The organism is Xanthomonas pisi DSM 18956, assembly GCF_001010415.1.
Taxonomy (GTDB): Bacteria; Pseudomonadota; Gammaproteobacteria; order Xanthomonadales; family Xanthomonadaceae; genus Xanthomonas; species Xanthomonas pisi.
Map to the genome: position 1 here is coordinate 1 of NZ_JPLE01000023.1, position 42,233 is coordinate 42,233.

At 65.4% G+C, this 42,233-nt stretch carries 26 protein-coding genes, 1 tRNA gene and 2 pseudogenes; 20 read left to right on the top strand and 9 right to left on the bottom strand.

Going from position 1 to position 42,233, the window contains the following annotated elements:
* The 6 genes from Y887_RS06570 to Y887_RS06590 all read left to right on the top strand — a co-directional run.
* Window positions 1-439 (top strand): TonB family protein (locus Y887_RS06570; protein WP_157004317.1); only part of this gene is annotated, 439 nt, incomplete at its 5' end.
* 27 nt (window positions 440-466) lie between these two features.
* Complete coding sequence (locus Y887_RS06575) at window positions 467-2,164, top strand: putative porin (RefSeq protein ID WP_084725952.1); 1,698 nt, start codon at window positions 467-469, stop codon at window positions 2,162-2,164.
* Between the two features lie 2 nt (window positions 2,165-2,166).
* The gene (locus Y887_RS06580; RefSeq protein WP_046963581.1) at window positions 2,167-2,820 is read left to right on the top strand and encodes a hypothetical protein; all 654 of its coding nucleotides are present in this window, start codon (window positions 2,167-2,169) and stop codon (window positions 2,818-2,820) included.
* Window positions 2,817-3,185, top strand: coding sequence for a hypothetical protein (locus tag Y887_RS20155; RefSeq protein ID WP_157004318.1), 369 nt, complete (start codon window positions 2,817-2,819; stop codon window positions 3,183-3,185). Before Y887_RS06580 ends, Y887_RS20155 begins: the two co-directional genes overlap by 4 nt.
* A gap of 24 nt (window positions 3,186-3,209) precedes the next feature.
* The gene (locus Y887_RS06585; RefSeq protein WP_046963582.1) at window positions 3,210-15,248 is read left to right on the top strand and encodes a filamentous hemagglutinin family protein; all 12,039 of its coding nucleotides are present in this window, start codon (window positions 3,210-3,212) and stop codon (window positions 15,246-15,248) included.
* 262 nt (window positions 15,249-15,510) lie between these two features.
* Complete coding sequence (locus Y887_RS06590; RefSeq protein WP_162199153.1) at window positions 15,511-16,827, top strand: PstS family phosphate ABC transporter substrate-binding protein; 1,317 nt, start codon at window positions 15,511-15,513, stop codon at window positions 16,825-16,827.
* 92 nt (window positions 16,828-16,919) lie between these two features.
* On the opposite strand, the gene Y887_RS06595 is transcribed toward Y887_RS06590, so the two are convergent.
* From Y887_RS06595 to Y887_RS06605, 4 genes and pseudogenes are all read right to left on the bottom strand, one after another.
* Window positions 16,920-17,366, bottom strand: coding sequence for a TraX family protein (locus Y887_RS06595; RefSeq protein WP_245879452.1), 447 nt, complete (start codon window positions 17,364-17,366; stop codon window positions 16,920-16,922).
* A 333-nt stretch (window positions 17,367-17,699) separates the two neighbouring features.
* Window positions 17,700-18,335: pseudogene (locus tag Y887_RS21535) on the bottom strand (transmembrane repetitive protein); the annotation flags it as partial.
* A gap of 83 nt (window positions 18,336-18,418) precedes the next feature.
* A pseudogene (locus Y887_RS21540) lies at window positions 18,419-19,508 on the bottom strand (transmembrane repetitive protein); the annotation flags it as partial.
* Between the two features lie 13 nt (window positions 19,509-19,521).
* On the bottom strand, window positions 19,522-20,121 hold the full coding sequence (locus Y887_RS06605; RefSeq protein WP_046963585.1) for an NfuA family Fe-S biogenesis protein: 600 nt from the start codon (window positions 20,119-20,121) through the stop codon (window positions 19,522-19,524).
* 88 nt (window positions 20,122-20,209) lie between these two features.
* Here Y887_RS06605 and Y887_RS06610 point away from each other — a divergent pair, with 88 nt between their 5' ends.
* The 4 genes from Y887_RS06610 (at window position 20,210) to Y887_RS06625 (ending at window position 24,137) form a co-directional block, all read left to right on the top strand.
* Window positions 20,210-20,566, top strand: coding sequence for a 4a-hydroxytetrahydrobiopterin dehydratase (locus Y887_RS06610; RefSeq protein ID WP_039409115.1), 357 nt, complete (start codon window positions 20,210-20,212; stop codon window positions 20,564-20,566).
* Window positions 20,563-20,985 carry an energy transducer TonB gene (locus tag Y887_RS06615; protein ID WP_046963586.1) on the top strand — a complete coding sequence of 141 codons (423 nt, stop codon included), beginning with the start codon at window positions 20,563-20,565 and terminating at the stop codon, window positions 20,983-20,985. The genes Y887_RS06610 and Y887_RS06615 overlap by 4 nt, the downstream gene beginning before the upstream one ends.
* Before the next feature lie 235 nt (window positions 20,986-21,220).
* A complete protein-coding gene (gene zupT / locus Y887_RS06620) occupies window positions 21,221-22,039 on the top strand; it encodes a zinc transporter ZupT (protein WP_046963587.1) in 819 nt (272 codons plus the stop codon).
* Window positions 22,040-22,340: 301 nt separating this feature from the next.
* Entirely contained in the window at window positions 22,341-24,137 is a 1,797-nt protein-coding gene (locus tag Y887_RS06625) for a DUF3300 domain-containing protein (protein WP_046963588.1), read from the top strand.
* 165 nt (window positions 24,138-24,302) lie between these two features.
* Here Y887_RS06625 and Y887_RS06630 read toward each other — a convergent pair whose 3' ends face one another.
* On the bottom strand, window positions 24,303-25,286 hold the full coding sequence (locus Y887_RS06630; protein ID WP_046963589.1) for an RluA family pseudouridine synthase: 984 nt from the start codon (window positions 25,284-25,286) through the stop codon (window positions 24,303-24,305).
* Between the two features lie 412 nt (window positions 25,287-25,698).
* On the opposite strand from Y887_RS06630, the gene Y887_RS06635 reads away from it, so the two are divergent.
* Complete coding sequence (locus Y887_RS06635) at window positions 25,699-29,445, top strand: ribonuclease E/G (protein WP_046963590.1); 3,747 nt, start codon at window positions 25,699-25,701, stop codon at window positions 29,443-29,445.
* 434 nt (window positions 29,446-29,879) lie between these two features.
* Here Y887_RS06635 and Y887_RS06640 read toward each other — a convergent pair whose 3' ends face one another.
* The 3 genes from Y887_RS06640 to Y887_RS06650 all read right to left on the bottom strand — a co-directional run bounded on the left by Y887_RS06640 (window position 29,880) and on the right by Y887_RS06650 (window position 32,030).
* Window positions 29,880-30,527, bottom strand: coding sequence for a response regulator (locus Y887_RS06640; RefSeq protein ID WP_046963591.1), 648 nt, complete (start codon window positions 30,525-30,527; stop codon window positions 29,880-29,882).
* Window positions 30,528-30,742: 215 nt separating this feature from the next.
* Window positions 30,743-31,504 carry a sulfurtransferase gene (locus Y887_RS06645; protein ID WP_046963592.1) on the bottom strand — a complete coding sequence of 254 codons (762 nt, stop codon included), beginning with the start codon at window positions 31,502-31,504 and terminating at the stop codon, window positions 30,743-30,745.
* A 160-nt stretch (window positions 31,505-31,664) separates the two neighbouring features.
* Window positions 31,665-32,030 (bottom strand): DUF6164 family protein, encoded by a 366-nt coding sequence (locus Y887_RS06650; RefSeq protein WP_046963593.1) that lies wholly within the window; start codon window positions 32,028-32,030, stop codon window positions 31,665-31,667.
* Between the two features lie 59 nt (window positions 32,031-32,089).
* On the opposite strand from Y887_RS06650, the gene Y887_RS06655 reads away from it, so the two are divergent.
* Both Y887_RS06655 and Y887_RS06660 read left to right on the top strand, forming a co-directional pair.
* Window positions 32,090-32,521 carry an FKBP-type peptidyl-prolyl cis-trans isomerase gene (locus Y887_RS06655; protein ID WP_046963594.1) on the top strand — a complete coding sequence of 144 codons (432 nt, stop codon included), beginning with the start codon at window positions 32,090-32,092 and terminating at the stop codon, window positions 32,519-32,521.
* Window positions 32,522-32,532: 11 nt separating this feature from the next.
* Window positions 32,533-33,795, top strand: a complete 1,263-nt coding sequence (locus Y887_RS06660) for a TIGR03862 family flavoprotein (protein ID WP_046963595.1) — start codon at window positions 32,533-32,535, stop codon at window positions 33,793-33,795.
* On the opposite strand, the gene Y887_RS06665 is transcribed toward Y887_RS06660, so the two are convergent.
* Window positions 33,779-35,071, bottom strand: a complete 1,293-nt coding sequence (locus Y887_RS06665; RefSeq protein ID WP_046963602.1) for a nucleotide sugar dehydrogenase — start codon at window positions 35,069-35,071, stop codon at window positions 33,779-33,781. The genes Y887_RS06660 and Y887_RS06665 overlap by 17 nt on opposite strands.
* Before the next feature lie 139 nt (window positions 35,072-35,210).
* Between Y887_RS06665 and Y887_RS06670 the strand changes: the two genes are divergently transcribed.
* The 7 genes from Y887_RS06670 to Y887_RS06700 all read left to right on the top strand — a co-directional run.
* Window positions 35,211-35,294, top strand: a tRNA-Leu gene (locus Y887_RS06670).
* Between the two features lie 1,580 nt (window positions 35,295-36,874).
* Window positions 36,875-37,195, top strand: a complete 321-nt coding sequence (locus Y887_RS06675; RefSeq protein ID WP_046963596.1) for a helix-turn-helix domain-containing transcriptional regulator — start codon at window positions 36,875-36,877, stop codon at window positions 37,193-37,195.
* Between the two features lie 133 nt (window positions 37,196-37,328).
* Entirely contained in the window at window positions 37,329-38,447 is a 1,119-nt protein-coding gene (locus Y887_RS06680; protein ID WP_211256984.1) for a hypothetical protein, read from the top strand.
* Window positions 38,444-39,421 carry an ABC-three component system protein gene (locus Y887_RS06685; RefSeq protein ID WP_046963604.1) on the top strand — a complete coding sequence of 326 codons (978 nt, stop codon included), beginning with the start codon at window positions 38,444-38,446 and terminating at the stop codon, window positions 39,419-39,421. The genes Y887_RS06680 and Y887_RS06685 overlap by 4 nt, the downstream gene beginning before the upstream one ends.
* The gene (locus tag Y887_RS06690) at window positions 39,418-39,666 is read left to right on the top strand and encodes an ABC-three component system middle component 6 (protein WP_046963597.1); all 249 of its coding nucleotides are present in this window, start codon (window positions 39,418-39,420) and stop codon (window positions 39,664-39,666) included. Before Y887_RS06685 ends, Y887_RS06690 begins: the two co-directional genes overlap by 4 nt.
* Window positions 39,663-41,438, top strand: a complete 1,776-nt coding sequence (locus Y887_RS06695) for an ABC-three component system protein (protein WP_046963598.1) — start codon at window positions 39,663-39,665, stop codon at window positions 41,436-41,438. Before Y887_RS06690 ends, Y887_RS06695 begins: the two co-directional genes overlap by 4 nt.
* A gap of 409 nt (window positions 41,439-41,847) precedes the next feature.
* Window positions 41,848-42,233, top strand: a 386-nt coding sequence (locus tag Y887_RS06700) for a conjugal transfer protein TraG N-terminal domain-containing protein (RefSeq protein WP_046963599.1), incomplete at its 3' end; no start/stop codon positions are given.

Genomic DNA, 42,233 nt, shown 5'->3' on the forward strand with positions numbered 1-42,233 from the left:
GGACAAACCGATGGCCACGCCGGATCCGTCACCACCCAAGCCTGCGCAGGCGCCGCCCGGCGATCCACTGACTGCCGCCGCCGGACCGGGCGATAACCCGTTCGGCCTGCAGGCAGGCGATGGCGGAGGCACCCGTATCGGCGGTGGCGGTGGCGGCGGCAGCCCGTTCGCTGCGTATGCCGCATCGGTGCAGCGCGCCGTGCAGATGCTGTTGCAGCGCGACGAGAAAACGCGCAAGGGGCGCTACCGCGCCACGGTGGCGGTGTGGCTCAACAGCGACGGCAGCATCGCGCGCACCCGGGTCATCGCCTCTGCCGGCACGCCCGAACTGGATGCGGCCATCGCACAGGCGTTGCAGAACAAGCCCCTGCCCCAGCCCCCTCCTGCCGATCTCCCGCAGCCGATCCAGTTGCGTATCGGCGCGCTCGCACCCGGTTGACGTTCCCCTCTTTCAGGAAGCTCGTGCATGACTGCTCCGTTCCCACCACGCCGCCATACCCGCCTTGCACTGTGTCTGCTTGCGATGATCGCCGTTCCCGGCATGTGCATGGCGCAGGCCGCCGGCGCGGTGGATCCTGCGCGCATCAGTCCGCAGGTGACGCTGCGCTTGATCGACCTGCTTGTGGCCAAGGGCGTGATGACACGCGAGCAGGCCGATGCGCTGATCCAGGAGGCGGCCACCACGGTGACCGCCGACGTCACGCCGCCAGCCAGCGTGCCGTATCAGACCCAGCCGGGTGCGATCGTGGTGCCGTATGTGCCCGAACCGGTGCGCGCGCAGATCAAGGACGAGCTGCGCAGCGAAGTCACCGCCCAGGCCAAGCGCGAAGGCTGGGCCGCGCCGGGCGCGTTGCCGGAATGGACCCAGCGCCTGCGCCTGTATGGCGATTTGCGTCTGCGCGGTGAAGGCATCTTCTATCCTGACGACAACTACGGATTCTTCCCCGACTTCACCGAGATCAATGCCGGCTCGGGTTTCGATGTGGTCGGTACCGGCAATGCGCCGTTCCTCAACACCTCGCGCAATCGCAGCCGCATGCGCATCCGCGCGCGGCTCGGCGTGCAGGCGCAGATCGCCGACTGGATCACCGGCGATATCCGCGTGGTCACCGGCGCAGACCGGGGCCCGGTGTCGACCAACCAGACCCTGGGCGGCGGCGGCAACCTGGCCAAGGAACCGATCTGGCTGGACCGGGCGGCGCTGGTGTTGCAGCCCATGCGCGATCTGGACCTGTCGTTCGGGCGCTTTGCCAATCCGTTCTGGAGCAGCGAGCTGGTGTTCGATGAAGACATCAACTTCGATGGCATCGCTGGCCGCTATGTATTTGCGCCACAGGCCGACTTTGCGCCGTATGTCAGCGCGGGCGTGTTCCCGGTGTACAACACCGATCTGGACTTCGGCTCGACCAACACGCTCAAGACACGCAGCCGCGACAAGTGGCTCTACGGCGCCGAACTGGGCGCGCAGTGGCGCATGCACGAGGACATCGCACTGCGCATGGCCTTCAGCTATTTCCAGTACGACCAGTTCGAGGGCAAGCGCTCCGGTGCCTGCCTCGCCCCGACGGCCAACGACAGCTGCGATGCAGACGGCTCGCGTCCGCAGTTCCAGCAGTTCGGCAACACGTTGGTGCCCATCCGCAACATCGTCGCCGATCCGGCCAATCCTGGCGGCCCGCAGCTGCAGTACTACGGCTACGCCAGCAAGTTCGGCATCGCCAATGTGCATGCGCAACTGGAATTGGCGCAGTTCGATCCGGTCAAGCTGCTGATCGAAGCGGATGTGGTCAAGAACACCCGCTACAACGCACAACGGGTGCGGTCGCTGGGGCCGGTCAACAACCTTGGCAACGGCGGCGTCTTCGACGGTGGCGACCATGGGTATCTGCTCAATCTGCTGGTCGGCCAGCCACGCGTGACCGAGGCCGGGCAATGGAACGCGTCGATCGGCTATCGCTATCTCGAATCGGATGCGGTACCCGATGCCTTCGCCGACTCGGACTTCCACATGGGCGGCACCAATGCACGCGGCATGATCCTGGGCGGCGCCTACGGCCTGGCCCGCAATACCTGGCTGTCGTTGCGCTGGCTCAGTGCCAATGAAGTCTCCGGCCCACCGTATGCGGTGGATGTGTTGCAGCTGGACCTGAGCGCGGAGTTTTGAGCATGCGCGCATGGGTGCTTCCGTTGGTCGTTGCGGTGCTGTGGAGTGGAGCGCCGCCTGCACGGGCGCAGGCGCAGACCGAAACGCGGCTACGCGATGCCTTGCGTCAGACCAGCGCCAGGCTGCGCCAGGTCGAAGCCGATCTGGCGCAGCAGCAATTGGCCACCGCTGCGGCACAGCGCGAGCGCGACGCCGCGCAGCGGCCTGCTCCGGCGGCCGCTGCGCCAGCGGAACACGGCGTGCGCCTGGCGGCGTTGCAGCGTGAGCTGGAGCAGCAACGGCAGACCCTGGCCGCCGAGCGCGCGCAGCATGCGCAGACCAGTGCCGCCCAGCGGCAGGCGCTTGCACAGCAGCTACATCAGCAGCAACAGGCACTGGCCGCCGAACGTACGCAGCTGCGCGAGCGGATGAGCCGCTGCAGTGCAGAGGGCGATGCGCTCTACGCCAGCGCACAGGAACTTGCGGTGCTGTATCGCGACCCGGCGTTCGTGCGGTTTGTGCGGGGGCGCGGGCGCGAGCTGTTCGGCATGGGACGGGTGGCGCGCGAGAACCAGGTGCATACCCTGCAATCCACGATCGATGCGCGCCACGCGCAACTGCGCACCTGCCTGGATGGTGGTGCCCTGGCACCTGCGTCGACGACCGCTGCGCCATGACGCCATCGCTCCGGGTCAGCGTTGCGTTGATGGCGGTGATGGCAGCGGCTCCGGCTGCTGCCGCGTCGCAGGCAGCGGTTACGCCAGGCCCAGCCTCCGACGCCGCGCCTTGCGTGGAGGTACAGATCGGGCAGACCAGCACGGGCCGTCTGTCGTGCCTGAATCAACTGCTGCGTGAGACCGCGGCGCGTGCCGCCGGGGCACCCCAGGCGACGGTCACCCCGGCGACAGGGTCGCCGATCGAACTCGGCCAGCCCACCCCGGCTGCACTGCGTCAGCGTCTCGGGCAGGCCTACGGCAGGTCCGCGCAACCACAACGCCCTGCACCACCACGCTACCCCACTCCCTTCGCGCCAGTGCGCTGATACGCTCGCTTTCAAGGATTTGTCATGACCCGCAAACGTCGCTCCCGCCCCCTGCGTGTGTTCCTGTTGAGCGCGGCGATCTCGACGGCGCTGTTCGATCAGGCGCATGCGCAATCCAGCCCGTTCGTGCGACGCGGCGCCGACCCGTCCGTGCAGGCGGCGCAGGCGGTGCAACAGCAGGGCGCGCAGGCGGCCGCAGCGGGGACGCTGGCGCAGAAGTCGTTGCAGGCGTTCCAGCGTGCAGCGCAGGCGCGCCAGGCGCTGGACGCCACGCAGGCCGCGGCGCGTGCCGCCGCAGCGGCGGCACAGGCCGCAGTTCCCGACGGACTGGTGCGCGGCGGTTTGCAGCTGCCGGACAACGTGCAGATCGATCCTGGTGCGGTGCTGGCAAGCGACCCACGGCTTGGCCAGCGCAACGTGTGGCTGGGCGCCAGGGCACCGACGCAACAAATCAGCGATGGCACCACCCAGGTAACCGTCACCCAGACCCAGAAGAAGGCCATCCTCAATTGGGAAACCTTCAACGTCGGCAGCCGCACGCAGTTGCGCTTCGACCAGTCGGCCGGTGGCAGCGAGGCCGCGCAGTGGATCGCCCTGAACCGGGTCAACGATCCGGGCGCAGCGCCGAGCAGGATCCTGGGCAGTCTCCAGGCGCCCGGGCAGGTGTATCTACTCAACCGCAATGGCGTGCTGTTCGGTGGCGGCAGCCAGATCAATGCGCATTCGCTGCTGGTGTCGTCGCTGGATCTGTTCGATCCCAACCGTGCACTCAGCGACCAGACCTTCATCAGTCGCGGCCTGTTTGGTCCCACCGGCCAGACCGGCGTCGTGTTGACCGGCAGCGCGGCGGCCGCCGAGCGCATGCCTGGCGATATCCGTATCGAAGCCGGCGCCCGCCTGGCCACTGGCAGCCAGGGCTATACCGTGATCGCCGCGCCCAACGTCAGCAATGCCGGCAGCGTCACCGTGCAGGACGGACAGGCGCTACTGGCTGCAGTCCTGGGCCTGCGGCAATCGCAGGAGCTGCAACAGTTGCTTGGCAGCAGCGGAACCAGCGCACCGTTGGGCTTCGGCAATTTTCTGTCGCCGATCGGTAACGACCTTTCGGGCATCGGCCAGCTGGACAACAGCGGCATCGTCTCGGCCACGCGTGGCAATGCCACCCTGGCCGGCTACTCGGTGCAGCAACGCGGCCTGGTGCAGGCCACCACCAGCATCAGCCGCCCCGGCAGCGTGATGCTGCTGGCGCTCAGTCAGGACAATCAGCTTGGCGACAATCTGGCCGGTTACAAGGGCGGTTCGCTGGTGCTGGCGCCTGGATCGGTCACCGCGACACTGCCCGAGCACGATGGCGAAACCACGACCTCCAGCGCCGCCTCGGACCTGGCGTTTGTCGGCCCGCGCATGGTGCTGGCGGGCGCACAGATGCATCTGCAGCCGCAATCGCTGACATTCGCGCCCGGCGGCACTGTGGACCTGTTCAGCCTGGCCGCCGAAAGCAGCGATGCGCAACTGCGTGGCCGCCCTGCCCTCACCAACCGATTGCTGATCGACAGCGGTGCGCGGGTCGATGTCTCCGGCATCGCCAACGTGCAACAGGCCATGCAGGACAACCTGGTGCGCATCCCGCGCGTGGGCTTGAACGAGCTGGCCGATGCACCGCTGCAACGCGACGGCGCGCTGTTCCGCCAGTCGTTGCAGTTCGACCGGCGTGCGACCGGCATCCGCAGCGATGGCCAGGCATGGGTCGGTAGCCCGTTGCTCAATGCACAAGGCTATGTGGACCAGGTGCCGCGCGGCATCGATGAACTCCTGCTCGATGGCGGCACCGTCAACATCGTGGCACGCGATCTGGTGATCGCGCCGCAGGCGCAGGTGCAGCTGGATGGCGGTTATCTGCGTACCGAAGGCGGCATGGTGGAAACAGCGCGCCTGCTGGGCGCCGATGGCCGCCTGCACGACCTGGCCAGCGCCGATCCGACGCTGCGGTACCTGGGCATCGCCGGGACGCAAACGGTCGAGCACACCCGCTGGGGCGTGAGCGAACAGTTCGCCAATCCGTTGCTGGGAACGCGCCGCTTCTACGAAAGCGAGTATCTGCAGGGCGGCAATGGCGGTGCATTGAACATCGCACTGGGGCGGCCTCTGGGCACCTCCGGCGTGGCGGTGCTGGCCGGCGAGATATCCGCCCACGCGGTGTCGGGGCGGTATCAACGGGCCAGCGGTGAAATGCCGCAAGGCGGCACGCTCGGCATCAACAGCGATGCGGCCCTGTACAACACCACGCTCGGACAGTCCGGCGATGCACCGCGCGATCCACGCAGCTGGCAGATCGTCGATACCGCGGTGCAGATGCCGCAGGGTTTGCAGATCGACACGCAAACCTCGGCGTTGCCCGGCAGCCAGGGCAATGCCCAGCAACGCGACAACCCGTTGTTCTGGTCGCAGCTGTCCGGCAGCATGCTCAAGGACAGCGGCCTGCACGGCGTGGCGATCGGCAATGCGCCGGTGATTGCAGTGGATGCGGATGCGCAGCTGCAGGTGAGCGACGGCGGACGCATTGCATTGCAGGCGCAGCGTGTCGAAGTGGACGGTGCGCTGATTGCGCGGTCCGGCACCATTGCGCTGCAAAGCAGTGGCGGGCTGGTCAAACCGCAGGACTGGCGGCCGGATGCAGTGGACGCGCAGCAGCGCGGCGACCTGCTGCTGGGCGCTGCCGCGCGCCTGGACGTGAGCGGACGGTGGGTCAACGACGATCGCCGTCTCACGCTGGATCCGCTGGGCCGGGCGTTCATCGATGGCGGCAGCATCACGCTCGACGCGCTGCAGCAGGCCATCGGCGATGCGGGCTCGCCGGCAGGCCGCGACGTCAGCGCCTCGCTGCTGATTGCGCCCGGTGCAGTGCTGGATGCCTCGGGCGGCGGCTATGTGGCCCCGGACGGCACCCTGCCGCTCAGCGATGGGCGCCCGCTCGGACACGGCGGCGACATCGCCTTGCGGACCTACCAACGCCCGGCCGGCGAGAACGCAGGTTCGCCCACCTACACCGCCGACCTGCAGCGCGCCGACGACGCCGGCCGGTTGCAGTTCGATCCGGCCAGCCTGCGCGCAGACAGTCTTGCCGGTGGCGGCACCTTGAGCCTGCGTGCGTTCGGCGTGCAGATCGGTGGGCAGGCGCCGTCCGATGCGCGGGTACTGCATCTGGATGCGGGCTTCTTCGACCAGGGCAGTTTTGGGCGCTACGACCTGGCCGCCGAGCACGATGCCAGCATCGCCGCCGGCAGCCAGGTGCGGGTGAGCCAACGCAGCCTGCTCGCCAACCTGCAGACCCTGCCCGCCGCGGCCAGCGACAGCGCGGTATTTGCCGGCGCCGCGCAGGTCGGCGGCAATGGCTATGTCGCGCTGGGCCAGCTGGATCCGTTTTATCGTCCCGGCACCGATTTCGCATTGCGCGGTGGCGATTACCTGGGCCGGGTCGCCGGCAATCCGACCCTGGATGGTGGTACCGGGCAAGTGCTGCTGGACCGCGGCGCGCAGCTGCTGCTGGATCCGGGTGCGACGGTGCGGCTCGGTGGGCGCGGCCAGGTCACCGTGCTGGGCGGCATCCAAGCCCATGGTGGCCGCATCCTGCTTTCTGGCGACACCTCGGCCAGTTCGGGACTGTCCGCACCGCCGGACATCGACGAAGGCCAGCCCTACGCAATGCCGGGCAAATCGGTCTGGCTCGGCGACAGCAGCCATCTCGATGTGTCCGGCGTCGCCTTGCTCGATCCGCAGGCGGCGTGGCGGCCTAGCGCACGCGGGCTGGTACAGCCCCGCAGTGGCCGCGTGCTCGATGGCGGCAGCATCACGCTCAGCAACGACAGCGGCGCGGTGGTCGTCGCCGCAGGCGCCCAGCTGGACCTGCGCGGCAGCGCCGCCACGCTCGACCTGCAAAGCGGCAGCGCGCTGATCGGCGCAGGCGACCCGCTGCAGGCGCAGACGGTGGGCAGCGCGGGCGGGCAGCTGGCATTGGCCGCCGCCACCGGTCTGTTCTTCGACGGACGCATCCAGGCCGCAGGCGGCACCGCGCAGCAACGCGATGGCAGCTTGTCGCTGCAGCCGCTGCAGCTGCAATCCGGCAACGGGCTGCTGCTGCCCGGACCCAGCGGCGTGATCTTCACCCAGCACGACAGCCGCCTGCAGCAAGCCGCGCAACCCGGTGCGCTACCACCGGCAATCGCCACGCCCGGCCCGCTGTATTTCGCCGCCGACCGTCTGGCCGGCGCCGGCATCGATACCTTGCAGGTGGGCGAGCTGGCGCCCACCGAAGCGCGGCCGTTGGTGCCGATCGGATTTGCCGGCGATGTGTCGTTGCAGCTATCGCGGGCGCTGCAGTTCAACGCGCCGTCCTATGCGCTGTTGCGCAGCGATGCGAACGACTTCTCGCTGCTGGCCGACAGCAGCCGGGTCGATCTCGGCGCTGCGTACGTGGGCTTGTCCGGCTACCGCCTGCAGCGCGCTGGCGAGATCACGCTGGCGCAGCCGCGCGCCGGCAGCGACACCACCCTGGCGGTGCAGGCGCAGCAGATCGACGTGGGCGGCCAGTTCACACTCGACGGCATCGGCCACACAGTGCTGTCCAGCAGTGGCGCGCTGCGCTTCCACACACCCGCAGCCTATGCCTATACGCAGAACGCCGCCGGCGGCGCCACCCCGCGTGCCGGCGACCTGCTGACGTCCGGCGATCTGAGCTTGCGCGCCGCGCAGGTGTATCCGGGCAGCGGCGAGACGTTCCTGGTGCGTGCGCTGGGCGCAGCGGATGCCAACGGCACCCGCGCCGACACACAGATCCATCTGCAGGCGGTCGGCGACATGCCGGCACTGCCGTTATCGGCCGGCGGCACGCTGGCCATGGACGCCACCACCATCGTGCAGGAAGGCCGCCTGCGCGCACCCAGCGGCCGCTTGATACTCGGCGTGCAGGCAACCGGCGACGGCGCGGCCGATGCGGTCTTCGGCAACCGGGCCACCACGCCCACGCACGAGGTTCGCCTGCAGCCCGGCAGCCTGACCTCGGTGTCGCTGGAAGGCGCGGTGGTGCCGTACGGCACCACCGTGGATGGCAGCCAGTGGCGCTACGACGGCACCGTGCAGGGCAGCTCGGCTGCGCTGACCGCACCGCCACAGAAACAGATCCGCCTTGCGGGCGACACCGTGGCGTTGGACCCCGGCGCGCGCGTGGACCTGTCTGGCGGCGGCGATCTGCTGGCCAGCGAGTGGGTGCCGGGCACCGGCGGCAGCCGCGACCTGCTGGCCTCCAGCAACACCCGCTATGCCAGCGGCGCGGCCACGCAGGTGCCGCTGTATCCGGATGGACGCCGCGTGTATGCCATCGTGCCCGGCCCGCAAACGCTGCTGGCTGCCAGCGATGCGCCATTCGAACGCGTGGAGGGCGCACCGGCACCCGGGAGTGCGGTGTATCTGGATGGGGTGCCCGGCCTGGCCAGCGGCACCTATACCCTGCTGCCGGCCAGATACGCCACCTTGCCCGGCGCCTTCAGGGTGGTGGCGCGGCCCGACAGCAACGATGCGACGGCGGCGCAGAACCTGCTGGCGCCCGACGGCACCGCGGTGGTGGCCGGTCATTTCGTCGACACCTTGAGCGGCACGCGCAGTGCGCGCGCGCAACTGTTCGAGGTGCAGTCGGCAGCCACCTGGGGCCGCTATTCGGAATACACCAGCACGCGCGCCACGGCGTTTTTCGACGCCCAGGCCAGTCTCGCGCAGCACGCGGCAGCGCCATTGCCGCGCGATGGTGGCCAGCTGATTCTGGCGGCCACGCAGCGGCTCGGATTGGGCGCCACGCTCTCCACCGCAGCCGCGAGCGGCGGTAGCGCCGCGCAGGTGGACATCGCCGCACGTGCGCTGCAGGTGCTCGGCAGCGGACAGGTTGCCAGCGATGGCTATGTGGGAATCGACGCCAGTGCGCTCAATGCGCTCAATGCCGGCAGCCTGTTGCTGGGCGGCGTGCGCGAACAAACCGCGGCGGGCACGCGGGTGCATGTGACATCGCAACGCGTGCGGGTCAGCAACACTGCCGACAGCGCGCTGCGCGCGCCGGAGCTGCTGCTGACCGCCAGCGGCGACAGCAGCGGCAGCGGCGTCTACATCGATGCCGGCAGCGTGTTGCAGGCGCAGGCCGGCAATGGCGCGGGCGCTACCACGCCGTTGTTGCTGGGCCAGCCGTCGGGAGAGAGCGGCGACGGTGCGCTGGTGCGCCTGTCGGGCGTGGGGGCTGTGGCGCTGCAGCGCGCCAATGTGCCCGATGCCGCGCAGTCGCACGCACTACTGCAGATCGGCGACGGCGCGCGCCTGGAGGGTGGCGCTGCACTGACGCTCGATTCCACCGGCGCCAGCGCCATTGCCGCTGGTGCCGTGCTGCGCGGTGAGCAGATCGACGCCAGCGCCGGCCGGGTGCGGCTGGATACGCAAGCGGCCAGCGGCGATGCCGATGGCCTGGTGTTCGGTCCGGCCAGCCTGGCCCAGTTCGGGCAGGCCAGGCAGATCGGTCTGCACAGCTATGGCGACATGGCGTTTGCCGGCGGCCTGGATCTGCGCGTGGATAACGCACTCACGCTCAGCGCCGGCCGCTTCATCGGCGATGGTCGCGCGGTCAGCCTGCAGGCCGACCGGCTGACCCTGTCCAACCTGGGCAGCGCGGCCGATCCTGCCGGCGTGGTCGCAGGCGACGGTGTGCTGCGCCTGCAAGGGCGAGAAGTGGCGTTCGCAGGCGGCGACAAGCAGCTGGCCGGCTTTGGGTCGGTTGCGATCGAGGCCACCCAGCAAGTGGTGGTGCGCGACCGTGGCACGTTCGATTTCGGCGCCGTGGATGTGGACCTGCGCGCCCCGCTGCTGCTGGCCGACGCCGGCGCCGACCATGCGTTGGTCACCTCCGGCGCACTACGCCTGGCACGTAGCGAAGGCAGCAGCGATCCGGCCCGCCCGCTGGGTGGCCGGATCACGTTGCAGGGCGGCAGTGTCGACAGCACCGCGCTCATCCGCGCCAACTCGGGGGCGATCCAGCTGCGCAGCAACCAGGGCGCAGTGCGCCTGCACGACGGCGCAAGTCTGGACGCGGCCGGCGTGGCGGACACGTTCTTCGACCGCGTGCAGGCCACGCCCGGCGGCAGCATCACGCTCGCTGCTGCGCAGGGCGATGTATCTGCCGATGCTTCCACCCGGCTCGACGTCGGCGCCAGCGGACAGGCCGACGCCGGCACGCTGACGCTGGCAGCGGCACAAGGCAGCGTCACCCTGCCCGGCCGCATCGATGGCACCGCCGCACAGGGGCGCGGCGGCCGTTTCGTACTGGACTCGGGCAGCCCGGTCGCGCTGGATCCGCTGGCAACGCAACTGGCCGCAGGCGGTTTCGATGGCGCCATCGATGTGCATGCGCGCAGCGGCAACCTGTGGCTGTCGGCCGATCACAGCCTGCGTGCCGACAGCGTCAGCCTCACCGCCGACGGCGGCGCGTCCGCCGCTATCCGCGATGCGGGCAATGGCAATCTGCGCATCGACGGACGCATCGATGCCTCCGGCAACCAGGGCGGCAGCATCGCCTTGTGGGGGCGCCACGGCATCGCCATCGACGGGCAACTGCTGGCGCGCGGCAGTGCCGCCGACAAACGCGGCGGCAGCATCCAGCTCGGCAGCAGCGGCATTGCCGATGGCTCGCTGAATCCGGAGTTCGGCTATCAGAACGTGCAGGCCGCTGCGGCAGGCACCATCGCCATCGGTGCCGCTGCGGTGCTGGACGTCTCCGGCGGCAGCGCCGGTGGCCTGTCTGGTGGCGATGTCCAGATCCGCACGCCGCTGTTGAGCGATGGCGAGGTCAACGTCACCGTCGCCGATGGCGCCAGCATCCGCGGCGCGCGTAGCGTGGGGCTTGAAGCATATGCGGTGTGGAGCACCACCGACGCCAGCAGCGATGCGGCCAAGCACTTCGATGGCATCGTCGACCCGGCGGGCTGGTACGACGCGCAAGGCAATCTGGTCGCAGGGAGCTGGTCGGACATGGCCGGCGCGCCGATCGCGCTGGCGCCGAGCACGCCTGCACAGATCGCCGATTCCCTGAGCCGCTACCGCTTCACCCCCGACAATGCCAATCTCGCGCATCGGCAATTCTATGGCTATGCCGACGATGCGGCGCGCACCCCCGGCACCTTGATGGGCTTTGTGCAGCGTCCGGGCTTTACGTTCGAGCAGCGCTTGGCGAATGTGCCGAATCTGCGTGCACGCCCGGGCATCGAACTGCGCAACCCCGACCCTGCCATCAACGGCGGAGAAATTCGCGTCCTGAGCAACTGGAACCTGGGCGCAGGCGCCAACCGCAATCAACTGGATTTCCGCTACAACGGCAGCGCACCGGTGATCAGCCTGCGCGCCGAATCGGCCGTGATCGTCAAGGCCAGCCTCAGCGACGGCTTCTATCAACTCGGCAACCCCTTCGGCGGTGGCGGGCCGCAGGCCACCTACCCCACGGCGGACGCCGGCTATCAAGCGGTGCTCGCGTTCGGGCAGGACCAACTCTTCGCAACCCTGGACGGGCTGGTTCCCGCGCCCCCCTCCAGCCTGGGAGGGGACCAGGAACAGGCACTGCAGTACTACGGGCAATACATGCAGTTACTGACCATGCTGCAGAAATCGCAGCCGGACTGGGCAGGCAGCTTCCCGCCCTACGACACCTTGCTGGGCGGGTTCATTGCCAACTACGCGCCCGAACTGGGCTACCCGGTGCAGGACTATCCCGGTCAGCCGGTGGCGCCAACGGCGCCGAGCTCGCCTGCCGACTACCCGCAGTACCTGAGCAACTACGAGCGCTACGTGCTGGACCTGGCTGCGTTCTACAACGCGCTGGGTGAGTTTGCATTGCCCACCTTCACCGCACCGGCGCTACCGGTGCTGGGGGCGTTGCTTCCGGCGGCCACGCAGAACACGCCGTCCCTGCAGGCCAACGCCAACAATCCGCTGCCGATGGCGACCACCAGCCTGATCGGTGGCGACAGCAGCAGTTACCGCCTCATCGCCGGCGCAGATTTTTCCGGCATCCGCCCCGATGCGCTGCGCGCCGGAAGCACCGCGGACGTGGTCCTCGATGGTCACCAACGCTACCGCGAAGACGGCCAAAAGGATCTGCTGCTTCCAACCGTGGTGCGCACCGGCACCGGCAGCATCCAGATCGCCGCCGCACGCGATCTACGTCTGGCCGACGCGGATGCACCGGCCAGCATCTACACCGCCGGCAAGCCGGCCGGCGATAGCGAGATCGGCACCGATGTCGCACTGGTGCGCAATGACGGCAGCGCGGCCGATCAGATCGTCAGCGCGCAGGCCAACGCCGACGCTGCCGGCAACATCCAGCTGCAGGCCGGGCGCGACATCCTGGGCAACCGCCAGATCTACGATCGCGACGGCAGCCGTACCGGGGTAGCGGGCAATTATGTCGGGCAGTACTGGTGGCCCTGGTTGCAGGTGGGCAATCCGCTGGACACCGATGGCACCACCCCGCGTGCCGGGTTGATCAACTATGGCGGCTTCGCCCAGGGCGTATTGGCCAGCGGTGGCGATGTCGCCGTGCAGGCCGGCCGCGATATCCGCGAGCTGTCGGTTTCACTGCCCACCAGTTACCTGCTACGGGCCGATGGCCGCCAGACCTATGGCGGCGGCGATCTCGATGTCCAGGCAGGGCGCGATGTGTTGGGCGGCGATTACTTCATCGCGCGTGGGCAAGGCCGCCTGAGCGCCGGCGGCAGCCTCGGCAGCGCCTTCGGGTTGAGCGCGCAGGGCTTCGACATCACTGGCACACCGCGGACCGTGAACAGCGCAGTCGATCCGGTGCTGGCGGTGCAGGACGGCCAATGGGCAGTGGATGCCGGCGGCGATGTCGCGCTTGGCGCCATCGTCAACCCCTCCTATCTCACCGCCACAGGCAGCATCGGCCCGCTGCTGGGCGCCAGCACGCGTGCAACCACCGACTACGGCCAGAGCTCCTCGGTCGACATCGACGCGCTCAATGGCGATGTGCGCCTGGGTACCCTCAAGCTGCCTGGCGTGCTGTTCTTCAACGGGCAACGCGACCCGAGTCGCGGAACGGACAGCGCCATTCTCACCGACAGCGTGTTCGACAGCGTCCTGCCCGCACAGCTGCACGCCAGCGCGCATGCCGGCGCCATCCAGATCGAAAGCAGCGGCCGGCTGTATCCGTCCGCACAAGGACAGCTGGAGGTTCTGGCACAGGACGATATCCGCTTGTTCGACGACACCTTGATCGGCGGCCGGCGCAAGTTCGAACTGGCGATGCTGGATGAAACCGGCGCCTATGCCGGCGACGACACCGCTGCGGCGGCAACCGACAAGCTCAACCTGCATCGCCAGGACACCCGGCCGGTGCGGCTCTACAGCCGCGATGGCGATCTGGTTGGCGGCTACGCAGTGGACGGGTTCATGGTCAATCCGCTGACCGTCAAGCTGCCCACACCTGCCGATCTGCGCGCCGGCGGCGATATCGTCAACCTGGACCTGCGGGCGCAGAACTACAGGCTGAGCGATGTGACCCGCGTGCAGGCCGGCCGTGATATCTACTACACCCCGGTCCAGGGCGGTGCCAATCAAAGCACCAGTACCGAAGCTGTGCGCTGGGGCTGGATGGAACTGGCAGGCCCGGGCACCTTCGAAGTGCAGGCCGGGCGCAATCTTGGGCCGCTCACCTCGGCAAACGAAGCGCTGAGCGCGGCACTGCTCAACGACCGCAATGCCGGCGGCATCCGCACGACCGGCAACCGCAGCAACACCGGATTGCCCAGCGAGGGGGCGGACCTGGTAGTGCGCTACGGCGTTGCCAATGGCGAACAGGCCGATGCCTTCGCCGCGCAGTATCTGGACCCGTCCAGCGCACACAGCAACGCCACCTACCAGCAGTGGTTGCTCGCTTTCAGCCGCCTGCATGCGCAAGACATGGTTGCAAGCGCCCCATCCTCGACGGTACAGGCCGACATCGGCAGTACAGATGCGATGAGCGCTGCAGATGCCTGGCAGGCCTTCACCCAATTGCCGGCCAACACCCGCAGGCTGCTGACCGAGCGCGTCTTTCTGGACGTGCTCAAACAGGTTGGCGAAGGCTACGCCAATCCCGCCAGTGCCGATTTCCAGAAGTACGCACGCGGTTACGCGGCGATCGACCTGCTATTCCCGGCAAGTCTGGGCTATACGCGCAACAACCTGGAAGGCGGCGCCAACGGCGCGACGGCACGCGTGCGCACCGGTACGCTGGACATGCGCGGCTCGACCTTGCAGACCGAACGTGGCGGCGACATCCGTGTACTCGGTCCGGGCGGCGAGATGCAGATCGGTAGCGTGCTGGCCCCGCCGAGCGTGGTGGACGGCCAGGGCAACATGCTGATCGGCCCGGCGCAACAAGGCATTCTGGCCGTCGGCCAGGGCGAGATCGGCCTGTTCACCGATGCCGACGTGTTGCTGGCGCAAAGCCGCATCTTCACCCAGCGCGGCGGCAACCTGACGGTGTGGAGCTCCAATGGCGACATCAACGCCGGCAAGGGCAGCAAGACCAGTGCCGAGCGCGCCCGCGCTCGCTATCTGTGCGACCAGGACCAGTTCTGCATGCTCGATGCCAGCGGACAGGTGAGCGGTGCGGGCATCGCCACGCTGCAACTCAATCCCGGCGATCCGCGCGGAAACGCCGTGCTGGTTGCGCCGCGCGGTACCGTCGACGCAGGTGATGCCGGCATTCGCACTGCCGGCAACCTGGTGGTGGCTTCGCAATTCGTTGCCAACGCCGACAATATCCAGGTCCAGGGCGACGCGGTCGGGGTTGGCAGTACGCGCAGCGTCAATACCGGCGCGCTCAGCAGCGCTTCCAATGCAGCCTCTGCGGTGGCCGATGCCGCCAGCGATCTCGCCAAGCGTCCGGCAACTGTCACCGACACCCCATCGATCATCACGGTGCAAGTGGTGGGATTCGGCGAATGCGCCGAAGACGACGCCAATTGCCGGAAAACCCCATGATGGCTCCAGCGCTCGCGCTCGTCATCGAATGGAGATATTGCCGCGTGAAATGCAGTAAATCTGACATTCCCATCAGAATTCACATGCATTCCAAATATAAATACTGCAACGTGTCGCAATTAACCGGCGTCACAAAAGAAATTTAATTTTGTCGCGCAACCATAATGCAAATGGCGCAGCCTGACGTGGCGATAGTTAATCGCATTCAATTCGCACGGATAAACCCATCCGATCCGCTGTTTTCCAATGAAGGAGAAAAGCAGTGCGCACTTTCGTCATGTCCCCCGTTTCGCTCACCGCCGCCGTTGCGGCCGCTCTTGTCGTCCTGGCCACCCCCGCCATGGCTGCCGAAAATCTGTACGGCGGCGGCGCGACCTTCCCGGCGCAGCCCTACGTGGGCAATGCCTACCTGACGCCGAACCCCGATGCGCGTCTGTCCACCAATGCCGGCAACACCGCCGGTGGCAGCAGCACGGTTGCCGGGATCAGCGCGGGCTCGATCTTCGCCGCGTTCAGCGCGGGCGCCAACAGCAACAAGATCTCGTACTGCCAGACCGGCAGCGGCACCGGCAAGAACACGCTCGCAGGGACGGTCGCCGCCAACCAGGCGTGTAACGATTTCAGCGTCGCTCCCGCTGGCCTGAGCGCGGCCACCGCCACGCCGGATTTCATCGGCACCGATGCCCCGTACAGCACCGCCGACTACCAGGCATTTCTGGGCGGCAGCAACGCCGCAGCACGCGTCGGCGTGGTGCAGATCCCGACCATCGCCGGTGCCATCGCGCTGTCGCAGAGCACCGCCACCACCGCGCTGGCCTTGACCTCCGCGCAGGTCTGCCAGATCTATTCCGGCCAGGTCAGTGACTGGTCGCTGGTGTCCGGCAGCGGCGCCACCGGCCCGATCAAGATCGTCTACCGTACCGATGGCAGCGGCACCAGCTTCGCCTTCACCAGCTATCTGGCGCGGACCTGCAATGGCACGGCCAATGTGCCGTCGGGCTTTGTGTTCACCCCCAACCAGAGCTTCAATTCGGCACTGCCGGGCGGCGTGAGCACGGTGTACGGCTCGCGCGGTATCGGCGCCAGCGGCAACAACGGCGTGGTCACCGCGGTGCGCGCGACGGCCAACACCAATGCGCTGGGCTATGCCGACATCGGCGAAGTGCTGCTGCAGTCTGCCAGGTACGCCAAGGTCAACGGATTCGATCCGGCGCTGTTTGGCCAGAACGGAACCCCGGTATCGCTGGCGGCGGCCGCCCTGCTGAGTGGTCGCGTGCTGGATGGTGCCACCGTCAACGCAGCGCCGGGTAGCGGAACGCAGGCCGTCAAGAATTGCGTCCGCCTGGTCAATCCGGCTGCGTCCATCACCAACGCGTATCCGATCGCGGCCATCACCTACGTTGCCGGCTACACCAGCGGCAATGGCAGCGCTGCGCACGTGCAGGCGGTGAAGGATCTGTTCGGCATCTTCTACAACACCACCACGCGTCCGGCATTGCCGGCCGGTTTTGCCTACCTCGATGGCGTGGCCGCGTTCCGTACCTCGGTACAGAACACCGTGGCGACCTGCGTGCAGTAACGACTGCCGCATGAGGTAACACGCTGGAATGGACGGCGGGCAGCGATGCCCGCCGTTTTTTTCGGCCCTTGCATGACTGACTTCCTCCCGCATCACCCGACTGCGTAAAACAATCCCGTCAAGAACATCAGATAACCGATGTAATAGAAATAAAATGCACTGCGGGTGCGTGGCATGGGAATATTCAAGCGCGCAAGCGTCAGCGCGGGCAACGCCAATAGCGCCCAGAAAGTATCGCTGGCGACACAAGGCAACCCCATCGGCAGCACACGCAATAACAGTGCAGATACTCTCCTCGATAATCTCCACTGCCAAGGATTGCGCCAGAAGATCCAGCCGCCCGGCACAACCCCCAGGCCAGCCCATCGATAATCGACCGCTGCTGGCGCCAGCGTTGCGCACAGCCCCAGAAAGATCCAGCGGCGACGTTCGATTGCAAGAATGCACACCGCCGCCAACGCAAACGACAGCAGGACATTCAGCGGAAACACGCGCTGAAATGCAATCGCCACCACCGGTGTTGCGATGGCGCCCCACACGAACAAGCGCTTTACCGACTTCTCGACATCGGCAGTCGGCTGGGCCAGGTGCTAGGCGAGAACCGACGCGAACAGGTGAAATGCCAGGCCGCCCAGTCCGGCAACGCCCGGAACATCACCCAGGCCCAGCATCTTCAGGGCGTGATCGCCTGTCATCAAGATGGCGGCCAGACACTCAGAACTCACGGGCGCCGCTGGTCGCTGAGGTAGTTCACGCTGGTCGCCGTAAATAACGGGGCAACCGCCCGCCAGCTGGCCGTGCATTGACGCAGGACCTGGGTGCAAGCACGCCCCCGGCTTTACTGGGTCAGGCTGCTGGCCGCGCAAGCATGCTCATCGCCCCTCACCGCGCACCGCCCCCTTGTCCTCCTGCAACTCCCGTTTGAACGGCACATCCGGTGGCGGTCGCGCAATGGCAGGTTGATCGTTGAGGTTGGGGTCGCTCAGGCCGCAGCCGCCGCCGAACTGCAGCAACGACACGACGCAGCTGATCTTGGTGGTGGTGCCCGGGATCGGGATCTCGATCTTCTTCAAGCCGCGGCGCACCCATTCCTGCAGCAGCGACTGGTTCGGCATCCAGTACTTATCCAGCGAGGTCGGCGTATAGCCGTAGGGCGGACGCTTGAGCCAGGTGCCGCCCTGTGCGATCTGGTCGCGGGTCCAGGTGTCGGTGTCGCTGCCGGGCGGCCCGCGATCGCCGGCTCCCTTGCCGGCCTCGCCCGCTCCCGCCACCCGCACGCTGCCATCGCTGTTGAACACGCCGTCGCGCTGGCCGTTGCCGCCTGTGGTCTCGCCCCGACGGTTGCGGTCGGATTTGCTCCAGTCGTCGGCATTGGCAGCGACGTCCCAGCCGCCGCTCCGGTCCGCAGGCGCTGGACCGGCAGCGGGATTGGAAGCAGGCCTGGATGGCGACGATGCTGCAGCAGCGCTGTGACTGGACTGTTCGGATTTTGCCGGGGACGCCGCTGCCTGCGACGCCGAGGCAGCGGAAAGCGGCTGCGGAACGGTAGCGCTCGCTTCCGACGTGGGCGCTGCGGCAGGTGCCGGCGTGGACGGCGCCACGGGCGCCGGCGTCGGCGCTGGATCCGGCACGTTGGGCAATTCCGTGCTGCGTACTGCCACCTCGGGCATGCGCACGCTTGGGATGACTTCCCTCGGACGCATCACCGGTGACGCAACCTGTGGCCGGTCCGGCACCACGACTTCGCGCTCGCGCACTGCAGGCGCGTCAGCAGGGCGTACGGCCACGGCTGCAGCCGGACGCTGCAATTCGCGCAGCTGCGGCCGGTCGGTCAGCGTCTGGATCTCGCGTTGACGCACCTCAACCTGAGGCGCCGTCGGCGTCATCGCCCGGGGCGCCACGGTGATGCTGGGAGGTGGAGGAACCACAAATTCGTTGGTGGCGACCGCAGTCTCGGTCACCTGCAGCGACGATTCGATGGTCACCGGCGCTACCTGCACCGTCACTTGGGGGACGTCGGGAGTCACCGGTTCGCTGGCAGCGGCGGGAACAGGCTCGGGAGCGATGTCCTGCGCCTGCGCAGTGCTGGTGGCGGCGACGGGCTCCGTCGCGGCAGGCGGCGGTTCCGACGAGGGGGTCGTCGGCAGTGACCGCTCTCCAGGCGCCGCACCGGCCTGCTGCGCGGCAGCCGCGTCGGCAGACGCCGCCTGTGCCACCGCCGAAGGTTCTGCCTGCCCTCCCCCCTGCTCCACCGCGCCGTCGCCGATAAAGCTCATGCGCACGCGCGATTCATCGCCGGGTTTGGTGTCGTCAGGCGCCCAGCGCACGGTGACAACCCAGATCAGCAACGCAATGAAGCCCAGATGGATCAGCAAACTGCCCAGCATCGCGAGCCAGTGTTGGCGCCGCTGGTCGGTCGGGCGCGGCTCCCAGTGCTGCCACCACAGGCTGCGAAATGCCTGGAACGGCGTCAATAACGCAGCAGCAGCTTCGCCATGCGCGAGGGATGGACGTGCCAACAGCACATCCATCACCTGATCGTCGTTGAACGGTGCCGACACGTCGCCGCGATTGCGCATCCAGATGGCCCAACCGTACGGCAGGCCGGTGCGCCGATCCAGAATGAGCTTGCCCGGCATGCGCGCGCGCAGTGCCTGCAGCAGATCGGCAGCCGTTGTCACCGGTGACGCGGAATCAGGCCGCGCTGTCGCGCGGAATGTAGGGCGCGTCGCCGGTGGCGTGGTCGGTGGCATCGCGGACTGCGATCACCCCGGGCACGCGTCCCATCAAGGTTTTTTCGATGCCCTGCTTCAGCGTGACATCGGCCATGCCGCAGCCGTGACAACCGCCGCCAAAGCGCAGCAGCACCACGCCGTCGGCGGAGACTTCCTGCACCGCCACACGTCCACCGTGCGAGGCCAGCTGCGGGTTGATCTCGTTTTCGACCACCCAGCGCACGCGCTCCACCATCGACGCCGATTCTGCCGGCGCTTCGCCCTTGATCTTGGGCGCCTTGATGGTCAGCTGCTGGTTGCCGGTGGACTGGGTGACGTAGTCGATCTCGGCACCATCCACCCACGGCACGCTGGCGGCGGCCACATATAACGTGAAGCCGTCGCAGTCGATGGCCCACTCGTCGCCACTCAGGTCCGCAGGCTCTGCGAACTCGAGCCTGGCGTCTGCGCGAGGGGTGCCCGGGTCCACCGCGCTCAGGCGCACGCCCATGCCGGGCACGCCTTCGCGTTCGATGAGCTTGCGGAAATAGGTTTGGGCTTTGTCGGATATCTGGATCATGCGGGTTATTCTACCGCTCAAAGCGCCCTCGCTCATGGAACACCGTGATCCTGGCGGGTGCGCCGTCCGCCACCCCTGCGAGACCGTCATGACCGATCTGATTCCCCTGGAACAGGCCCATTGCCTTCCGCGCAAGGGCAGCGACCACAAGCTTGGCGAGGCCCGCCTGGCCGAGTTGCTGCCGCAGGTACCCGGCTGGGAGCTGTCCGAGGCCGGCACGGCCATCACGCGCACCTTCCGCTTTGCGGACTATTACCGCACCCTCGCCTTCGTCAATGCGCTGGCCTGGATTGCCCATCGCGAAGACCACCACCCCGATCTGGGCGTGCATTACGACCGGGTCGTGGTGCGTTATTCCACCCACGACGTGGGCGGGTTGAGCGAAAACGACTTCATCTGCGCGGCCAAGACCGCGCAACTCTACGATCAGGGAGTCACTGCATGACCATTTCTCGCGCGGCCCTCGCCGGCCTGTGTCTGGCAGCCGGCCTCAGCGGCTGCGGCAAGTCGCCGCAACAGGCTTCCGCGCCGGCGGTGGCCCCCACCGAACTCGCCGCACTGAAGACGCCGCCGCCGGAGTACGCACCGGAGCTGGCCTGCGCCGGGGTCGGTGGCACCACCGTGCTCAGGGTCGTCGTCGGCACCGAAGGCACACCGACCGATGTGGCGGTGACCCAGAGCAGCGGCCAGCCGGTGCTGGACGAGGCCGCACAAAAGCGTGTGCGCGAGTGGAAGTTCAAGGCGGCCACCCGCAATGGCCAGGCGGTGCCGCAGACCATCCAGGTGCCGGTCGCCTTCAAGCCGCCGGTACCGCGTCCGGACGAATGCTTCGCCATCGAAGAACGCGCACGCCGCGGCGGTTGAGCGTCGTGGTCAGCGTGCCAGTGCGACGATGAGCGACGGCGGGCAAGACGCTCGCCGCCGCGGTGCACCGCTGATCGACACCGGTCGTACTGGTCGGTGTTTGCGCTTGAACATGCGGTCGCCTTCGACACCACGCACTCGTCATCCCGGCATGGCCATCCTGCTGGCGCCAGTGGTCGCGTGATTGAGCTGACGACCGCAAAATCGCTCCCACTCCACGAGGTCGTCGCGTCGCATGCTTGAGGTGTCATCACACAACGTCTGGATCGCGCTGGCGGTCACCCTGGCCGCGGGACTCGCCACCGGCCTCGGCAGCCTGATGGTGGTGTTCGCCAAAAAACCCAACCCGCGCCTGTTGGCGTTCGGGCTGGCATTTGCCGGTGGCGCGATGGTGTACGTCTCGTTGTCGGAGATCCTCAACAAGTCGATCGCTGCGTTTTCCAACGCCTACAACGACAAGCTGGGCTTTACCTTTGGCACGCTGACCTTTCTGGGGGGCATGCTGTTGATCATGGTGATCGACCGCCTGGTACCCAATCCGCACCAGAGCCTGTCCACCGACGACCCGCTCTTCCGCGATGACAACCGGGCCTACATCCGCCGCGTCGGCCTGATGACCGCCATCGCGATCACTGCACACAACTTTCCGGAGGGACTGGCGACCTTCTTCGCCACGCTGGAAAGCCCGGCGGTGGGCATGCCACTGGCGTTTGCCATCGCCATCCACAACATTCCCGAAGGCATCGCGATCGCGGTGCCGGTGTATTTCGCCACGCGCAACAAGCTGTATGCCTTCGGTGCCAGCCTGCTGAGCGGCCTGGCCGAACCGATCGGCGCCGGCATTGGCTATCTGGCCCTGTCCAACGTGTTGTCAGAGGCGGTGTTCGGCACGGTGTTCGGGCTGATCTCCGGCGTGATGGTGTTCCTGGCACTGGACGAACTGCTGCCGGCGGCCAAGCGCTACGCAAAAGGCCATGAAACCGTCTATGGCCTGGTATCTGGCATGGGCACCTTGGCGATCAGCCTGGTGTTGTTCCGCTTCGCGGCGCCTTGAGGCATCGCGCGCCGATTGCGTGCCACGGCCGGTGTTGCCTGGGGTGAGCGCTTGGGCTTTCCGTATCCAGACATGGCCCGGACCCACGCTGCTGCAGGGTGATGCATGCGCCTGCCGCTGTCCGGGTGTTGCGGCGGACGGGCGGCTTTGTGCACGTTCCGCAGCCCTGCGATCCGTCGTCGTGCAGCCGTGCTGAACGCTGCCCTGCCGAGCCATGACGGGCGCACCGTCAGAAAGCTTCCAGACACCGAGTGCGGCGCATCGTACGCGCGTCATCAACGCGCACTCAGCGAGGTGCCGTATGCAACGCACATGGTCACAGGGGCGCCTTGGCTGGGCGCTGGCAATCGCCTCCAGCGGCGCGTTGGCACTTGTCGGCTGCCAACGCACCGCACCGTCAGCCACCGCAGCGGTTCCCGTCCAACCGCCCGTTACCACCGCGCCGGCCTACAGCCCGCCGACGGCCGATCAGCTCTATCGCCTGGTTGCGCCGATCGCCCTGTTTCCCGACAAGCTGTTGGCCCAGACCCTGGCGGCGTCGGTCTACCCGGATCAGGTCCTTACCGCACAGGATTGGCTGCACAGCAATCGCAGCCTGACGGCTGCCGACCGCGCTCAGGCCACCGTCTCGCAAGCGTGGGATCCCAGCATCAAGGCATTGACTGCCTTTCCCGATGTCGTGGACCAGCTGGCCGGCAATCTCGACTGGACCCGTGCCCTGGGCGATGCGTACGCGCACGACCCCAATGATGTTCTCAACGCGGTGCAGATCATGCGCCAGCGCGCCCAAGCCAGCGGTCAGTTACGCAGTACAGCGCAGCAGCAGGTCCAGGTGGCGCGGCATGTCGTCGTTACCCCGATTCTGGATGGCGGACGTGTTCCCCCGCCGTCGCAAGTCATCACCATCGAACCGGCACTCCCGGACGTGGTGTATGTGCCGCGCTACGACCCGGGCGTGGTCTACGGCACGCCGGTCGATGTCTATCGCGACTATCGCTATCGCCCGGTGCGCTGGTACGACCAGGGGGATGTAGTCACTACCGGGGTGGTGTCGTTTGGCGTCGGCGTGCTGGTCGGCAGCGCGCTGGAGCACCACCACGGGTGGTTCGGCTGGGCCGCACCGGCACCGGCGTGGCACCGCTGGGGCTGGAACAGCTGGGGCGTGGACTGGAACGCGCCGCCGGCCGCACCGCATTACGTGGTGTACCAGAACCACGTCTATGCGCCGCACACCATCATCATCAACAACAACCGCAACACCTATATCGACGCCCGCTCGTACCTGCGGCAGGATCTTCGGCCTGCAGCCAACGGCGGTGCGGCGTCTGCGCCCGCCCCGGCATTGACGCCGGCAGCGCCGGTGGCCAACCGCGCAGCCTTGCCGATTACCGCGACAGCAGGTGTGCAGTCGCTCAGAACCCTGCAGCGCCCCAATCTGATGGCACCCTCGCCTGCCCACGCTCCACGTGCGCCAGACGATGCGCATCTGTCGGCGCCGCATTTTGAGCGGCAGATGCTGCAGCCCGGCCGTCCGGTGGCAACGCATGCTGCAGCGTCGATGCCGGTGCAGACGCAGGCGACGTTACGCGCACCGACCATTCCTGCATCCGTGCTTGCCTCGGCACGTCCGGCCGTCGGCATGTCCGCACCAGCGATTGCACAGGAGCGCACTGCACAATTGCAGCAAGTGCATCAGACCAGCGCTGCAGCACGCGTCCCGACGTTCGAGCAGCCCCGTCAAGCACCTCCAGCAGTCAATGCGCATGCTGCCTTTGCCAGCCGCGGCCCACGCAATGTCCCTCCTAGTGCGCCAGCGGCAACGCAGATGGCGATTCAACAGGGACATGCGCAGCAACCGACTGCGCCACGTCTGCAAGCGGCCTTGGTGCCGCCGCAACGGATGGAACGGGTGCAGCCACTGCCGCCGCGCCAGCAGCCACGGGCGATCACGCAGTCGCAGCCGCAACAACACGCGCAACGCCTGGTGTCCTTTGTACCCCCGCGCCCCGCTCCCGCCCACCCGGCCGACATGCATGCGCAGCGACCGCCCGCGCATGCGCAGGCGCCGCAGCATCGCGACCACCACCACGATAGCTAAACCTCACTGACGGACAGGCCTTCGGCGCAGTGGCCGGCCGTGACGGTCACTGCGCCGGGGATCTCACCAGGACGAGACAACCGCAACAGCTACGTCCCGCCAAGCGATGGGCATCACGCGCCAGATATCTGAAACAAGACGTCAGTGCAGTCTAAGATGACTGCGTCAACGCCCCAGCCGATCCAGCGCCTCGGACAGCTCAGGAGCCAGTGGCGCGCTCAGCAGGTAGGGTGTCTTGCCGGCATCCAGTGCGAATTCCAGCGAGGCCGCATGCAGGAACAGCCGCTTCAGCCCGAGTTGGTCGCGCAGGCGCTTGTTGACCTCGGCCTCGCCATACTTGTCGTCGCCGGCCACCGGGTGACCCAGATGCTGTGCATGCACGCGAATCTGGTGGGTGCGGCCGGTTTCGATCCGGACTTCGCAATACGAGTGTCCGCCGCGTCGTTCCAGCAATGTGAAATGGCTGAGCGACGGCTTGCCGATCGCATTGACCTGCACATGCCGCTCGCCGCCCTGGCGCAGGCCGATATGCAGCGGCGCGTCCACCGTCATGACGCCGTCCGGCATCCGCCCCACCAGCACGGTCAGGTAGCGCTTGGTAATGCCGCGCCCGACGCGATCGTCCTCACGCATCAGCGCCTGCAGCTCGGTCAGCGCCGAGCGCTTCTTGGCCACGATCAATAGACCGGAGGTATCGCGGTCGAGCCGGTGCACCAGTTCCAGGGTCTGGTTGGGACGTAGCGCACGCAGGGTCTCGATCGCGCCAAAGCTGATGCCGCTGCCACCATGGCTGGCCACACCGGATGGCTTGTTGAGCGCCAGCAGGCGCGCATCCTCGAACACGATCGCCGCTTCCAGCCGCGCCAGAAAGGAAGACGGCGGCGCAGCCTTGTCGCCTTCCTCGTTGACGCGCACCGGGGGAATCCGCACTTCCTCGCCGCCTTCGAGCTTGCGCTCGGCCTTGGCACGCCCGCCATTCACCCGCACCTGGCCGCTGCGGACCAGCTTGTAGATCAGGCTGCGCGGCGCCCCCTTGAGCTGGCCCAGCAGGAAATTGTCCAGCCGCTGCCCAGCGCGGTCTTCCGGAACTTTGAGAATGCGCACGCCCACACGGTCGGCAGGCGGCTTGGGGGGCTGGGGGTCGGTCATCCGGCTCTTTATTCTGTTACACTCGGCGAGCGAGATAAGGGTTTGATTTCGTTGGAAGTTGATTGGCCAGAAGCCTGCCTTCCGATGATTCCGGCACAGTGCGCGACCACCGCCCCCGGGGCGGCCATGTTAGCGGCTCACCGGCCTACCCGGCCATCGCCGGCGGTTTTTCGACCGTTGCGCTGAACATGTCCCGTGCGCTGCCCCGGTCCGTCCGGACGCGGCTGCCGGCCCTGAAACACCTATAAAACTTAAAAACAAGCGCTCCCGCGGCCTGCCGTGGTGTTGCAGCGCTGGAAACCCTGGTCAGGCCTGTCCGCGCGTTGCGCGAAGGGCCGACAAGCTGTTCCAGAGGCGAAACGTCACGGCGTTCCGCGCGGTAGAGCGCGTGAGGAACGCAATAATGAAGCGAATGCTGATCAACGCAACGCAGGCAGAAGAACTGCGCGTGGCGATTGTGGACGGCCAGACCCTGTACGACATCGACATCGAACAGCCGTCCAAGGAACAAAAGAAGTCCAATATCTACAAGGGCCGCATCACCCGGCTCGAGCCCTCTCTGGAGGCGGCGTTCGTGGACTATGGCGCCGAGCGCCATGGTTTCCTGCCGTTGAAGGAAATCTCCCGCGATTACTTCCAGGCCGGCGTCGACCACAACAAGTCGACCATTCGCGAGCTGCTGCGCGAAGGCCAGGAAATCGTGGTGCAGGTCGACAAGGAAGAACGTGGCAACAAGGGCGCCGCCCTGACCACGTTCATTTCGCTGGCCGGCCGCTACATGGTGCTGATGCCCAATTCGCCGAGCGCCGGTGGCGTTTCGCGCCGGATCGAAGGCGAAGACCGCGCCGCGCTGAAGGAAGCGCTGGACAAGCTCGATATCCCCGACGACATGGGCGTGATCATCCGCACCGCCGGTGTCGGCCGTGACGCCGAAGAGCTGCAGTGGGATCTGGATTACCTGCTGCAGACCTGGAAGGCGATCGCCGAGGCGGCGCTGAGCAAGCCGGCCGCGTTCCTGATCTATCAGGAATCGCGCCTGATCATCCGCGCACTACGCGACTACCTGCGCGCCGACGTCGGCGAAATCCTGGTCGATACGCCGGAGCTGTATGCCGACGCCCAGGAATTCATGAAGCAGGTCATGCCGCAGAGCCTGCGCAAGCTCAAGCACTACACCGACGACATTCCGCTGTTCAACCGCTTCCAGATCGAATCGCAGATCGAAGGCGCCTACGAGCGCAACGTGCGCCTGCCGTCGGGCGGCTCGATCGTGGTCGATCAGACCGAAGCGTTGACGGCGGTCGATGTGAACTCCTCGCGCGCCACCAAGGGCAGCGATATCGAAGAAACCGCGTTCCAGACCAATCTGGAAGCGGCCGAAGAAGTCGCGCGCCAGCTGCGCCTGCGTGACCTCGGCGGCCTGGTGGTGATCGACTTCATCGACATGGCCTCGTCCAAGCACCAGCGCGAAGTCGAAAACAAGCTGCAGAACGCGCTCAAGTACGACCGCGCGCGCGTGCAGTTGGGCCGCATCTCGCGTTTCGGCCTGATGGAGATGAGCCGCCAGCGTCTGCGACCGAGCCTGGGCGAATCCAGCCAGATCGTCTGCCCGCGTTGCGACGGCCATGGCCGCATGCGTAGCGTCGAATCGCTGTCGCTGTCGATCATCCGCGTGGCCGAAGAACACGCCATGAAGGAAAACACCGGACAGGTGCTGGTGCAGGCCCCGGTGGAGATCGCCAACTACCTGCTCAATGAAAAGCGCAGCGCGCTGCGCGAGATCGAAAATCGTCACGCCTCGCCGATCATCATCGTCGCCGACGAGCAGCTGCACACGCCGCATTACGAAGTCACGCGCCTGCGCGAGAACGAGTTGGGCGAAGACAGCGGCAAGCCGAGCTATCAGCGCGGCACCCCGCGCAAGTTGCCGGTGCATGCGCTGACCAAGGCGCAGTTGAACATTCCGGCAGCGCCTGCGGTCACCTCGATCAAGCCGAGCCAGCCGGCTCCGGTGCGTGAAGAGGCCCCTGCCCCGGTTGCGCCGACTCCGGCGCCTGCGCCGGTCGTCACCGTGCCGATTCCGGCACCGGTCACCGGCGTGGTCGGCTGGCTGAAGCGCATCTTCGGCGGCGTCGAGCCGGTCGCTCCGGCAGCCGAGTCGACCCCGCGTCCGCGTCCGAACGATGCAGGCCGCAACAACCGCAATGAGCGCGGCGAGCGTGGCGGCCAACGTCGCGATGGTCGCGATGCCCGTAACGGCAACGGCGGCAACCAGCAGCGCGGCGGTGGCAGCAACGGCAACGGTGCCAACAAGGAGCGTCGCGACGAGCGTCGCCAGCCGGCCAACGGCCAGAACGGCCAGGCCGCACAAGCTGGCGCCCAGGCTCAGCAACAGGTGCAGGTGCCCAAGCCGCCGCGCAACGAAGCGCAGGCACCGAAGCAACAACAGCAACAGCAGCAGAAGCCCAAGCAGCAGAACCAGACGCCGCGTCCACCACGTGCGCCTGCGCAGCAGGACGGCGTGCCGTCCGAACGGCAGCCGCGCCCGGCGCGTCAGGATGAAGGCACCGCTTCGGCGCAGACCCTGACATCGACCGCAGCAACTGCAACCACGTCGACGGTCGTCGCAGCCATTGCCGACACCGCTGCAGCGACCAACACGCAACCAATCGCCAACGAAGCCAAGCAGGCCCACCCGGTCGAGGTCGTGGTGAGCGAGTCCACTGCCGATCGCGGTACCGACGCCAGTGCCGATGGCCAGACCCAGGATGCGTCGGGCGACGATGCGGCCAATGGCGAAGGTGGAAGCCGTCGTCGTCGCGGTCGTCGTGGCGGTCGTCGGCGTCGTCGTGGCGCCGGTGCAAACGGCGAAGGCGGCAGCAGCGTCGATGGTCTGGAAACGGACGATCTGGACGGTGATGCGGACGGCGATCTGGATGGCGACAACGAGGGCGACGAGGCAGGCACGAACGCGGTATCGGCCGCTCCGCGTGCAGGCCAGCCGGAGTTCGACTTCGACGACGATGCGCCGGCTCCGGCCGCCCGCAGCAAGCCCGAGGCCAATGCAGCCGCAGCGCCCAAACCGCGCCCGGTTCCCAAGGAACGTGCGGAAACGCAGTCCGACAGCGGAACGACGTCGACGACCGCACCGGTCTCCAACGCCGCACCGTCGTTCGAACAGCAGGCATCTGCACCGACTGCTGCCGTATCGGCTCAGGCACGCGGTGATGCGAACGTAGCGGCTACCTCGACGGCACAGCCGACCGTTGCAGCTCCGACTGTCGCGTCCTCGCCAGCTGCTGCGGCCGATACTGCAGAAGCAGCACCTGCGCCGGTGGTCAAGCAAGCTTCTGCTGCTGACGCAACGTCACGGGGCGCTGCGACTGCTGCTGCATCGACCTCCGGCGACCACGCGGGAGCAGCCGTACCTGCTGCAACCTCGACGCCGACCGCTGAAGCGGCAGCGGCCACCCCGGCTGCGGTCACCAAGCCAGTCGAGCCGACCGCACCGACCGTGTCGTCGGCCGAAGCGCCCACCGACACGCAGGCCACCTCGGCGCCGAAGGCAACGACCGACACTGCGGCTGCAGTACCGCCGGCCGAATCGCAGGCGCGTGCTGTTGCGGCTGTCACTGCAACACCTGCAGTGCACACCGAGCCCGTGAAGCCCGCAGCAGCAACGCCTGTTGCTGGGCAGCAGGCGCCTGCAGCAGCGGCACCGTCGGCCCCACAGGCCACCGTGGTCACTGCCAAGGCGCCTGATGCCGAGCCGTCCAATGCGGCCAAGCCTCCGGTAGATGTCACCGTGACGTCCACTTCCACGGTGACGCAGGCTGCCGCAACGTCGGACGAGGCGCCGGCCGCTCCGGTACGCAAGCCGTATGCCCCGGTGCAGACGACCATGCTGGACGCGTTGGCTCCCAAGCCCGACGCAGCACCTGCGCCCTCGGCGGCCGCAACGCCGGTACCGCACAAGGCAGCAGAACCGTCGTCGCCAGCGACACCGCAGGCACCTGCCTCTGTGCAGGAACAGGCAACCGACACGCCGAAGCCGACCGTGGTCGTCTCCGAAGCGGTCAAGCCTGCAGCGCCGTCCGCTGACGCTGGCAGTGCATCCGTGCAGGAAGACGACGCCGACAAGCCGCGCAACGATCACTGATCGTTGCAACGCCTCTCCGATCCGGCCCGGACTTCCTGGGCCAGATCTGCATCAAACACGGCGGCCCTCGGGCCGCCTTGTTTTTATGCGCGATTGGCCACGACAGCATCGAAGCGCCTGGATGCAATCCCGGGCCGCGCAAACAATCGACGCCGCGTCGATTGCCGGGTATTCACAAGGTCGGCCCCGTTCGTTGCAGGTGCCGATGCCGGCGACAGGCTCGGCACGCTGGCATGCTCTGTGCGGCGACGCACATCACCCGCACCCCGCCCCCCGTCCGTGCCCCTCAGGTATCCGAGGACTGCCGGCCATTGCTCGCTAGCCGCATTGGCCGGCACGTAGAAACAGGGAAGTCGCCAATGGGCGGTTGGTCCGGCAGATGGCTCGGCCATGCTCCAGCAAAGCGCAAAGGTGCATGCAGAGACTGGAAAGCGCTACATCGTGCGGGCAGGGTCGGTCAGGCCGTATTGATTGGCCAGGCGCGCCAGCGCGATGTTGTCCTGGATACCGACTTTTTCGAACAGGCGCGCCTTGTGCGTATTGATCGTCTTGGCACTGAGATTCAGGCGCTTGGCGATGTCTTCCTGTCGCAGGCCCTGGGTCAGCAACAAGGCGACTTCCAGTTCGCGCGGCGACAACGCGTCGAATGGCGAGCTACCGCCTTCCAGGTTGGACAGCGCAAGATTCTGCGCAATCGTGTTGCCCAGGTAGCGCCGTCCCAAGGCAACCTCGCGTACCGCGCGTAACAGCTCATGCGCGTCGCCGCCTTTGCCGACATATCCGGAAGCGCCGGCTTCGAGCAAGCGCTTCGGCAGCGGGCCATCCTCCAGCACCGACACGATGATCACGCGCGTGCCGTAATCGCCCTTGACGATGCGCTCGGTGATTTCCAGCCCACTGACGCCGGGCAGATGCAGATCGCACAGCACGATATCCGGCCTGAGCTGACGAATCTGCGGCAATGCCGCTTCGCCGCTCTCTGCTTCACCCACGACATCGACGTCCACTTCCTTGGACAGGATCATCTTCATGCCGGTACGCACGAGTGCATGATCGTCGATCAGAAAAACTCTGATGGTCATCCTTGTTGTCCTCGCTGTGCGGCTGGCTGGTGCAGCCTAGCTCCGTGAATAATTCAGGGCAAGCTTGATGCGACGTATTACATCCAAGTTAGAGCGAAAAGCTCACTCATTTCGCGTGTAGCACTGCTGACACTGCGCGATGTGCCACTGCAGTGTGGTCGCATGATGCAAGCATCTGCAAGACCGGCTGCATCGGGCAATGCAGTCGCGCCCGGTCAGACTTTTCCCGGTTCGGCGGTCCGCGCATCGTCCACCAGCGGACGCAACGCCGGATCGAGTGCGACGCGCTCATCGAACACGAAACAGCGGCCGTCATAGCCTTCGCCGCCGACTTCTTCGAAATAGCCCAGGATTCCGCCTTCCAGCTGCAGCACGTTATCCATGCCGTCGGATTGCATCCACAGCGCCGCCTTCTCGCACCGGATACCGCCGGTGCAAAAACTCACCACCGTGGCATCGGCCAATGCTGCGCGATGCGCTTCAAGTGCTGCGGGCAACTCGGTGAACTTGTCGATCGGCAGGGTCAGCGCTCCCTGAAACGTGCCATAGGCAACTTCCTGCGCGTTGCGCGTATCGAGCAACACCAGCGGGCGCCCCCGGTCATCCCGCCCGTTGCGCATCCACTCGCGCAGCACCGCAGGCGTCACTGTCGGCGCACGGCCTCGCAGCGGCGATGCATCGTCGCGACGGAAGCTGATGATCTCCGGCTTGACCTTGACCTTGAGCCGCGCAAACGGCTGCTGCGCGCTGCGGCTGTACTTGATGCGCATCTGCGCAAAGCGTGGGTCGCCCTGCAGCCAGCGATAAAACGCGCCGACCCGCTCGGCTTCGCCCGCCAGAAAGAGATTGATGCCCTCTTCGGCCACCAGCACAGAGCCCTTCAGCGACTGCTGTTCGGCGTGCAGCAGCACGCTGTCCGCCAGCTGCTGCGGGTCGTGGATGGTGACGAATTGGTACGCCGCAGTATTGGTGATCATCCGGGTATTTTAAGGCGCCCGCTCCCGGGTAGCGAGCGCCTGCCGGATGATCCATCGCCCTGCAGGCAGTGAAGGCAACCGCGCTGCCCCAAAGCCCCCCGGGCAACGGGTATCCGGATGCAGCCCCCGATCCCATCACCGGTCGCTGCGCTATGCACCGTCAGCCACGCAGCAACAGAAATGGCAGCAACACCAACGATGCGACGATCAGCATCCCCACTAGCGTGGCGATCACGAACAGCGGTCGCTTGCGCAGCAATGCCACAAAGGTCTCTGCAGTGCCCGCGGCGATCGCTTCCTGCCGCTGCGCCCGCGCCAGCGCGCCACGCTGGGCCTGATACGCATCCAGCACCGCCTTGGCGCGCGGGTAGTCGGCATCGTCGCTGAGCCAGATGCCACCAGCGGAAATGCCCCAGTTGCTGGGCCGGGTTTCGTAGATCTGCACCAGGTGCTCGCGCAGCAGCGCCCGCACCTCGTCGGCCTCGTCGTCGGGAACATTACGCAGATTGAGCAGCAGCTTGGCCATGGCGCGATGATAACGGGAGCCAGATGCGATAATGGCGGCCTTCCTTGATGGATCACCCCATGCGCCTTCTGTTGACGCTCTGTGCCGCGCTGTTGCTTGTCAGCTGCGCACCTGCCCTGCCGCCGTCCGGCGGCACCATTGCCAGCTTCGAGCTGATCGATCGCACCGTCGGCACCGGTGCCGAAGCCACTCCGGGTGCGATGGTCACCGTGCACTACACCGGCTGGCTGTACGACGAAAAAGCTGCCGACAAGCACGGCAAGAAATTCGACAGCTCGCTCGATCGCGCAGAACCCTTCCAGTTCGTGCTGGGCGGGCATCAGGTGATTCGCGGCTGGGACGATGGGGTTGCCGGCATGCGTGTGGGCGGCAAGCGCACCTTGATGATCCCGCCCGACTACGGTTATGGCGACAACGGCGCAGGCGGCGTGATTCCGCCCGGCGCATCGTTGGTGTTCGACGTGGAACTGCTCGGCGTTCAGCCACGCTGAGTGCCTGAGCAATGATGGACACCAACAGACCGCGACTGGCGGTGATTGGCGGCGGACCTGCGGGGTTGATGGCCGCTGAAGTGGCATGCGCTGCCGGGATTGCGGTCGATCTGTACGAGGCCAAGGGCTCGGTGGGGCGCAAGTTCCTGATCGCCGGCAAGGGCGGGCTGAATCTCACCCATTCCGATCCGATGCCGCTGTTCGCCCAGCGCTACCGCGAGCGCACCTCGGCGGTGGCATCGTGGCTGCAAGACTTCGATGCCGACGCCTTGCGCGGATGGGCACGCGCGCTGGGCGTGGAGACCTATGTCGGCAGCTCCGGGCGTGTGTTCCCGATCGATCGCAAGGCTGCGCCGCTGCTGCGCGGCTGGGTGCGCAGACTCAAGGAACAGGGCGTCGACTTCCATGTGCAGCATCGCTGGCTGGGCTGGAGCGACGACGGCGCACTGCGGTTCGCAACGGCTGCAGGCGACATCGCATGCCATGCCGATGCAGTGGTGCTGGCGCTGGGTGGCGGCAGTTGGCCGCAGCTTGGCTCGGATGGCCGGTGGCAGGCAACGCTGCAGCAACGCGGCATCGCCGTCGCCCCGCTGGTGCCCGCCAACTGCGGTTTCGATATCGACTGGAGCGCGCATTTTGTGCAACGGCATGCAGGCGCGCCGCTCAAGCCGGTCGTCGCACACTGGCGCGATGGCGCCGGCGTGCAGCACGCATTGCAGGGCGAATGCGTCGCGACCGAAACCGGCATCGAAGGCAGCCTGATCTATGCGATCGCCGCCGACTTGCGCCAGCAGATCGATGTAGATGGCCACGCGGAGCTCGGCCTGGATCTCGTGCCGGGACGGACGTTGGAACGGGTAAGCGCCGAGGTGTCCCTACCGCGCAAGGGGCGCAGTTTCAGCGAGCATTTGCGTCGCCAGGTCGGCATCGAAGGCGTCAAGGCCGCGCTCCTGTACGAGCACCTGGGCAAACAGGCCGGCGACGATCTTGCGCTGGTTGCACGCACGCTCAAGCACCTGCCGCTGCGCCTGCTCAGACCCCGCCCGCTGGCCGAGGCAATCAGCTCGGCCGGTGGCGTGCGACTGGAAGCGCTGGACGCGCAGCTGATGGCCCGCGCGCACCCCGGCGTGTTCTGTGCCGGCGAAATGCTCGACTGGGAAGCGCCAACCGGCGGCTATCTGTTGACCGCATGTTTTGCCAGCGGACGACGCGCCGCGCTTGGCGCCGTCGACTGGCTGCAACGTCGACCCGATCGCGTCACAGGCGATCGCTGACAGCCGCGCGCGGCCACACCGACTTGACGTCGTACACCACCGCGCCCGGCTTGCCGAGCGCTGCGATGCGCTCCACGTCGTAATCGCGATACTGCGCGTGCGCCACTGCCAACACGACCGCATCGTAGGCGCCCTCCTCCGGCGCCTCGCAGAGCTGCACGCCGCCATGCTGCAAGGCTTCTGCCGGGTCTGCCCACGGGTCGCAGGTATCGACGTGCACGCCGGCCGCCTGCAACAGCTGCACCAATTCCAGGGCACGGCTATTGCGCAGGTCCGGGCAGTTTTCCTTGAAGGTGGCACCCAGCACCAACACCCGCGCCTGTGCCAGCGTGACGCCGCGTAGAGCCAACATGCCGCAGACGCGCTCGGCGACATGCCGGCCGACGCGGTTGTTGACCTGGCGCGCGGTGTGGATCAGGTCCGGGTGGTAACCCACGCTTTCGGATTTGTGCATCAGATAGTACGGGTCCACGCCGATGCAGTGGCCTCCGACCAGGCCAGGCCGGAACGGCAGGAAATTCCACTTGGTGCCGGCGGCTTCGAGCACATCGAGCGTGTCGATACCGAGCTTGTCGAAGATCAGCGCCAGCTCGTTGACCAAGGCGATATTGACATCGCGCTGGATGTTTTCGACCACCTTGGCCGCTTCGGCCACGCGCATCGACGACGCGCGCCACGTGCCTGCCGTGATGATGCCGGCATACAGCGCATCGACCGTCTCTGCAGCCTGCGGCGTCGAGCCGGAGGTGATCTTGCGGATATCGCGCAGCCGTCGCTGACGATCGCCAGGATTGACGCGCTCGGGGCTGTAGCCGCAGAAAAAGTCCTCGTTGAAGCGCAGGCCGGAGGCAGCCTCGAGCAGCGGCACGCAGACTTCCTCGGTGGTGCCCGGATACACGGTGGATTCGTAGATCACCAGATCGCCGGGCTTGAGCGCGGCGGCAATCAGGGTCGTAGCACTGCGCAACGGCTCCAGGTCCGGCTGCTCGAAGCTGTCGATCGGGGTCGGTACGGTGACGATGAAGATGCTGCAGCTCGCCAGGTCAGCCGCGGTTGCGCTGTAGCGCAACTGCGTTGCGGCAGCTAGTTCGGCGTCGTCCAATTCCAAGGTAGCATCGTGACCGTCGCGCAGTTGCGCGACCCGCTGCGCATCGATGTCGAAACCCAGGGTGTCGCGGTGCTGGCCAAACGCTACCGCCAGCGGCAGGCCCACGTAGCCGAGCCCGATGACGGCAATGCGCGAATGCAGCAGTGGGAGAAGCGTGTTGCCGGACATGCGGTTCCTTTGATCGCGCGCAGTGGGTACCGCGCGGCTGTGCGGCGGCAGCATAGCGCACGCGGCAGGTCCGGAGCCTTGGGAAGAATCGTCGCCTGGAGATTCACAATCGCTGCGCAATCAGGCACGCTATCGCAATGCCCGGGTGGCGAAATTGGTAGACGCAAGGGACTTAAAATCCCTCAGCTGCAAGGCTATGCGGGTTCGACCCCCGCCCCGGGCACACGCTGGCACGAAACTCCATTGCCAGATGCGATGACACTGCGTCCTCAAGGACGCTTTCCTGCCGCGCGTGCAGCCGGCATGTCCGTGAGCACCACCACCTGCAATCACAGCGACGCGGGCAGGATGCGCTGATCAGTCAAGCGGTGGCGCAAGGTGTGTGGACTGAAACCTGCCCGCGGCTTCCATCTCAGCGCCTGTCTGCGAAATGCTCTTGCAGGCGCCTGAGGACACGGCAATCCATACAGGGCACTCCAAGTTCGTTAGGCAGACGAGAGGTCGCTGCGTTCGAGCGCATGACCTTGGCTGTGCGGCGAACAGCTCCGCTGTTGCAGGACGAGTTGCCGCCGAATGAGAAGTCCGTAGCTCCAGGAATATCGATTCGCCGCCCCGCTCGCCCGATCGCTAGTGCATGGGCCGCAACGGGGCGCGAGGCCACGGCGCGTGTCTGGTCAACTGCACGGCAAACACCGCCGCTCCTTGCACAAGCTTGCGGATCTGCAGAAGCGCTCTCGGCCCTGGGGTCATACCGACGCCTTGCCCAGCCACAAACCATGTTCAACGACAGCATGCTCGCCGCAGGAAGCGTCTTATGTCGGAAAACAAAAACCCCGGATATCGCGGGATATCCGGGGTCTGAATTTGGAGCGGGAAAAGAGATGCTCGCTTCCGCCCTAACTCCTTGATCCATAAGAGGTTTGTCAGACAACCCTCCGTTGGAAGAACGCTATTATGTACTACTTTTGTGGGTTTGGCCAAGTCGTGCGGGTAAAAGTGCCCCGACGAGGCTTCCGATGATCGGGGGGCCGCCAAAAACCCAGGCCTTGGCTCACTCGCTGCCAGCCACTCAGCCCACTTTTGCCTACTGAGTTACATCTGGATTGGTCGTAGACAGCCCATAGCCGCCACCCACCCCGACGTCGCGGACAATCGCTTCGCAGCGAGGCCGTGTGAGAACGCGAGTCCAGCCTTGGATTTCTCAGTTCGCTCAAAAGTGAACCGCTCAGAACGTCCTACAAGGCACGGTCCCGGAGTTGAAGAATGGTTAACCCATCCCCGTGAAAGGCAGCTATCGACGTTTTTTCACAGCCTCCAGCTGTGGCAGGCACTCGGCCCCACCGCCTCTGGTGACTAATTGAAGTTACACCAGTCACTTAAGAGCGGTCGACAACCGAAGGCATATGAGACTTCTCCGCCTACTGGCACCGCTGTCGCGCCTTTGGCTACCGCTTGCCGAGTGGTAACATATGTGCTACCAATAGCTCCATTGAATATACAAGAGTGCATATAAGAAGAAGGCGTCAGTTACTTGTGGAATGATTAGCGCTAGCACGCCGCGGCAGCGTGTCGTCCTCACGCTCATAGAGCAAGGCAACCTGTCAACATCAAAGACGTCGGGGAAGGTGCGCAGGGGTAATTGCTGGATTTTCGGGCCGGGACCCGACCTACTCCAGCCGCGAGGTCGACATGCTCGCCCTGGTTGCCGACGGGACGAAGAAGCGACAGCAGCCGCGACATAGAGGCCGCGCCGACCCGTTGGGAGGCCTGCAAGCGGCGTTTGCGATCAGCGAGGTGTGAACTATGGCTTTGACACGTAACTTTAAGGAGACGGTGCTGGCACGAGTCCATGCAGACCCGAAGTTCGGGAAGGCCCTGCTCAAGCAGGGCATTGAAACCATGCTTTCTGGTGATGTAGACACCGGCAAGGCGATCCTGCGCGACTACATCAAAGCGACGCTCGGCTTCGAGCAACTCGGCGCCGAGACCGGCTCGTCGCCCAAAAGTCTGATCCGGATGTTCGGCCCAACTGGCAACCCGCAGGCGCGCAACCTGTTCAGTGTCATCAGCCACCTACAGCGCCACGCAGGCCTGACCTTGCATGTGACCTCGAGACCACACTGACACGGTTTGTAGTCCAATACAACGCAAACGCCCATATGGAGACAGCGATGAAGGGGAGAAAAGCGCGTCTACTTGCCATCGGATTCTCATTCTTTGAGCCTCGCTCAAGTGCGGCCGTAGCTACGTGATCGTCATGCCTGTCGCCCACCCTGCTTGCGAGCCATACGAGGAAGATGACGCTGACGATGCATGCCGGCCTGAGCTCGCTTCGCGTCAATTGGTCACGTATTACCTGAGCCGCGACCGCTTGTTGGGTCTGCTGCAAGTTGATCGGTTGCCGGCCCACGTGCTCGCCGCTCTACAGGGGCAGGACGTTCTCATGGCGTCCGCGATCCTCTCAAATGCGGTCGGCCAGTACTTGGTCGACGCGATTGCTCACGGCAACGTCAAGACGCTGCCTCAGCTGACTTTTGAAAACCGGCTGCAGGCCGGCGTCCCGTTCATCTATGACGGACACACGTACGGCAACGGCTTCTCCCAACGAAACAAGACACCGCTGCTCAGTCTTAGAGAAAAACTTGATGGGCCGCTTATCGGGAAGCAGCTGGTCGTCGAGTTCTCAAAGGGCAATTTGGTCAATGACACCGCGATGACGCGCATGCAGGGGTCTACGCGCCTCTTTGTCTTCGGCTATATCGCCGATATGGACGGGACCACGATCCGGGCGGTGCCCTACGCCATCGGCGATCTGGTCGAACGCGGTGGTGGTTTACCAACGCCGTTCGTACAAAGCCTAGAGCTGCGGCCAGAAGACATCGATCAGTTCGCAGGCTTGGATGAAAAGTGGACACCCAAAGCATCTGAATTCTCGGTGATGCGCGGCGTGCCTGAACAGTCGGTCAAAGAGTTGCTGTGCCAGTTACTCGGCGAGCCCAGCATTCCAAACGACTGGGGTGGTGAGGAGAGTGATGTGTTCTCTGCCAATCTAGGCGTGAACGGCCGTCGGCAGACGGCTGCCTTTCTACTCAAGGGCCCGTCTCGCTTCCACCCGATGAAGCCCACGGACCTTGGCCGCAACGGTGATCAGCTCTATCGACTGTTCAATATTCCGGCCGATGTGTTCGTAATTCAACACTGCCACAGCATTGGCGCTGCTGTACGCAAACAGGCCTTGGCTTTTGCCCTCCAGCGGTCGTTTACTACCCCTTGCCGCGTCTTGTTTGTTGATGGTATGACGACAGCACGGCTTTTGCGGGCACATGGAGAATGGCCTACGCCAACGGCCACGCTGAGACGGAGGACGTGCGCATGACTTCGATACCGCCTGCACAAAGAGGGACAACCGTTGATCCTTTCACGGCCAGTGAACGCTACTACTGGCGGATCGCGCTTGAACTTAAGCTGCGTAAGTCCAACAGCGATGCGTTCCAGGACTTTTTCTCGACCGTCATGGGTCTTCTTCATGGTGACGACTTCGTGCGTGTTCGTCCATACGGGTCTCTCGGTGATAAGGGGTGCGATGGCTATCTGCAATCGGACGGCCAGCTATTTCAGTGCTACGGAGCGCTTGCCGGCGAGTTGAAGCAGGTTGGCACGCTGACAACCAAAATGACGGACGACTTTGCGAAGGCTCTGAAGAACCTAGCCGCCATCATGAGAGAGTGGCACATGGTGCACAACATCGCCGACGGACTACCTGTTGAGGCGCTAACAACGATGAGCGCACTCAAGGAAGCCAATCCTAGCCTCGCATTCGGGTTTGTCGGGATGGAGGGATTTTCCGAACGAGTGTTCCGCCTGCAACCGTTCCAGATTGAATCCCTGCTTGGTCCGGCGGCGTCCGATATGGATGCGGCAAGTCTTGACACAGCCACTCTGCGGGACCTTGTTCAGCATCTACGCAACGAGGCTGACGCGATCGACTTCAATGCACAGGACCTGCGGCCAGTCCCGCTTCACAAGTTGACCTACAACAATTTGCCGAACCACTGGAAACAGCTGATCGCGGGGGGCTGGAAGAATGCCCATCTTGTCGGTCAATACTTCGACCGCCATCCGGACCCGCTGACTGGCGAACGCATTGCGAAGCTCTTCCGTGATCGATATGAGTACTTGAAGGCCCAGCTTCTCAATCCGGGCGACATCATGGCGTCGCTATATGAACTGGTCACGGGCATCGGTACGGTTCCACCGCAAAAACAGGTTGCGGTGCAATCATTGCTGGCCTTTCTTTTCGAGAACTGCGACATTTTTGAGCGCGAGCCCATCGCCCCTGTGACGCCATGATCCTGCCGACCAAGTACCTGCCGCATGACCGGGCGTTGATCACAGTAGGCGGCGACATCCTTAAGCATCTCCAGGAGCCGCGATCGGTATCCGCGCTCTGGGATTGCGTGCGCGAGGCGCAAATCTACAAAGCTCCGGACGCTATGGTTTCCTTTGACTGGTTCATCCTCGCGCTCAATCTCTTATATGCCATCGCCGCTATCAACTATCGAGACGGCATCATCTACGGCGAGCACACAGCATGATCGTCTCAATAGAAAGTTCACTGAAGTCGTTCAAGGCCGTGAGGTTCCACTCCGGCCTTAACGTGCTGCTGTCTGATCGGACATCGGATTCGACCAACAAGCAAACCCGCAACAGCGCCGGCAAGACAAGCCTCATCGAAGTCATCCATTTCCTGCTGGGTGCGGACTGCGAAAAGGACTCGCTCTTTCGGCTGGACGAACTGATCGAGCACACCTTCAAAGGTACGTTCCGCATCGGTGGCGAATTGCTCACCATTGCTCGCACTGGTTCTGACCCTTCAAAGATATTCCTGATCAGCGGAGGTGAAGAGAGCAAGGACATTCCGCGCAAGCTCGACAAGGCAAGCGAGCGGTTCTATGTTTCGAACGTGAACTGGCGCGTGTTCCTCGGCCACGCCATGTTTGGGCTCCCAGCAGACGAACGCGGCACGCTCTTTGACGAGTCATTCACGCCAACCTTCCGCTCGATGTTCTCCTACTTCGTGCGGCGTAGGAATTCAGGTGGTTTCATCAGCCCGGAGCGCCAAGCCGAGAAGCAGCAGCGATGGGACTGGCAGGTCAACCTGTCGTACTTGTTCGGCCTCGACTGGCAAATTCCGTTCGCCTTCAACAAGATTCGCGCACGCGAGAAGACGTTGGACGAGTTGAAAAAGGCTGTCAAGATTGGCGCACTCGGTTCGGTGATCGGTACGGTAGCCGAACTGCGCCCGCAAGTGACGATCGCTGAAGCAAAGGCTAGCAAGCTGCGGCAGAACCTAGAGCAGTTTGAGGTACTTGATAGCTACAAGTCCCTTTCGAAGCGTGCGGGTCAAATCAAGACCGAGATGCAAACTCTGACCAGGCAATCCGTCACGTTGAATGAGACACTTGATCATCTTCAGGAGGCGCTGCATTCCGAGCGGCCACCACAACGCTCAGACATTCAACAGCTATACGCTGCGGCCGGCATTGAATTACCTGGCGTTGCTCTGCGACGTTTCGATGATGTAAGCAACTTCTACGAGTCTGTCGTTGCCAATCGCCGTGTTCATCTCGAACAGGAGATCAGCGATGTGCGCTCCCGCATCGAGGGCGTGGAAAGCGGTCTGAGTCGTCTCGACGACGAGCGGAGCAGCATATTGCGGACGCTGCAGGGACGGGGAGCGCTGGACGAATTTCTGGCGATGCAGCGCGACTTGGCGGACGTTGAGGCAAACGCCGCATCGCTGCGCGAGCGCTTCAAGGCAGCGGAGGCCCTTGAGGGTGAGACTACGAAACTCGACATCGACCGGGCGGAGCTGAAGCGGAAGCTCCAAGAGGACCACCACATCCGAGAGAAAGTGCTAGATGAAGCGATCCTGATCATTGCCGATGCAATCGCAGAGCTGTACGACGATCGTGCTGGCCGCCTCGTGGTGGCGGCCACCGAAAACGGCCCTGAGTTCCGCATCTCGATCGAAGGGGATCGCGGTGGCGGGATCGCCAACATGGAGATCTTCTGCTTCGACCTAGCCCTTCTTCAGATCGTGACGAAGCGCTATGGTGGCCCCGGATTCTTGATCCATGACAGCCATCTCTTTGATGGCGTCGATGAGCGTCAGGTCGCTGGAGCGTTACGCCTTGGCAGGGAGACCAGCGAGGAACTTCAGCAGCAATACATAGTCACGATGAATTCGGACATCTTCGATCGCCTGCCCGCTGACGAATCGACTGATCTGCGCGGCGCAGTTCTCGATACCCGGCTTTCGGATCATACCGAAGACGGGGGACTATTCGGTTTCCGCTTTGGTTGATTGATGCCGGCATTACGGCAGACAGCACTTTTTGATTTTCCCGCTACCCCATGGACAGGGATAGACGATTTGACATGACTTGCAAGGCGCGGGAGTGGCAACAACGATAGTCGGACACATGGCAGTCAAGGTTCCCGGAACCCAGGAGCGGTAGCCTGTCAGCCTTCAGTTTTCGATTGGCTTCGTCCCTGGACGCCAACATAAGAATCAGGGTGCGCACAGTTCGGATTGTTCCACCTATACACAGACGCGTTGCCCCCAACATCAAGCTCCATTAAACATGGCCTTGATTGCAAGGTAGCGCCCCAGCAGCGCGGATGCCACTTTCCGGCCCTGCAGCCTTGGTCCTGGAAAAAGCGGCGCCTAAGCAAGCACATGGTCATGGTCACGAACGGCGCGCAGAGATCCTATGACCCTCTACACCACGGACTACCTGGAGTACTACCTCACGCTGGTCGGCTGGATCGTGCACAACGGGATATGGAACATCTTGGTCGCCAGCGGCATGTTCGCCCTGCCCTTCGTGTCCATCGTGATCCAAGAATGGCTCCGGGCGCGAACCGAGGGGGCCGACGAGGGGAATAAGGGGGTCCTGTCGGCGGTCCGCATCGAGAACCGCGTATGGGTTGCCATCGTGGTCATCCTGTTCGCCGGCATCCCCTTCATCAACGTCAATCTCTCGACGATCCAGTTCGATGCCACGCGCTCCACGCAATGCAAGGTGGATGTAGCGACGCCGCAGGACACCCGATGGTCCAATGCCTTCACTACGCTCCGACGTCCCCCCAATTTTGA

Coding starts and splice junctions, on each gene's coding strand:
- Y887_RS06575 (WP_084725952.1), top strand. CDS start 467: ATGACTGCTCCGTTCCCACCACGCCGCCATACCCGCCTTGCACTGTGT.
- Y887_RS06580 (WP_046963581.1), top strand. CDS start 2,167: ATGCGCGCATGGGTGCTTCCGTTGGTCGTTGCGGTGCTGTGGAGTGGA.
- Y887_RS20155 (WP_157004318.1), top strand. CDS start 2,817: ATGACGCCATCGCTCCGGGTCAGCGTTGCGTTGATGGCGGTGATGGCA.
- Y887_RS06585 (WP_046963582.1), top strand. CDS start 3,210: ATGACCCGCAAACGTCGCTCCCGCCCCCTGCGTGTGTTCCTGTTGAGC.
- Y887_RS06605 (WP_046963585.1), bottom strand. CDS start 20,121: ATGATCCAGATATCCGACAAAGCCCAAACCTATTTCCGCAAGCTCATC.
- Y887_RS06610 (WP_039409115.1), top strand. CDS start 20,210: ATGACCGATCTGATTCCCCTGGAACAGGCCCATTGCCTTCCGCGCAAG.
- Y887_RS06615 (WP_046963586.1), top strand. CDS start 20,563: ATGACCATTTCTCGCGCGGCCCTCGCCGGCCTGTGTCTGGCAGCCGGC.
- zupT (WP_046963587.1), top strand. CDS start 21,221: ATGCTTGAGGTGTCATCACACAACGTCTGGATCGCGCTGGCGGTCACC.
- Y887_RS06625 (WP_046963588.1), top strand. CDS start 22,341: ATGCAACGCACATGGTCACAGGGGCGCCTTGGCTGGGCGCTGGCAATC.
- Y887_RS06630 (WP_046963589.1), bottom strand. CDS start 25,286: ATGACCGACCCCCAGCCCCCCAAGCCGCCTGCCGACCGTGTGGGCGTG.
- Y887_RS06635 (WP_046963590.1), top strand. CDS start 25,699: ATGCTGATCAACGCAACGCAGGCAGAAGAACTGCGCGTGGCGATTGTG.
- Y887_RS06640 (WP_046963591.1), bottom strand. CDS start 30,527: ATGACCATCAGAGTTTTTCTGATCGACGATCATGCACTCGTGCGTACC.
- Y887_RS06645 (WP_046963592.1), bottom strand. CDS start 31,504: ATGATCACCAATACTGCGGCGTACCAATTCGTCACCATCCACGACCCG.
- Y887_RS06650 (WP_046963593.1), bottom strand. CDS start 32,030: ATGGCCAAGCTGCTGCTCAATCTGCGTAATGTTCCCGACGACGAGGCC.
- Y887_RS06655 (WP_046963594.1), top strand. CDS start 32,090: ATGCGCCTTCTGTTGACGCTCTGTGCCGCGCTGTTGCTTGTCAGCTGC.
- Y887_RS06660 (WP_046963595.1), top strand. CDS start 32,533: ATGATGGACACCAACAGACCGCGACTGGCGGTGATTGGCGGCGGACCT.
- Y887_RS06665 (WP_046963602.1), bottom strand. CDS start 35,071: ATGTCCGGCAACACGCTTCTCCCACTGCTGCATTCGCGCATTGCCGTC.
- Y887_RS06675 (WP_046963596.1), top strand. CDS start 36,875: ATGGCTTTGACACGTAACTTTAAGGAGACGGTGCTGGCACGAGTCCAT.
- Y887_RS06680 (WP_211256984.1), top strand. CDS start 37,329: ATGCCTGTCGCCCACCCTGCTTGCGAGCCATACGAGGAAGATGACGCT.
- Y887_RS06685 (WP_046963604.1), top strand. CDS start 38,444: ATGACTTCGATACCGCCTGCACAAAGAGGGACAACCGTTGATCCTTTC.
- Y887_RS06690 (WP_046963597.1), top strand. CDS start 39,418: ATGATCCTGCCGACCAAGTACCTGCCGCATGACCGGGCGTTGATCACA.
- Y887_RS06695 (WP_046963598.1), top strand. CDS start 39,663: ATGATCGTCTCAATAGAAAGTTCACTGAAGTCGTTCAAGGCCGTGAGG.